We start from the raw sequence: 56,317 nt of genomic DNA on the forward strand, positions 1-56,317 counted from the left end.
CAGGCCCGCGGCGACGAGCCCGGCGAAGTGCGCCATGTCGACCCACAGGTAGGCGCCGACCTCGTCCGCGATGGACCGGAACGCGGCGAAGTCCTGCTGCCGCGGGTACGCGGACCAGCCGGCGACGATCACCTTCGGCTTCTCCGCCACCGCGATCTTGCGGACCTCGTCCATGTCGATGCGGTGGTCTTCCTTGCTGACCCCGTAGGACGCCACGTCGTAGAGCTTGCCGGAGAAGTTGAGCTTCATCCCGTGCGTCAGGTGGCCGCCGTGCGCCAGGTCGAGGCCGAGCAGCTTCTCGCCCGGGTTCATCAGCGCCATCAGCACCGCGGCGTTCGCCTGCGCGCCGGAGTGCGGCTGGACGTTCGCGAACTCGGCACCGAATAGCTCCTTGGCACGGTTGCGCGCCAGGTCCTCGATGACGTCGACGTGCTCGCAGCCGCCGTAGTAGCGACGGCCCGGGTAGCCCTCGGCGTACTTGTTGGTCAGCACGCTGCCCTGAGCCTGCAGCACCGCGCGCGGCACGAAGTTCTCGGACGCGATCATCTCGAGGGTGTCGCGCTGACGGGCCAGCTCGCCGTTCATCGCGGCCGCGACCTCGGGATCGAGTTCGGCGAGCGAGGCATTGTTGACGTCGGTGCTGGGCACAGCGGTCATCGAGGAATCTCCAAGCGGGAGCTACGGCAGGGGCACGCTCAGTCTAGGCAATGGCTGTCAACGCAGCGCAGACGGGATCAGCGGCTCGTCCAGCAACCGCCGGAACAACTCGGATCGGCCTGCCGCGTCGGCGCCGCGGTCGAGCCAGCTCCCGAGCAGCCGGTAGCCCTCGACGTAGGTGCTGATGTAGGCGCGCCACAGCGGGTCGGACAGGAACCGCAGCGTCTGCCGGGCCCGCTCCTGCGTGGACAGGGTCCACCGCTGCAGGAACGCGGCGACGTCGTCCTGGCTGCGGCCGCGGTCGTGCAGCAGCAGGGCCGCGTCCTGCCGGACCCCGAGTAGCGAGGCCGACGCATTCGCCAACCGCTCCGCGCGTTCGCCGTCGAAGCGCAGTCCCAGGTCCGCGTAGATCTCCTGGGCCCACGGCCCCCAGCCTGCACCCATGGGAGTTCCGCCGGCTCCACTCCACCCCACGATCGAGCCGAGAGCGTGGTCCGCCAGCCCCTCCGCCATCAGGCACTGCGGCGTGTTGACCAGGAACAGGGTCTGCTCGGCCTGCCCCGCTCCGACCAGTCCCGCCTCCTTGCGGCAGTGCTCGGTGTGGTGGCCGGGATACGACTCGTGGGCGATCAGGTGCGGCAGGTTCGCCATGTGCTGCTTGAGGTCGGAGTTGATCGCCACCTTCGACCGGTAGTCACCGAGGTAGTAGTTGAACCCGGACCAGGGCTTGTCCCCGACCACCTCGTACTCGACCCGCTCGGTCTCGGGCAACGCGTACTCCGCCCGCACCCGGTCGCGCAGCGCGCTGGAGAAGGCCTCGACGCACTCCGGCAGCCGCTCCGGCGGGATCTCGTCGGCGGCGCGGTGCGCCTGCAGCCGCTCGGCGAGCGGGCGGGCGGCGTCGCCCGCCAGCACCTCGTCCATCGCCCGGTGCGCCGCCCGGTACTCGTCCTCGGAGCCCGGCTCGATGCGCACGTCGAAGTAGGCCTGCACCTCGTCGACGAAGCCGATCTGCTCGCCCGCGAACTTCCGGGCGGAGCACTCCAGCGCGCGCAGGTGCACGTCGAGGAACGCGGCCCGTTCGGCGGGCAACCCGGAACCGGCAACCTCGTCACGCAATTCGGCGGCGCGGCGCGCGAGCAGGCGCGGATCGGGCGGCGGCGCGTTCTCCACCTGCCTGCGCAGCGCCTGGTCGCCGGTGAAGGCGTCGACGAAGCCCTCCTCCAACCGGTCGAAACCGAGTCCGAGCAGCAGGTATTCGCGGACGAGTGCGACGGGGTCCATGGTCGTCCACCCTAACCATCGGCGAGTTGTCCGACCCGCCGCCGCCGCGCACAGTGGTGTCGAGCACAATCCGACTATGCAGAGCGAGATCCAGGTGCGCGCATGGCACGAGTGAGCGAGAGCAGCCCCTACGTCGAGTTCGACCGCAAGCAATGGCGAACCCTGCGTAAGTCGACACCGCTCGTGCTCACCGAGGAAGAGCTCCTCGGCCTGCGCGGCCTCGGCGAACAGATCGACCTCGACGAGGTCGCCGAGGTCTACCTGCCGCTCTCCAGGCTCATCCACCTCCAGGTGGCCGCTCGGCAGCGCCTGTTCGCCGCCACCGCGACATTCCTCGGCGAGAAGCACCCGGATCGGCAGGTGCCCTTCGTGATCGGCGTGGCCGGCAGTGTCGCGGTGGGCAAGTCCACCACCGCCCGCGTGCTGCAGGCCCTGCTCGCGCGCTGGGATCACCACCCGCGCGTCGACCTGGTCACCACCGACGGCTTCCTGTACTCGACGGCCGAGCTGACGCGCCGGGGCCTCATGCACCGCAAGGGTTTTCCGGAGAGCTACGACCGCCGCAAGCTGCTGCGCTTCGTCACCGAGGTCAAGTCCGGCGCGGAGGAGGTCGCGGCGCCGGTGTACTCACACGTCTCGTACGACGTCCTGCCCGGCCAGTACCACCTGGTGCGGCAGCCCGACATCCTGATCATCGAGGGCCTCAACGTCCTGCAGACCGGACCGCGGCTGATGGTCTCGGACCTGTTCGACTTCTCCATCTACGTCGACGCGCGGATCGAGGACATCGAGCGCTGGTACATCAAGCGCTTCCTGGCGCTGCGCAAGACGTCGTTCGCGGACCCGACGTCGCACTTCCACCACTTCTCCGGGCTGTCCGACGAGCACGCCGTGCTGGCCGCGGACGACATCTGGAACTCGATCAACCGGCCGAACCTGGTCGAGAACATCCTGCCGACCCGCCCGCGCGCCACGCTGGTGCTGCGCAAGGACGCCGACCACTCCATCAACCGGCTGCGGCTGCGCAAGCTGTAGGGCGGCTACGCCGCCTGTGCGTGGTTGACGAGTCCTGAGACTCGTCGACCACGCACAGGCGCGAAGCGCCTATGCGCCGAATCGGCGGTGCCGGGCCGCGTAGTCACGCAGCGCGCGCAGGAAGTCGACGTGCCGGAACTCCGGCCAGTACGCCTCGGTGAACCAGATCTCGGAGTACGCGCTCTGCCACAGCAGGAAGCCCGACAGTCGCTGCTCCCCCGAGGTGCGGATCACCAGGTCCGGGTCCGGCTGCCCGGAGGTGTAGAGGTGGCCGTCGATCCCCTTCACGGACATCGCCCGGACCAGTGCGTCGCCGGACAGCCCCTCGTCGAGCTTCTCGCGCAGCAGCGACTTCACGGCATCGGCGATCTCCTGCCGACCGCCGTAGCCGACGGCGACGTTGACGTGCGTGCCGGTGCGGCCCGCGGTGCGCTCGGCGGCCTCGCGCAGGCGGCGCGCCTGCTCCTCCGGGAGCAGGTCGAGGGTGCCGACTATCTTGACGCTCCAGTTCTGCCCGGGACCCGAGATCTCCTCCACCACATCGGTGATGATCTCGAGGAGGGTGTCGAGCTCCTCCGGCTCGCGCCGCAGGTTCTCGGTGGAGAGCAGGTAGATGGTGGCCATCTCGATGCCCGCCTGATCGCACCAGCCGAGCATCTCGGCGATCTTCAGCGCACCCATCCGGTGACCGTGGCTGACGTCGGTGAAACCGTTCTCCCTGGCCCATCGACGGTTGCCATCGCACATCACCGCGACGTGTCGCGGGTGCTGGAGCCCCTCGAGCTGACGGCGAAGGCGTCGCTCGTAGATGCTGTACAGCAGGTTCGGGACCTTCACCTGGACATCACCACGAGAGCCCACATTACGCGGCCCCGGTGCGGCCCCGACGGCCGCGGCTGTAATCGTCGTCTCACCCCGTTTCCGGCGGTTCCGGCGGCCGCTACAGTGGCGACCGACGCCCGAACCTACGCAACCGTAGGTTCACGACCGCCCGGGAGCCGCAATGTCCGAACTCGACCTCGCAGCGCCGCCGGTGAAGCCGCGGATGCGGGGCTGGATCCACCTGTGGGCATTCGTGGTCGCGGTGATCGCGTGCGCCGTGCTCGTCGCCGCCGCGGCGCAGGAATCCGGTCGAGCCGCCGTCGCGACCGCGATCTACTCAGTGACGGTCTGCGGAGTGTTCGGCATGAGTGCCACGTACCACCGGGTGCACTGGGCGACCACGCGCGGCCGGATCTGGATGAAGCGCGCCGACCACTCGATGATCTTCCTGTTCATCGCGGGCAGCTACACCCCGTTCGCACTGCTCGCGCTGCCGCCCGAAACCGGCCGGACGTTGCTGGCCGTGGTGTGGGCAGGCGCACTGGCCGGGGTGGCGCTGAAGATGCTGTGGCCCACAGCTCCGCGCTGGGTCGGCGTCCCGCTCTACCTGATCCTCGGCTGGGCGATCGTGCCGGTCGCGGGACAACTCGTCGACGAGGTCGGCTGGCTGCCGCTGATCCTGCTCGCGGTCGGCGGGGTGCTCTACAGCGTCGGCGCCATCCTCTACGCCACCAAGTGGCCGAACCCCTGGCCCGACACCTTCGGCCACCACGAGTTCTTCCACGCGGGCACCGTGATCGCGGCACTGTGCCACTACATCGCGGTATGGCTCGTCGTCCTCGGCTGAGCACGCCCGACCGCGCCCGCGGCCCCCGACCGGGCACCAGCGACCCCATCGAACCCGGCGACCCGATTGGGCAATTGTGACCCCAGGACGGCGCGATGTGCTTAGCCTGGGACACGAACCGCGGCGGGCCCTGCACCGGTCCGCCGCTCCGCACGCATGGGAGGGAGAGCGGTGAGGGTGTCGGGGGCCGGGGTCACGCAGCTGGCACCGCAGGATGCCGAGTTCGTGTACAGCGAGTCGTCACGTCACCGCTCGAACATCGTCGTGGTGTACCTGTTCGACACGTCCGCCGAGGCAGCGCCGCTGACCGAACCCGAGGCGATCGCCTGGATGCGGGCGCGCCTCGGCCACGCCGGGATGTTCACGCGCCGGCTACGACGGGTGCCGCTCGACCTCGACCTGCCGTACTGGGCACCCGACCCCCGGATGAACCTGCGTGACCACGTCCACGTGTCGCCGGCCGAGGCCCCGGGCTGGGATCCGTTGCGGCGACAGATCTCCCGCATCGCAGACGCCCCGATCGACCTGACGCGCCCCCCGTGGGAATTGCACTTCATCACCGGAGTCACCACGCGGGAGCGGAGCCTGCGCCGCGACCCGATATCTGCCGGGGACCCCGACCGCATGACGGCGGCCGTACTGAAGTTCCATCACAGCGCCGGTGACGGGATCGCCACCCGCGACCTCGGGCGGCGGCTGTTCGGGCCGGACACCTCGCACCCGCCCGTCCCCACCCGGCCGCGTGACTGGTCGACCGCCACTGCGGTGACGCGCGCGCTCGCCTCACTCCCGGTGCAGTGCCTGCGCTTTCGCCGCGGCCTCGCGGCGGCAGGCGCCGCCGACGAGCGCATCCGGGCGGAGGTGGCCGACGGGACCATCGTCGAACCGGCGTTGTCGCGCCCGTCCTGCCGCTTCAACCGACCGATCTCAGCCGAGCTGACCTTCGATCTGGTGATCCTTCCCGGCGACCAGATCAGGGCGGCACAGGCGGCGGCCGACGGCGCGACGGTCAATGACGTGATGCTGGCGACGATCTCGGGCGCGCTCCGCACCTACCTGTCCGAGCAGGACGAGTCACCAGACGGTTCGCTGGCCGCCATGGTCCCGATGTCCTTGCGCGGCACCGGAAAGGGGGTCGCGGACGGACCCGAGGGCCCCCGCGCGACCCACCTCGCGTTGATGGCGGTGGATCTGCACACCGACATCGGCGACCCGGTCGACCGACTGCGGGCGATCGGCGCCTCCACGCGCCTGGAGAAGCAGCGCAGCCGCAACGAGCACGTGCGACGCTCGGCGCGGCGGATCGAGTCCTCGCCTGCGCTCCTGCTGCGGCTCGCCGGCCGGGCAAAAGCCTTCAAGGACCACTCCGGCCCCACCGTCGAGCGGTACAACACCATGATCAGCAACGTCCCATGGGCAGGGGATGACCTGCTGCTGCGCTCGGCCCCGCTGGTCCGGACGTTCGGCATCCTCGAGATCCTCGACGGCTCGGGCCTCCGGCACCTGATCGTGTCCTCCCGCGGCGACGGGGTCGCGGTGTCCTTCAGCACGGACGCCGCGATGATGCCCGACACGGACCGCTACCGGGACCTCCTGCGCGACTCGCTCCGCGACCTCGCGGAGCCGGCCCACGAAGTCGGCATCTGAGCCCCGCCGCGACCCATCCGTTACCCAAGGTCACGAAACTTTGCGAATTCACAACACAATCATTAACTCGTTGTTACCGTACTGACGTCACGAACCAACCGGTCGTGACGATCCGAACGGTGCATGAGCCCGCGGAATCACTGGCGAGATCACGCACCGCATCCGAGGTATGACTTGAGGAGGCACACGTGGGGTCTTTGGGAGACATCATCGGGGCGATCATCCCCGGGCTGGGGTCGATGATGGCCGCTGACGGGTTGTTCGAGGTCTTCATGGGATCGGTGGAGGGCAGCGTGGGGACGCCGCCCGCCTGAGACACGGGGCGGTCTCCGCGACCGCGCGAATTCGTTGTAACACCAACTACGACACCACTTTCGACCACGCGAGGGCGGATGTGACGACCCTCGTCCTACCTTTGAGGAGAGAAATGGGATCGATCGGTGAAGTGCTCGGACCCATCGTGACGAGCATGAACGACAACGGCCAAAAGGTGATCAACGCGCTGATCGCGCTCAGCGGCGGCACGCCGGGAGCCGGCAAGTAGCCTCGTTCGACTTCGAGTGTGACCTCGGGCCCGCGCGGGTTCTCCCCACGCGGGCCCGAGCCGGGCGAGAACCCGCCGCCTTCCCTGCGTGATCAGGAGGAGCCAGATGGACAGCCACAGCGACCAGATGCCCGCGCGGCGCCGACGCGGTGTTTCCGCGACCCTGATCCTCGGGGTGTGCGCGGCGATCGCGGTCACCGCTCAGCCGACCGCCGCCGCCCAGCCCGCCGGGGCCGCGATCGTCAGCGAGCAACAGGGCCCCGACCGGCGCATCGACATCGAGGTCTATTCGCCCTCGATGGATCGGAACATCCCGCTGCAGGTGCTGCGGCCGAAGGACACGGACCGCCCGGCGCCGACGCTGTACCTGCTCAACGGGGCGGGCGGCGGCGAGGACGGCGCGTCCTGGCAGGCGCAGACCGACGTCGCCCAGTTCTTCGCGGACAAGCACGTCACCGTGGTGACCCCGATGGAGGGCGCGTTCAGCTACTACACCGACTGGCGTAACCCGGATCCCGGTCTGGCGAAGACCAACGAGAACAACGGCAGGAACATGTGGACCACGTTCCTGACGCGGGAGCTCCCGCCGGTGATCGATTCCGCGTTCGCCACCACCGGCGAGAACTCGCTGGCGGGCCTGTCCATGACGGGCACCGCCGTGCTCGACCTCGCCATCCAGGCTCCGACGCTCTATCGCAGCGTCGCCTCCTACAGCGGCTGCGCGATGACCAGCGAGATGCCGGGGCGCCAGTTCGTGACGATGGTGGTCGGGGCGGGCAGCGGGAAGGCAGAGAACATGTGGGGGCCGCCCGGCGATCCCGAGTGGACCGCCCGCGACCCCTACGTGAACGCGGCCAGACTGCCGCGCATCCCCATCTACGTCTCCAACGGCAGTGGGTTGCCCGGCCCGCACGACACGCTGGCCAACCCGAGGCTGAAGGGCAACCCACTCACCCTGGGCAGCCAGATCGTGGTCGGCGGCGTGATCGAGTCCGCCACCAACTACTGCACCCACAGGCTCGCCGACCGCACGCGCGAACTCGGCATGGACAACGTGGTCTTCGACTTCCGGCCCGCCGGAACCCATTCGTGGGGCTACTGGCAGGACGACCTCCACGGGTCGTGGCCGATGATCGCCCGTTCGCTCGGGATCTGAGGCGGCATGCGAGAAGCATCGACAGCGATCGCGGCCATCGCGACGATCGCGGTGGCCGTCCTCGTCGCGCCTGGGGCCGCGGCGCAGACCGTGGTCCCGGACTACGTCCCGGTGGCCGCGGACGCCACGCCCGCCGTCACCAGCGCCACCGAGCTGAGCGGTGGCGTGTTGTTGCTGCAGGTCGCCTCCCCCGCGATGCGACGCGAGGTGCCGGTGAAGGTGCTCCCCGCCGCCGACCGCAGCCGACCCCACGGCGTCTACTACCTGCTCGACGGCAATTCCGGACAGGTCGACGACAACAACTGGCTCGACCCCGCTCGGGGCGATGCGGCGGCGTTCTTCGCCGACAAGGACGTCAACGTCGTCTTCCCGATCGGCGGAACCGGCAGCATGTACACCGACTGGGTGCAGGACCACCCGAAATTCGGTCGCGCCCAATGGGAGTCGTTTCTGTCCAAGGAGCTGCCGCCGCTGATCGACGCCCGGTTCGGCACCAACGGCCGCAACGCGATCGGCGGCATCTCGATGGGTGCCACCGCGGCGATGATGCTCGCCGAGCGGGCGCCCGAGGTCTACGACGGCGCCGTGGGATACAGCGGCTGCTATCTCACCGAGGGACCGGCAGGCAAGGCACTGACCGATCTCGTGGTCATCAACGGCAACGGGACCTCCGACCAGATGTGGGGGCCACCTGGCAGCGAGACATGGCGCTCGCACGACGTGTTCCTCGGAGCCCCACGGCTGGCAGGTAAACCCGTGTACCTGTCCTCCGGTTCCGGTCTGCCTGGACCGCACGAGAACCCGAACGCCCCCGGCTTCGCGCAGTCGGTCGTGGTCGGCGGCGTGATGGAATTCGCCGTTTCGCTGTGCACCGACCAGCTCGCTCAGACCCTGCGCGAGGCAGGCGCCCACGTCACCCGCGGCGCCTCCCCGGTGGGGCTGCACGCGTGGCCCTACTGGCGGGACGAACTCGGCAGGTCGTGGCCCACGATTCGTGCGGCGACCGGCGGCTGACCCGAGGGCACCTTCAGCAGCGTCGGCTACGGAGCGTGGACCCCCAGCAGTCCACGCAACTCCTCGGCGCCGGTCACCGGCCGGTCGCAGACGAACCCTCGGCACACGTAGGCGGCAGGTTCGCCGTCGACCAGTGGGCGGTCGGCGAGCAGCGGCGACGTGTCCGGCGCACCGCCGATCACCACCGCACCACCCGGCGCCTCGCGCCGGGCCGCCTCCAACAGGCCGGCGCCGTCGCCGGTCATCGACACCGCCACCTGGATCGGTCCGCGCACCGAGGCCTCGGCCACGGCCAGCCAGTGCCCCGCGGACCTGGCCGCCCGCGCGAGCAACAGCGCCCCGCGGTCCAGGGTGTCCGCGGCCGCCGCGGCGTACCGGGCGGAACGCTCGGGACCGGCCAGCGCCGCGGCCGCCAGCAACGCCTCCGCCATCGTGGACGCCCCCGATGGCGTCGCCCCGTCGAAGGGGTCGCGCGGCCGGGTGATCAGGGCCTCTGCGTCGTCGGCGGTGTCGAACCAGCTGCCCGGTTCCTCGGGATCGGCAAAGTGTGCGATCGCCAGGTCGATGAGTTCCTCTGCGCGGGTGAGCCATTCGAGGTCACCGGTCGCCTGGTGCAGGGCGAGCAGCCCGACCGCCAGCGCGCCGTGGTCGTCGAGCACCGCGGCCGCGTCACCGACGACCCCACCGAGCGAGGCCCGGCGAAGCCGGCCGTCGACCAGATGCTCGCCGAGGAGCGTCCGGGCGCAGTGCGCCGCGGCCTCGACCCACTCGGGGCGACCGAGCCCGGCGCCCGCCTCGGCAAGGGCCGTGACCGCGAGACCGTTCCAGGCGGTGACGACCTTGTCGTCACGCCCCGGCTGCGGGCGAGCAGACCGCGCCTCGAACAGCCTGGACCGCACCGAATCCCAGCGCGCGGGGTCCTCGGGGTCCGCGGGCAGCTGCAGCACCGAGGTGCCCGCCTCGAAGGTGCCCGCGGAGCTCACGGCGAGCAGCCCGGCGGCCCACACACCGTCCTCGAAGCCCAGGACCGAGAGCAGCTCGTCCGGGGTCCACGCGTAGGTCAGGCCCTCGATGCCATCGGTGTCGGCGTCCAGCGCCGAGGCGAAACAGCCGGACTCGGTGCGCAGGTCCCGCAGTAGGAACTCGACCGTCTCCTCGGCCACCCGGATCGCCAGCGCCGACCCAGTACGCCGCCCCAGGTGGGCGTACGCCCGCAACAGCTGGGCATTGTCGTAGAGCATCTTCTCGAAGTGCGGGACCACCCAGTCGGCATCCACCGAGTAGCGCGCGAACCCGCCGCCCAGCTGGTCGTAGATCCCGCCGCGCGCCATCGCCTCCGCGGTGCGTTCCACCGCGGCGAGCACCTTCGCGTCACCGCTGCGCTCGTAGCCTCGCAGCAGCCCTTCCATCAGTGCGGACGGCGGGAACTTGGGCGCCGCCCCGAATCCGCCCCTGTCCCGGTCCTCGTCACGCAGCGCGGCGACGATCGCGGCGTCCAGCAGGTTCGCGTCGAGGACCACCTGCCCCCCGGGAACCCCGGCGGCGTTGGCGGTCAGCTGTGCCGTGATCGCGGCGGACGCCTCCTCCACCTCTCCTCGCCTGCCCCGCCAGGTGTCCGTGATGGCCTCGAGCAGCTGGGTGAAGGACGGCATCCCGCCGCGCGGCACCGTCGGGTAGTAGGTGCCGCAGTAGAACGGTTCGGCCGAGGGGGTCAGGAAGCAGGTCATCGGCCAGCCGCCCTGGCCGGTCATCGCGACCGTCGCGTTCATGTAGACCGCGTCGAGGTCCGGCCGCTCCTCGCGGTCGACCTTGATGCAGACGAAGTTCTCGTTCATCAGCGCCGCGGTCGCCTCGTCCTCGAAGGACTCGTGGGCCATCACGTGGCACCAATGGCAGGCGGAGTAGCCGACGGAGAGCAGGATCGGCACGTCTCGCTCGCGCGCCCACTCCAGCGCCTCCTGGCCCCACTGCTGCCAGTGCACGGGGTTGTCGGCGTGCTGACGCAGGTAGGGGCTCGTCGCCCCGCCGAGAGTGTTTCGGGCCAGGGCCGACATCGCGCGCTGCCTAGCTCGCCGAGCCGGTCGGCGGTTCGGCGTTCTTCCCGTCGGTGGGCGCCTCGCCCGCCGCGCCCCGATCGGTGCCCTCGTCCGCGGCCTGGTCGAGCTCGGGATGCTCCGGCTCGAAGGTGTCGGGCAGCTTGCGGAGCTGCTTGTTCATCGAGCGGACCAGCAGCACCGTGCCGACGAGCAGCGCGACGATGATGACGAAGCCGATCGGTGAGGCCTTGCCGAACTCCGGCCCGACCGGATTGCTGGGGGTCTGTGCCAGCCAGCCGGCCGCACTTGCCAAGATCACTTCTTCTCCTCAGGGTGGCCGTAGCCGACGTGGTCGATGCCTGCGAACAGGTCGGACTCCGGGATCGCGGTGCGCACCCTCGTCTTCGCGAGCTCGAACTCCTCCGTCGGCCAGATCTTCTGCTGGATGTCCAGCGGCACCGCGAAGAACGACCCGTTGGGGTCGATCTGGGTGGCGTGCGCACGCAGGGCGTCGTCGCGCTGCGGGAAGTAGTCACCGCAGACGATCTGGGTGGTCACCCGCGCCATCAGGTCGCCCTGCTCGGTCCGCCACTTCTTGAGCCACTCCGCCATCGGGAACTCCTCGCCGCGGCGGTCGTACTCGTCCTGGAACAGCAGCAGGCGCTTACGGATGAAGCCGTGCGAGTAGTAGAGCTTCAGCGGCTCCCACGGCTCCCCCACCCCCGGAAAACGCTCGGGGTCGCCCGCGGCCTCGAACGCGGCCACCGACACCTCGTGACAGCGGATGTGATCGGGGTGCGGGTATCCGCCGTTCTCGTCGTAGGTGGTGATGACGTGCGGACGGAACTCGCGGATCACCTTGACCAGCGCCTCGGTCGACTCCTCCAGCGGCACCAGCGCGAAGCAGCCCTCGGGCAGCGGCGGCAGCGGGTCGCCCTCGGGCAGCCCGGAGTCGACGAAGCCGAGCCAGAGCTGCTGGACGCCGAGGATGCGAGCGGCCTCGGCCATCTCCTCCTTGCGCACCTCGCTGATCCGGTCGCGCACGCCGGGCACATCCATCGCGGGGTTGAGGATGTCGCCGCGCTCGCCGCCGGTCAGCGTCACCACGAGAACCTCGTTGCCCTCGGCCGAGTACCGGGCCGTGGTGGCGGCGCCCTTGCTCGACTCGTCGTCGGGATGGGCGTGCACGGCCATGAGACGCAATCCGCTCACAGTGCTCCTTCACCTCAGCTTCGCCTGTAGCGACGTGGTGGTCCGACGCCGACGTCCGCCGACAACGCACCGTTGTCCTTCCCCTATAGTTCCACCCGGTACTTCCGCCGTCAGCCGTGGCCCCGCCCCAGCAGCGCGCGAGGTACACCGACCGGGCCGCCGCAGGCCCGGTGCCGCTGTACGAGAGCTGAGCGATATGACCGAGACGCCTCCCGCCGACCGTTACCCGACGCCAACGCGCGATCTGCGCGGATCCCGGGTGGTGGCGATCATCCTCAGCGTCGGCGTGGTGCTCCTTGGGCTCGCCCTGGCCTTCTTCGCGTACAACAAGTTCGCAGGCGACGACGTCGAGGGCCAGTCGATCGCGTACAACCTGGTGGACGAGTCGACGATCAGCATCCGGTTCACCGTGACCCGCGAGGACCCGTCCGAGTCCGCCGTCTGCATCGTGCGGGCCCGGTCGAGGGACGGCTCCGAGACCGGCCGCCGCGAGGTGTACCTGGGACCGTCCGACAGCGGCACCGTCGACGTGACCACGCTGATCAAGACGTCTCAGCGCCCCGCCATCGCCGATATCTACGGCTGCGGGACGACCGTGCCGGAGTACCTGACCAACGGCTGATCCGGCCGGACCGCCCCGGGCCCGCACCAGCGCGATTTTCATGGAGAAATCCCTGCTCGTGCTAGAATCCTCGGGTACACGGTTCCGGCTTTGGAACCGTGTATTGCTGCATTTGCGTATAGATGCATAGCGGCAGGGTGCACCGCTCACATGACTGAGCGAACCGGGGGGATCCAACCACCGGGGGTAGGCGCGCTCTCGTCGCCGAAGGCCACTGGAGTTCAGTGGCCCGCCCAGGGGACCCGGATGGGTTCCGACTACGAGGAGTGATCGAGCATGACCGAGACCCAGGTGACCTGGCTTACCCAGGAGTCACACGACCGGCTCAAGAGCGAACTCGACCAGCTCATTGCCAACCGCCCGGTCATCGCGGCCGAGATCAACGAGCGACGCGAGGAAGGCGACCTCAAGGAGAACGGCGGCTACCACGCGGCACGCGAGGAGCAGGGCCAGCAGGAGGCCCGCATCCGCCAGCTCCAGGAGCTGCTCAACAGCGCGAAGGTCGGCGAGGCGCCGACCCAGTCCGGTGTGGCACTGCCCGGTTCCGTGGTCAAGGTCTACTACGACGGCGACAAGTCCGACACCGAGACCTTCCTGATCGCCACCCGCGAAGAGGGCGCCCGCGACAACAAGCTCGAGGTCTACTCCCCCAACTCCCCGCTGGGCAGCGCGCTGCTCGAGGCGAAGGTCGGCGAGACCCGCAAGTACACGCTCCCCAACGGCAACACCATGCAGGTGACGCTCGTCAGCGCGGAGCCGTACCACAGCTGAGGCGGCACGCCGCCCGTTCGCGTTCATTTCCACCGGACCCCGGTTCGAGCATCGGCTCGAGCCGGGGTTTCGTGTTTTCCGAGGAAGTCAGGACGCGGTGATCATTGCGCTGCCCCGCGGAACTGGGCGCGGTGGGCCGCCGGACTGGTGCCGAGCATGCGGTGGAAGTGGTGGCGCAGGCTCACCGCGCTGCCGAAGCCGGTGTCACGGGCGATCCGGTCCACCGTCTCGTCGGTCGATTCGAGCAGCAGCCGGGCGTGGTCGGTGCGCTGCTGCAACAACCACTGCTGGGGGCTGGTGCCGGTGCGGTCCCTGAACCGCCGGGTGAAGGTGCGCCGCGACATCAGCGCCCGACGCGACCAGTTGTCCAGGTCGATGCCGGTGTCGAGGTGGGTGCGGGCCCACACCATCGCGTGCTCGATCGGATCGTCGGTGTCGTCGTCGGGCACCGCGACCGGGATGAACTGGGCCTGCGAGCCGTTGCGGTGCGGCGCGGTGACCAGCGACCGAGCCAGGTCGGTGGCGGCGCGGGCGCCCAGGTCGCCGCGCACGATGTGCAGGCAGCAGTCCAGTGCCGCGGCGACGCCCGCGGAGGTGATCACGTCGCCCAGATCGGTCCAGAGGTTGTCGGCACGCACGCGCACCTTCGGGAATGCGAGGGCCATCTCCTCGGCCGCGGCCCAGTGGGTGGTGAGTTCGCGACCGTCGGCCAGCCCGGTCGCCGCGATCGCCCAGGAACCCAGGCACAGCCCGACCAGTCGAGCGCCCCTCTCGTGGGCGGCGTGTACCGCCTCGTTCAGCGCGGGCGACACCCCGCGTCCGCGGAGCCAGCCGGGAAAGACCACCATGTCGGAGCCGGCCACCACGTCGAGGTCGTCTCGCACGGTGATGTCGAAACCGGCTGCGGTGGAAAGCGTTCCGGGCTCTTCGGCGCAGACCCGCACGTCATAGGGCGAGCCGGATTCGACGCCGGTGCCGGATCGGCCGAGCACCAGCGTTGGTACCGCCAGGTGGAACGGGCTGATTCCGTCGAACGCAACGACCGCTACCGAAAGCATGACCCGATCTTATCGATGGGTGGCCTCCCGGCCACTGGTCCACGCGAGTCGCGGTCTGCAAATGTTCTCGCCATGTTGCGAAAAATGTGGACCGGCAGTCGGTTGGGTGCGGTTCTGCGCATGCTGCTCGTGTTGGTCGTGCCGGTGGTGTTGCTGGCCGGATGCTCGAGCGGATCGGAATCCGGCGGCCCCGCGCCGAGCTCGGCGTCCACGACCTCGGCCAAGGTGACCAAGTCTGCGCCGCCGACGAGTTCGGCGGCCCCGGGCGCACCGCAGGCCGGGCCGGAATCGTGGGACGGCCACGCGCCCGCCCCGGCACCGGAGTCCTCGTACTACGAGTCGCCGGTCCAGGAGATCCCGCCGGGATACAACTGCGTGCCGGGCCCGGCATGCGGGACCGACAGCTGTGGCCACACCGAGTGCGGCATGACCACTGAAGGGTGTCCGCCCGGGGTCCCCGTCTGCGGGATCGGCAGCAACTGGACGGTTCCCCCGGCCACCACAACCGTCGCACCGCCGATCTCGACCTCGCCGGTGACGCCGTCGAGCGCGGCCACCTCCCCGGCGAGCGCGTCGACGACCACACCCGTCGAACCCGCGCCTGCTGTCGCCGCACCGGCGCCCTAGTTTCAAGGGCGGCGCTCGCCGGGTTCGCGTTGTCAAGTTCGCGTTGTCAAGAAGGTCGGGACCCGACCCGCACGCTGAGGAATTCGATGATGTCCTCGGGCTCAGTCTCCGCCCGCGTGTCGATCAGCGGTTTGCTTCCGGAGTTGGGCGCGAAGAACCGCATCCGGGAATTGCAACTGTCGCGGGGAAAATCCCTGAGCATCACCGTTCGCCACCCAGGAGTACCGCTCGAGAACGCACGGTTGGTGTAACTCGCAAGCAATCCGGCCGATTCGACCGCGTAGCGCCTTCGAGAGCGGGGGGCAGCACTCCTGGAAAGAAATTCTGATCTCGTGCATGCGCAACCGACTGGCACCTCACACCGGTACCCAAACATCTGGCTCTAGCCGCCCAACTCTAATACCGGACCGGCGCCTCTGAGCGCGTTCTTCATGTCTGTAGCGGCGGCGTACACGAATTCGCCGCCGACCGAGCAACGTACGGATCCATGGTGCGCGCTCGTATCGTTGTAGGTGTTCTTGGAACATCCCGATCCGCTGGAGGCCGATAGCAACTTGGCAGCGAAACTGGTCATCGGCCAGCGGCGTGCGACCGTGATCGGCCCCATTCAGCGCGTGCCACTGACTGGTCGTGACCTCGATCGTTACCAGTACCGGATAGATCACGTCCCTTTCGACATAGGGAAGATTCCATTTCGTCTTCGTCGATCGTCCGAAACTATCAAGTTCGTCCAGGTCACCGATTAAATCGAATAGTGCGTACGCGCGAAGGGCGTACCGAACCGGTGGTTGTTGCTGGTCTCTTAGTCGTTCTGAGATCGATGCGGCAAGCAATGACTCGAAGGCCTCCCCACATTCGCGCGCCCATACAATGAGCCTCTCGCGAGGTTGTTCAAAGTGACGTCGCGCAAAAACCGCCGCGTCCCATCCAGCGATTGCGACGCTTAGTGCGATCACGCCGATAATTGGGGCAAGTATGGCTGGCAACACCGGAGGTATCCCTTTCTGGTTGATGACACTCGGCGAATCGACGCTGTTTTTCGCGCCACGCGGGTCCTGACCCATCTCGGTGTGAGGCAGCGTTACCCCTGCGTCAGATACGCCCGCACCAACCCGGCAGGTATCCGCCTGCGATCGGAGGCCTCGATCCCCTTGCGCTCTCGCCCAGGCCCGGACGTCCGCCGGCTCCGGGTTCGTCGCCGGAATCTCGACCTGCACCACGGGTCCGGCCAGCGCGAATGTCCGCTCGATACCGGCCGTCGCTGCAGCGTGTAGTCCGGATCCGAATTCCGTGCGATCAGCAGGTCATCGGGCACGGCCTCCAGCGTAGGGAACTGCGAGCGATTTGCACCCCAGCCGGGGTACAAATCGCGCACGGGCGGCGGAGCCGCGTCACACCATCCGGCGGACCTTCATCCCGTCGAACACCGGCCCGACCCGGACCACGTCACCGGTCTGCGGGGCGTGCACCATCTGCCCGTTGCCGATGTAGATCGCGACGTGCCCCGGCCCACCCGACTGCCAGTTGCCGAACAGCAGGTCTCCGGGTCTGGCCTCGGCCAGCGGGATCTCCTCGCCGACGTTCCACTGGGTCTCTGAGGTCCGCGGCAGCTTCAGCAGGTCGCCGGTTGCGGCGTACACCGCGTAGGACGTCAGCCCGGAGCAGTCGAAGCCACCGCCGGAGGGCCCGTTGATGTTGCCGCCACCCCAGACGTAGGGCAGGCCCAGGTAGCGGAGCGCGGCCTCGACGATCTTGCCGCCGATCCCGTCGCCGAAGTTGCCGCCGACGAACGGGGTGAGGATCCCCGCGAATCGAGCCTCGCTGGCCCGGATCTTCTTCACGTACGGCTTGGTCTGGTTCTCGTAGTCGGGCAGCCCGGACGGCATCCCGCCGGACCGCCGCACGGCCCCGACCCCCGCGTTGTACCCGGCGATGGCCAGATCGAGGGTGTCGCCCTTGACCAGGCCCTGCTTCTGCCAGCCCTCGATCTCGGTGTACATGTCGCAGAGCAGGTGCCCCGACGCCATCACCGAGTCCGCGACGCCGAGGATGTCCGCCTTGCCGTCGCCGTCGGCGTCCTTGCCGTACTTGGCCCAGGTGCCGGGCATGAACTGGCCCGGCCCGCGCGCTCCGTCCCTGGACACCGGCGCCGTCGGGCCGTACCGGAAACCGTTCTCCGCCGAATAGAGCGCGGCGAGGACCGGGGGCTTGATGCCCTCACAGATCTCGCCCGCCTTCTTCAGCCACGGCACGAAGACCGCGATCGCGCCGATCGGGGCCATCACCATCTCGGGAAGGTCCGTCAATGCGTCGGGCAGCATCCGGCTCGGGTCGCCGCCGATCGGGGTCGCCTGCAGCGCGGGCGGCGCCGTGTAGCGGGGCGCCTCCGGCACCGGCGGCGCGACCACCGCGGGCGGCGGCACGGCCGGCACCCCCGGTGCAATCTGCGGGGCAGGTGGGAGGTACGGCTTGATTGAATCCTCCACTGCGGCAGCAGCATCCGCGACGGCCTGCTGTGCCTGACCCTGCATATTCTGGGGCAACATGCCGATGACGTCGTTGATCTGCTGCGACGCCGCGGGTGCCGACGCCTCGAAAGACTGAATCGCTTGTGCTGCTTGATCCTTCACCGGTAATGGGATGTCGGCCCCTTGAACGAGGCCGCCGAGGGCAGTGGCAACTGCCACGATCACCGCCGTTGGATCAACCGGCATTCGCAACTCCAAACTTCGAGCGGGCTATCAGGTGCAACGCTAGGTCCCCCGACCCGGCCGCGGGGCGATTTCGATCACATCGATCGAACCGTGTTTCCCGAACCCACACGACGCCTGTATCGCGGCGTGCCGGTCCGGCGTTAGCCGCCGCCGACTGTGCATCTGCCGGCGGATCGGCCCACTTCGGGCGGGGAAAACTGCGCACTCACGGAGCGTATGCCCGCGCACCGCGACATTTCAGGCCAAGAACCAGAATTTCAGCAGACCCTCAGGTCTCTCTCAGGCTCGCGGTGGATCCTGGTCGTCATGAGCGAGCGACCCGCAGAGCAGCCCCACCGGACGTCCCGATTCCGCCGTGCTGTCGCGGCGTCCGGCATCGTCGGTGCGCTCAGCGTCGGGTCCCTCGCCGGCGCCTCGTTCGCGCTCGGAGACGCCCCCTCCTCGGATTCGGGGACGGTCATCGCCGCCGATTCGAACCGCTCGAACGGCGCAGGCCCGGTCGTCACCCGGGGCGCCGGGCAGTTCGACGTGATCTCGGGCGGGTCGTGACCCTCGCGGCGGACAAGGCCGCGAAGAGCTGGTCGATGTGGGGTGTGCGCGCGACGGTGGTCGTGGCACACCCCGACATGCTGGAATCCGCCTGGAACATGGTCCGCGGCCACCTGGCCGCCGCCGACGTCGCGACCAGTGCCACCCGGGAAGACTCCGAGATCGCGGCACTCAACCGGTCCGCGGGCACCACGACCCGGGTGAGCGTCCTGCTCGCCGAGCAGGTCAGCAGGGCCCTCCTGGCCGCCGAGCTGACGGCGGGCGTCCTCGACCCCACCGTCGGCGGCACGCAACCGGACCGGTGGCGCTCCGTGACCGTCCGCGGCCACGACGTCACCCTCCCCGCCGGGCTGACCCTCGACGTGTCCGCGACCGCCCGCTCCGTCACGGCCGACCGCTGCGCCACCGCCGTCGCCGAGCTGCTCGGCTGCGGGGTGCTGGTCAGCCTCGGCGGCGACGTGGCGACCGCGGGTCCGGAGCCGCGCAGCGGCTGGCAGATCAAGGTCGAGGACCTGCCCGGCGACCCGTCGTGTCAGGTCTCGATCCCGTCCGGCTCCGGCCTCGCGACCGCCAGCACGGTCAGCCCGCTGCACCCGGATCCCGCCGGGGCGCCGCACTGGCGCACCGTGTCCGTGGTCGCGGGCTCCGCCCTGGCCGCCGCCGCGGCGAGCAGGGCGGCGGTCCGCGGGGGCGAGGAGACGCTCGCCTGGCTCGAGGAGCTCGGGATGCCGGCCAGGCTGGTGGACCAGGACTTCCGGGTCACCCGGCTCTGCGGCTGGCCGTGATCGACCGCGTCATCGCGCACGAGAACAACGCCACCGTGGCGAGCACCCGTGCCTACGCTTGACGACATGGCGATGCGATCCGGGCCCGAGATCGGCCCCTTCCGCCGTCGACGGTGGCTGACCGGATCGCTGCTCGTCCTGATCGCCGCGGGCCTGGCCGTGGGTGCCCTCGCCCTGATCTACGAGATCCCGCCGAACCTCATCTCGAACACCTCCACCCATCCCCGGACGCTCGCCATCGGCGCGGCCACCCTCGCCCTGTTCCTGCTGCTCGGCTGGACGCTCTACCGGCTGACCCGCCACGTCTGGATCGGCGCGCTCGCGCAGACCCTGCTCGCCGCCGCGGTCATCGCGCTCGTCATCGTGCCGACGTTCCGCGGCACCGACGTTCGAGAACCCGATCCACTCGTCGGGGTGGCCGTGCTCGAACCGGGCGGGGACCACCCGGGCGGCGCGCACGAGATCGGCGCCGCGAAGTTCGTCGGAATCGACCACGACGCAACGGGTTCCGCACGGCTACTGGACCTGGGCGACGGCCGCCGCGTGCTGCGCTTCGAGAACTTCGAGGTCGAGGCGGGACCCGACTACTTCGTGCACCTCATCGACGGGGCCGATGTCCGGAGCCCAGAGCCGGTCCGGCTGGGGGCGTTGAAGGGCAGCCGCGGCGACCAGAACTACGAGCTGCCCGCCGAGATCCAGATCGGCCAGGCCAGCACGGTGCTCATCTGGTGCCGGGTGTTCGACGTCCCGGTCGCGAACGCGACCATCGCCTAGGCGGCTGCGCCGCCCGTGCGCGGTTGACGAGTGTGGGGACTCGTCAACCGCGCACGGGCGCGGAGCGCCTACTCCTGCACCCGCACGGCGAAGCCGGCGGTGTCGAGGGCGCCCAGCACCTCGTCGCGGTGGTCGGGCCCCCTCGTTTCCAGAGTCAACAGCACCTCCACCTCGTCCAGGCCGAGGTCGCGGGCGGTCCGCGAGTGCACCACGTCCACCACGCTGGCGCCGCGCTCGCTCACCACGCCGAGTAGCCGCACCAGCCCACCCGGGCGGTCCGGGATGGTGACCCGCACGACCAGGTAGCGCCCGGCGGCCCGCAGGCCGTGGGTGATCACGTGGGTGAGCAGCAACGGGTCGATGTTGCCGCCGGACAACACCGCGCACACGGTCCCCTCCAGCCGCAGCTGTTCCGCCGCGCAGCTCATCAGGGCGGCCACCGCTGCCGCCCCCGCCGGCTCGACGATCAGCTTGGCCCGCTCGCTGCACAGCAACAGGGCCCGGGACAGCGCGTCTTCACTGACCGTGACCACCTCGTCCACCAGGGCGTCGACGTGCGCGAACGGCACCGCACCCGGGAGTCCGATGGCGATTCCGTCGGCCATGGTGGACAGGGCCTCCGCCTCGACGGGGGCGCCCTCGGCGAGCGACCTCGGCCAGGCCGCCGCCTGCTCGGCCTGCACGCCGACGAGGCGCACCCGGCGGCCCGAGTCCCGGACCGCCGCCGCGATCCCGGCGAGCAGACCGCCACCGCCGGTCGGCACCACGATGGTCCCTACCTCCGGCAGCTGCTCGAGGATCTCCAGCCCGACGGTGGCCTGGCCCGCGACCACGTCGACGTGATCGAACGGGTGGATGAGCACGGCCCCGGTCGCGGCGGCGAACTCCTTGGCTGCCACGAGTGCCTCGTCGACGGTGTGACCGCGCAGGTGGACCGTCGCACCGTACGCCTTGGTCGCGACGAGCTTCGGCAGCGCCGCGCCGACCGGCATGAAGACCGTGGACTCGATGCCGAGCCGGCTGGCGGCCCAGGCGACACCCTGCGCATGGTTGCCTGCGCTGGCTGCCACCACACCGCCCGCCCGCTGCTCGGGGGTCAGGTTCGCGATCCGGTTGTAGGCGCCACGAGGTTTGAAAGAGCCTGTGCGCTGAAGGTTTTCACACTTGAGCCACACGTCGTGGGCGCAGCGCTCCGAGAGCACCCGCGACGCGACCATCGGTGTCCTGCGCATCACCGGGGCGAGTCGGTCGGCCGCCGCCGCGATCTGTTCCCTCGTCACGAGTTCCACAGCGCCAGCGTAAGGCGCCTGCGGCGCCCGTGCGCGGTTGACGAGTCTCAGGACTCGTCAACCGCGCACGGGCAGCGGAGCTGCCTACTTCAGTGCCTGCTCCACATCGGCGATGAGGTCGGCGGCGTCCTCGATGCCGACCGAGAGCCGGACCAGGTCGTCCGGCACCTCGAGCGCGGAGCCCGCGGTCGACGCGTGGGTCATCGCGCCGGGGTGCTCGATCAGCGACTCGACACCGCCGAGGGACTCGGCGAGCGTGAAGATCTCAGTCCGCGAGCAGAAGTCGAGCGCGGCCTGCTTGCCGCCCTTGAGACGCACCGAGATCATGCCGCCGAAGCGACGCATCTGCTTGGCCGCGACCTTGTGGCCCGGGTGCGACTCGAGACCCGGGTAGATCACCTGCGAGACCGCGGCGTGGCCGGTGAGCAGGTCGACGATCTGCTCGGCGTTCTCGCTGTGCCGCTCCATCCGCAGCGCGAGGGTCTTGATGCCGCGCATGGTCAGGTACGCGTCGAAAGGGCCGGGCACCGCGCCCGCGCCGTTCTGCAGGAACGCGAAGGCGGTGTCGAGTTCCTCGTCGTCGGTGATGAGCGCGCCGCCGACGACGTCGGAGTGCCCGCCGATGTACTTGGTGGTCGAATGCAGCGCGATGTCCGCACCGAGGCCGAGCGGCTGCTGCAGGTACGGCGACGCGAAGGTGTTGTCCACCACCAGCTTTGCCCCGGCCTCGTGCGCGACTCCGGCCAGCGCCTCGATGTCGCCGATGTTGAGCAGCGGGTTGGTCGGGGTCTCCACCCACACCAGCTTGGTGTTCGGGCGGATCGCGGCGCGGACCGCGTCCACATCGGACACCGCGGCCGGAGTGTGCTCGATGCCCCACTGGGTGAACACCTTGTCGATCAGCCGGAAGGTGCCGCCGTAGGCATCGTTCGGGATCACCAGGTGATCACCGGGGCGCAGGACCGAGCGCAGCAGGCAGTCCGTGGCCGCCATGCCGGACGCGAACGCGCGACCATAGGTGCCCGACTCGAGGGCGGCGAGGTTGGCCTCGAGCGGACGCCGGGTCGGGTTCCCGGTGCGCGCGTACTCGAACCCGCTCCGCATCCCGCCGACGCCGTCCTGGGCGAAGGTCGAGCTGGCGTAGATCGGCACGTTCACCGCGCCGGTCAGCGGATCCGGCTCGTACCCGGCGTGAACGGCCCTGGTGGAGAACCCCTGCTCTGCGTTGCTGTGCTCGCTCATGCCGGTAAGCCTAGCGAGCCGCTATTCGGTCAGTAATCGGGCAACCGAGACCAGCGCGTCGATGTACTCCGATTCCGTGTATCCCTGGCTGCCGTGGCTGCCGGCATCGACACTGCGACCGGCCATCGTCAGCGTGTACACGGTGTCGTTGACCTTGATCACGAGCCCACCCAGCGCGTCGGCGCGCGGCTCGTCGACCACGCCGAGGCTCGTCTTCCCCCTGGAGGCCTCGAGCATCGCCTCGGTGAACCCGTTGGCCTTGACGCTGACGAAGAGATTGCGCTGGGTCCCGGTGAAGTCCCCGTCCGCCCACAGGCAGAGCGGGTCGGTGGAGCCCGGCAGCGTGCCCTGGTTGGCCAGCGGCATGCCGGCCACCAAGCCGCCCAACGCCCCGGCCATCGTGGCGCAGTCCGGCGCTTCGCCCGCGGACAGCGCCACCGCCGCACCGCCGTCCGAACCCTCTGACTCCGCGACCGGTGTCCCACTGGTCACCGTCGAACATCCGGACACCAGCACCGCGGTCGCCGCGGCGACCATCCCCACCCGAGATCTCATCTCCCCCATGCGGGGATCCTAACGGCACCCGGGCGGGGCGGCCCGGGTCGAGCTATCCCCCGGCGCTGAGGAATCCGAGCAGGTCGTGCCGGGTGATGACGCCGACGGGCTTGCCGTCGTCGACCACCATCAGCGCGTCCGAGTCGCCGAGCGCCTTGGTCGCGGCGGTCACCGGCTCGCCCGAGCCGATCAGCGGGAACGGAGGGCTCATGTGCTTGGCGACCGGATCGGCGAGTTGCGCCCGGCCCTCGAACACCGCCGAGAGCAGGTCCCGCTCGGTGACGCTGCCCGCGACCTCGCCCGCCATCACCGGCGGCTCGGCACCGACGACCGGCATCTGCGAGACGCCATACTCGCGCAGGATCTCGATCGCGTCGCGCAGCGTCTCCGACGGATGCGTGTGCACCAGGTCGGGCAGCTCGCCCGACTTGCCACGCAGCACGTCGCCGACGGTCGGCTCGTGGACCTTGCCGTCCAGCGGGGTGCGCAGGAAGCCGTACGAGGCCATCCACTTGTCGTTGAAGATCTTCGACAGGTAGCCGCGGCCGCCGTCGGGCAGCAGCACCACGATCACCGCGTCGGGCTCGCGCTCGGCGACCCGCAGCGCGGCCACCACGGCCATGCCGCAGGAGCCGCCGACCAGCAGGCCCTCCTCGCGGGCCAGGCGCCGCGTCATGTCGAAGGAGTCGGCATCGGAGACCGCAATGATCTCGTCGGGGACCGAGGGGTCGTAGGCGGTGGGCCAGAAGTCCTCGCCGACGCCCTCGACCAGGTACGGCCGTCCGGTGCCGCCCGAGTACACCGAGCCCTCAGGATCCGCGCCGATGACCTTGACCTTGCCGCCGGAGACCTCCTTGAGGTAGCGACCGGTGCCGGTGATCGTGCCGCCGGTGCCGACGCCCGCCACGAAGTGCGTGATCTTGCCCTCGGTGTCCCGCCAGATCTCGGGGCCCGTGGTCTCGTAGTGGCTCGCAGGCCCGCCCGGGTTGGAGTACTGGTTGGGCTTCCAGCCGCCGGGCAGCTCGCGGGCCAGGCGGTCGGAGACGTTGTAGTAGCTGTCCGGGTGCTCCGGTGCCACCGCGGTCGGGCACACCACGACCTCGGCGCCGTATGCCTTGAGGACGTTGCGCTTGTCCTCGCTGACCTTGTCCGGGCAGACGAAGACGCACTTGTAGCCGCGCTGCTGCGCGACCAGTGCCAGCCCGATGCCGGTGTTGCCCGACGTCGGCTCGACGATGGTCCCGCCGGGCTTCAGCTCGCCCGACGCCTCGGCGGCGTCGATCATCTTGACCGCGATCCGGTCCTTGGAGCTGCCGCCCGGGTTGAGGTACTCGATCTTGGCGGCCACCAGGCCCGAGCCGGGCTCGACCACCGAGTTCAGCTTGACCAGCGGAGTATTTCCGATGAGGTCGGTGACATGATCCGCGATGCGCATGCCTACATGGTCCCAGAGCGCGCGACGGGGGCAACACCAGGTCCCTTCTCGGGGGTCGCTCCGCCCGCTCCGATCTCGATGTCGGGTCCCCGAGCGCAGACCCCACGCGGCGCGGGCTTTCGCACTAGATTTGTGGCCGGTAGCACTCGCGACGAGCGGAGGGTGGATCCGGTGCCCACCAGCGGATGGAAAACGGCCGCGAAAGCAAGCGCGGCCGCGGTCGTCGCGGGGTCCTCGGCAGGCACCGCGTCGTGGGCGCTCTACAACTACCTGATGGGCCAGGCCACCGCCGCGCGCGGCGTGATCGGCCGCAACGTCGCCAAACCACCCGAGGCCGACGGCATCTACACGCCCGGGTGCGAGGCCCCCGAGCGCTGGCGCCTCGGCGCGGAGTTCGACATCCACCTGATGATCTTCGGCGACTCGACCGCGGCCGGGGTCGGCTGCGCGGTCCCGGACGAGGTGCCAGGGGTGCGGATCGCCCGCGGCCTCGCCGAGGAGACGGGCAAGCGGATCTGGTTGTCCACCAAGGCGATCGGCGGCGCCACCTCGAAGGGGCTCAAGGGTCAGGTCGATGCCATGTTCATCGCGGGCCCGCCACCGGACGCCGCGGTGATCCTGGTGGGCGCCAACGACGTCACCGCCAAGAACTCGATCCACTCGTCCGCCCGCAGGCTCGGCGACGCGGTGGCGCGGCTCCGCCAGGCCGGCGCGGTTGTGGTCGTCGGCACCTGTCCGGACCTGGGGGTGGTCACGGCGATCCCGCAGCCGCTGCGGTCGGTGGTTCGCGAGTGGGGCCACCGGCTGGCCCGCGCGCAGGCGGCGGCGGTGCTGCGGGCAGGCGGCCATCCCGTCGCCCTCGCAGACCTGCTCGCGCCGGAGTTCCTGGCCGCCCCGGACACCATGTTCTCCGCCGACCACTTCCATCCCTCCGCGGCCGGGTACGAGCTCGCGGCCCAGCAGTTGCTCCCCGTCCTCGCCAGCGCGCTCGGGGAATGGGAGGGCGGTCCGCTGCCCGAGCTGCCCGAGGTCTCCGAGGCCGCCGAGTCGCGCCGGATCTCCGCCCGGATCACCGAGGCCGCGAACCGCTTCCTGTGGCGCCGCGACACCGAGCGCCGGGCCAGCAGGGGCGAGCCGGGGGCCGATCAGGTGGCCCCGGAACCGACCTCCGGAGTGCTCAAGATCGTCGATGACCGACGGCGCCGTCAGCGCGCCGCGAGCGCCACGTAACGTCTGGGTCAAATCCACAGTGTGTGGCACCCACCATGCACCCCGATTACTGCAAGGAGTTCTCATGCCTGAGGCCGTCATTGTCTCCGCTGTACGTTCGCCCATCGGCCGGGCCGGCAAGGGTTCGCTCAAGGACATCCGTCCCGACGACCTGGCCGCCCAGATGGTGGCCGCGGCCCTCGCGAAGATCCCGGAGCTCGATCCCGCCGACATCGACGACCTGATGATGGGCTGTGGCCAGCCCGGCGGCCAGTCGGGCTACAACATCGCCAAGGTGGTCGCCACCGCGATCGGCTACGACTTCCTGCCCGGCGTCACCGTCAACCGCTACTGCTCCTCCTCGCTGCAGACCACCCGGATGGCGATGCACGCAATCCGCGCGGGCGAGGGCGACGTGTTCATCTCGGCGGGCGTCGAGTCCGTCTCGTCCTTCACCACCGGCACCGCCGACGGCTGGCCGAACACCAAGAACGCCCTGTACGCCGACGCCCAGGCGCGCACCGAGCTGGCCGCGCAGGGTGGCGTCGCGTGGAAGGACCCCCGCGAGGACGGCCTGACCCCCGACATCTACATCTCGATGGGCCAGACCGCCGAGAACGTCGCCTCGCTGACCGGCATCAGCCGTGAGGACCAGGACCGCTGGGGCGTCCGCAGCCAGAACCGCGCGGAGGAGGCCATCAACCGCGGCTTCTTCGCCAACGAGATCACCCCGGTCACCCTCGCCGACGGCACCGTCGTGTCCACCGACGACGGCCCGCGCGCAGGCACCAGCTACGACAAGATCAGCCAGCTCAAGCCGGTCTTCCGCCCCGACGGCACCGTCACCGCCGGTAACGCCTGCCCGCTCAACGACGGCGCGGCCGCGCTCGTCATCATGAGCGACACCAAGGCGAAGGCCCTCGGCCTGACCCCGCTGGCGCGCGTCGTCTCGACCGCCGCGACCGGCCTCTCCCCCGAGATCATGGGCCTCGGCCCGATCGAGGCCGTCAAGAAGGCCCTCGGCTACGCGAAGATGGCCACCTCGGACATCGACCTGTACGAGATCAACGAGGCGTTCGCGGTGCAGGTCATCGGCTCCGCCCGCGCGCTGAACCTGGACGAGGACAAGATCAACGTCTCCGGTGGCGCGATCGCCCTTGGCCACCCGTTCGGCATGACCGGTGCCCGCATCACCAACACCCTGCTCAACAACCTGCGTGAGCAGGACAAGACCTTCGGCGTCGAGACCATGTGCGTCGGCGGCGGCCAGGGCATGGCGATGGTGCTCGAGCGCCTCAGCTAGTCCTTCTGCACCACCGCGAACGGGCGGTTTCCTGAGCATCGGCCGAGAGGCCCGCGAGGAAACCGCCCGTTCGTCGTCATACCGGAGCCCCAGCCGCGCGGAGTTTGGCCCTCACCCGGCGGACCAGTTCATCCGGCCGGTTGTAGAGCAGCTCCGCACCGATCCGCACCACGGTCCAGCCCAGCGCCTCGATCCGCGCCGAGCGCTCGATGTCCCAGGCTCGCTGGCGGCGATCGGTCCAGTGGTGTTCTCCGTCGTACTCCACGAGGACCGACCACTCCCGCCAGCCCAGGTCCGCACACGCGAACCTCCATCCATCGTTCTCGACGATCGGGATCTGTGTTTCAGGCGGCGGCAGACCCGCGTCGACGATGGCCAGACGAGTATGGGTCTCGGGCGGCGAATCCGCCCCGGCGTCCACCTCGCCGAGGATCGAGCGCAACCGGACGAGTCCACGCGCCCGTGGGTGTTGCTCCGCGAGCCTTGTGACCTCGGCGGGTTTGAGTCCCGTCGCGTTGCAGAGGGCATCCAACGCGACGATCGCGGATACTCGCGACAAGCGCCTGCCCAGATCGAACCCAGCACGCGCTGCCGTGGCCACTCGAATGCCGTCGACGACGGTGATCTCGTCCGGTTCGAGTCGGCAATCGTGGACGATGAGCTTCCTCGTCGCCCGATGATGGCCCGGGCGGATCACCTCCGCAGGCTCGCTGGCGTCGATCCACCTGGACCCGTGCAGAGCAGCGGCGGAGAACCCTGTCAGGACCGCGTCGGGCCCGGCGAACAGCGATGCCGCGCGTGCGCGCAGGGCTGCGGTGATCTCCACACGCTTGCTGATGTAGGCGCCCTGGTAGAGGCGCACGAAATCGTGGTATAGCTGGTGTTCGGTGACCACCCCCGCCGCGATGGCGCTCGATCCCCGAAACGGTGCGTCGTCTGCCCCCATCGCCTCACCATGCCGCGTCGGCGAGGCACCGATCCCGGCGAACCGTCGACCTGTGGACAACCCGCGAATCGATTCCACAACGCCGAACGGGCGGTTTCCTGAACATCCGTCGAGTGACGGAGCAGGAAACCGCCCGTTCGTGGTCAGGCGTGCGGTGACTAGTCGCTGTTGAAGTAGCTCAGCAGTCGCAGGATCTCGACGTACAGCCACACCAGGGTGACGGTGAGGCCGAACGCGACGCCCCAGGCCGCCTTCTCCGGCGCCTGGGCGCGGATCAGCTGGTCGGCGGCGTCGAAATCCAGCAGGAAGCTGAACGCGGCGATGCCGATGCAGACGAGGCTGAAGACGATCGCGAGTCCGCCACCGTCACGGAGGCCGAGGCCACCCGGGGTGAAGAAGCTGGCGATCAGGTTGCCGAGCGAGAGCACCACGACACCGATCAGTGCGCCGATGATCATCCGGGTCAGCCGCGGGGTGACGCGGATGGCGCCGGTCTTGTAGACCACGAGCATGCCGAAGAACACGCCGAAGGTGCCGAGCACCGCCTGGGCGATGAGGGTGGAGCCGCCGGTGCCGCCGAACGTGATGTCGGTGAACATGAACGACAGCGCGCCAAGGAAGACGCCCTCCGCCGCGGCGTAGGCCAGCACGATCGCCGGGTTGTCCATCTTGCGGCCGAAGGTCGCGACCAGGACCAGGACCAGCCCGATGAGTCCGCCGCCGATCACGAACGGCGCCGCGAGGTCGACGTTCGAGTTGACGAGCACGTAGGAGATGATCGCCGCGACCGTCAGCACACCGAGCGTGATGCCCGTCTTGGTGACGACGTCGTCGATGGTCATGGCCCGCTGAGCAGGACCTGTCGTGTACGGCTCAGCCTGCGTGTACTGGGGCTGACCGAACTGCTGTGTCATCTGCCCCGCGCCTGCCGCGGCAGAACCGAACGAGGCGTATCCGCTGCCCTCCTGCTTGGGGAGGTTGCGGAACACCGGGTTACTGGTGGTGCGCACCGTGCGTGTCCCTTCTATAGGTGGATCCCTGGGGATCCTGCCGTGCCGCTGTGGCCCGACCGCGACGGGAAATCCCGTTCTGTTGGTAAAACGTCTCACATGTGACCGTAAGTTCCCAGCGCTTCGAACTTAAACAAGTCGCCAGCCGGAACAGTGGGGACTCTACCGGGCGCGGATCGCGCCCGCCCCGCACGAAAACGAGGTTCACCTGGCACGACATTGCACCCAAGGGTGGCATTATTGACTCATGAGCACCGAGGACGGCCCGGGCCAGACCCTCAACGCCAGCGAGTCGCTCGACTCGGACGAGGTCCGCAACGACGACGGCGATGATGTCGTCGACGCCCCCGATCACTGGAGCGAGGCCGATCGCTTCGGGACCACCGCGGCGGAGGCCGCCGCGGGCGAGACCCTCGACGAGCGGCTCGCCGAGGAAGAGCCCGACACCCCGCTCGACGACGACGGTCAGCAGCCGGGCGATCCCGAGTCCGTCGAGGCGGAGGTGGTCGACGGCGTCATCATCGAGGACCTCGGCATCACCCGCGACCAGTTCGACGGCGACCCGATCGGCGGCGGGCCCGTCAAGTAGCGGGCCGAGCCGTCACACGCCCTTGACCGACCGGGCGACGGTGAACTTCGGGTTCCGTCCGATCAGTTCGGTGGGGCCGACCGACTTCCTGAGCGCACCGCGGTATCCCAGGTGTGAGTTGTAGACGGTCCACAGCTCACCACCCTCGCGCAGCACCCGGCCCGCGCCGCGGAACATCGACAGCGCCGCCCCGGTATGGACGGCCGCACCCACGTGGAACGGCGGATTGCAGACGATCAGGTCGGCGGTGGCGTCGCCGAGGGTGGACATCACGTCGTCTCGCAGCGCGGTCACCCGGTCGCCGACCCCGTTCGCGTGCGCGGTCGCCGCCGTCGACGCGACAGCCGCGGCGGACTGATCGGTCGCGATCACCCGCAGGTCGGCACGGGAACGAGCCAAGGCCACGGCGAGAATCCCTGTGCCACAACCGAGGTCGACCGCCGATCGCGCATCCGGGTTCATCCGGGGCAGGTAGTCGAGCAGGAACCGGGTTCCGATGTCGAGCTTGGTGCCCGCGAAGGCGGCCCCGTGCGCGACCACCTCCATGTCGAGCTCGGCCAGGTGCTCGCGCAGCGGGTAGGTCGGCTCGGCGGGCGGATCGAGCGGGCCGCGGGCGACGAGCACCCGGGACTTCTGCCTGCCACGGGTGGCATGCACGTCGCCGAAGCTGCGGGCGAGCACCTCGTTCATCGCGGGGGTGATGTGCTTGTCGCGGCCGCCCGCGTAGATCACCACCTCCGGATCGGCATGCCGGGCGACGGCCTCGGCGATCTCGGCGAGGGCGGCCAGGCTGCGCGGCAGCTGGACCAGCACCACCCGCGCCCCCGAGAGCAGGGACTCGTCCAGCCCGCAGGACCGGTAGGCCTCGCTCAGTCCGGCTCGCGCGGCGTTGTGCGACAGCGCGAGCTCGCCGGTGATCGGGTCCTGGTGAACCCGGACGTCGGTGACGCCGAAGCCCGCGATCGTCCCAAGGGTGAGGGCGCCGTAGTGGTCGCCGATCACCGCCACCGTCCCGCTCGCCGCGCCCAGCAGCGACGGGCCCGCCTCGTCGAGGATCAGCCGATCCGCGCCGTCGACGGCGAACAGGTTCGGCGCCTCCACGTCGGGGAACCGACGCAGTCGGGACAGGACTTCTTCGGGGACCGGCACCGCTCGATTGTTCCAGGTCCCGGGCCCGACATGGACGAGCGACCACCTCGACCGTCCGTCCCATGACTGGACAAGTGACAAGTAGCGGGGCGATTCACGAACGGGTACAACAAATTCGACAGAAATCCACAATCCGACCGGGGCAGCGGTCGAGAACCCAGGAGGGCCGCCCATGCCGCTGTCTATGTCTCCCGCCGACTCGATGTGGCTGCTGGCGGAATCGCGCGAACACCCCATGCACGTTGGCGGGCTGCAGCTTTTCGAGCCGCCGGAGGGCGCCACCGCTTCCGATGTCCGCGCGGCATTCGATGCCGCTCTCGCGAAGGACACTGCGGCACAAAGGTTCCGCCAGAAGCCGACGCGCTCGTGGTCCTCATTCGGACAGTGGGCCTGGGAGGAGGACAGCGGGTTCGACCTCGGGTATCACGTGCGCCACGACGCCCTGCCGCAACCCGGCGGCATGCGTGAACTACTCGACCTGTGCTCACAACTGCACTCGGCACCCCTGGACCGTCACCGTCCACTGTGGGAGATGCACCTGATCGAGGGCATGAACGACGGCCGATTCGCGGTGTACACGAAGTTTCACCACGCGTTCGCCGACGGGGTCTCGGCGATGAGACTGCTGGCGCAGTCACTGAGCGAGGACCCGACGGACCGGGCGATCCCCGCCGTCTGGGACATGAAGGACCCGGAGCCGGCGTGCCCCGCATCGGAGGAACCGGCCGTCGAGACCAGCGACGGTGGCGGCGTCCTCGGACTGCCCGCCGCCGCGGTCCGCGGGGCCGCGTCACTGCTGGGAGGGGCGGCCGGGCTCGGCTCGGCGCTGGCGGGCACCGTGGTCCGCGCGCTCCGCGAGCAGGGCGGCTCTCTGTCCTTTGCCGCCCCGAACACCATCCTCAACGTGCCCATCGCCGGGGCACGGCGCTACGCCGCCCGGTCCTGGCCGATCGAGCGACTCCGCCTGATCGCCAAGGCGTCCGACGCCACCGTCAACGACGTGGTGCTCGCGATGTGCTCCGGCGGCCTGCGCACGTATCTGCAGTCGCGGGAGGCCCTGCCCGAGGTCCCGCTGATCGCCGCCGTGCCGGTGTCGCTTCGCGGCGGCCCCGACGAAAGCCAGGCGGGCAACTCGTTCGGCGTGCTGATGTGCAACCTCGCGACCCACTCCGCCGACGCGGCGCAGCGGCTCGAGACCGTGCGAACGTCGATGCTCGAGGGCAAGGAGTCGATGATCGGCATGAGTTCGTCGCAGATCCTCGCGGTGAGCGCGGCCGGAATGGTGCCTGCGGCGCTGCACGTGGTCGCGGGCAGCAGCGGGGCGGTCCGCCCGCCGTTCAACGTCGTGATCTCCAACGTTCCCGGCCCCCGCACACCGCTGTACTGGAACGGGGCCCGGCTCGACGGGCTGTATCCGATCGCGTTCCCGCAGGAGGGACAGGCCCTGAACATCACCTGCACCAGTTCCGACGACGCGATCGCGTTCGGGCTGACCGGCTGCAGGCGGGCATTGCCGGACCTCGAGGCGATCCTGGACCACCTCGACACCGAGCTAGAGGCACTCGAGACGGCCGTCGGCATCTGAGACGCCGAACGCGCGGGGCATGAGCATCGCCGTCTTCCGACAGCGTGCCCACGCCCCGCGCGTGGGGGTCTGAAGCCTGGTCCGGCGCCTAGGCGGCCGGGGCGCTGCCCCAGGTCACCGCGACACCGTTGGCCGCCAGCCACTCGCTCGGGTCCAGCTGGGCACCGTTCGCGTCCCACACCTCGAAGTGCAGGTGCGGTCCGGTGGACTGGCCGCGGTTGCCGACGGTCGCGATCTGCTGACCGGCCTCGACACGCTGGCCGACATTGACGGTGTACTCGTTGACGTGTCCGTAGACGGTGACGGTGCCGTCGTCGTGACGCACGCGGACCCACAGCCCGAAGCCGGAGGCCGGGCCCGCGGAGATGATCTCACCGTTGGCAGCGGACATGATCGGGGTGCCGAGGTTGGCGCCGATGTCGATGCCGCCGTGATGCGAGCCCCAGCGAGCGCCGTAGCCGGAGGTCATGTGGCCGTTGACGGGCTGCACGGTGCGCGCCTTGAGCGGTGCGACAGACCCGCCCGGGTTGAGCGCGCGCAGCTGGTCGTTGACCCACTGCTGCGCGCCGGTGATCTCGGGCAGCGGCGCCGGTGCGGCGGGGGCTCCCTGGGGCAGCAGTTCCTGCGGAAGCTGGAAGGGCACGGCGGCGAAGGCCTGGTGATCGATCGGCGCAGCGGTCGCGGTGGCGGATCCGAGCTGCATGCCGCCGACCAGGATCGCGCCGGTCGCGACGGCGACGGTTGCACCCTTCAGGCGACGGGCGGTGGTGATCGAGCTGGAACGATTGAACGTCCTGCGGAGAGTTCCCACAGTCTTTACCTCATCTTCGTTGGCTTCTTGGTCGCACCTTTTGGGCCGTGCAACCTCGGACCCCCACAACGAAGGTAACGAAACGATATCGATACGTCCACCGTGATCGAATCTTTATCTAAATACGATCTTGATCGACTGAACCCCGGCCGGGACGCCGCGCCGGGCACCCTGTCCGCCCGGCGCGGCGCGCCGCCCCACCTGCGACAAGTCCCTACTGCGATCCGGCGGACCGTCAAAAATGTGAGGTCAGGCGCGAAAATCCGAGCGAGACAGATTCAGTAACGACGAGATAACAAACCGGCCGGTTTTGCGTCGATCACGGAACCGACCCGCGCGAGACCCGACGGTTTCGAGCTCCCACAGGCGCCGAAAAACTAGTGGCCGACGTCACGTACCCGAGTCGGCCGATTGGAGTCGCGGGGGTGCTAAAGACAGCAACCGCCGAGCTGGACGGTACGTTCACCTGGGAATGGCGCTTCGGCCCTCGGGGGACATTGATGATGCAGGTCGATCCGCGCGACGCCGTGTTCGTGTACGTCGAGACACCGTCGGCCAATCAGACCTCCGTCTCGACATTTGCCTTCGACTCGGGTGAGCACCCCGAACCAGGCCGGGACGAGCTGCTGCGGTGGATCACGGAACGGGCCGACCGAATCGGCATCCTGCGCCAGCGCATGATCCGGATCCCCTTCGACCTCGACCACCCGTACTGGGCCGAGGACCCCGCGTTCGCGGCCGAGGACCACGTCGTCTTCCACGACGGGCGAGGCTGGGAGGAACTGCGGACGCTGCTGGCGGACATCCAGCGGCGGCCACTGAACCCCTCGCGACCCCTGTGGGAAATCCACATCGTCACCGGGGTCGCCGGGGTCGCCGAGATCCCGGGGGACGCCACCGTGGTGGCCATCAAGATGCACCATTCGATGGCGGACGGCGGCCTCGGCGCCAAGATCTCCCGGCAGCTGTTCACCGAGAACCTGCCGACCGATGAGCGCCCGGCCGCGGCGGCTGCGATTCCTTCCCGGTTCTCGATGGCCGCCGCCGCGGTTTCCTCTCTACCCCGAAACCTCTGCCTACTCGCAGGCCTTGTGCCCCGGGCGCGACGGGTCCAGCGACTGATGCGGGCGGAGCGCGCGCAGGGGATGTACGAGGTTCCCGCCGCGCTGCGCCCGCGCACTGTGCTGAATCAACCCCTCGGCCCGGAGCGCGTCTTCGACGCCGTGTTCTTCTCGGTCCCCGAGCTGCGGGCGATGCGGAGCGCGATCGGCGGTGTGACCGTCAACGACCTGATGCTCACTATCGTCGGCTCGACCATGCACAGATATCTGTGCGAGGTCGGCACCGCGCCGGAAGGATCGTTGGCTGCCGGGGTCCCGCTCTCGACCCGCAACGCCGCCGAGGCGACCTCCCGGAACCGGTTCGTCACCCTCGCCGTGGACCTGCACACCGACCTCCCCGACCTCGTCGAGCGCGCCCGGGCGATCCATCGCTCGGTGTTGATGGACACGGTGCGCAAGACCGGCCCCGGCGAGACGCAGTTCGACGCGCTCGCCAATTCGATCCCGGGATTCGTGGTGCGGAACGGTCTCCGCGTCCTCGGCGCGCTCCCCACCCGGCAGTCGTCGACCATCCGGCTCGCCAACACCCTGGTCACCAACGTGCCCAAGGGCCCAGCCGACATGGTGCTCTGCGGATCCACCGTCGCCGCGAACTTCGGGGTGGCCCCGCTCGTAGGCCTCGGCGGCGTGGTGCATTCGATCAGCTCGGTGGGTGATTCGCTGGCGGTCAACATCACCGCAGACCCGCGGCAGCTGCGCGACGACGGTCGCTACGTCGAGTTGCTGCGCGAATCCTTCGAGGACCTGAAGGCCGCCATCTACCCGTGAACCGGCCGCCGACGGACCTCTCAACCGGACGCGTCGAACCCGTGGAGGTCGGCCGAATCTCGCTCTGAAGTGCGACGCTTGCCAGCTTCTGCTCGCGTCGCCACAATGGCCGCGGTGCGCGCAAGAATCGCTGACCCCGCCTATCAGTGGGCAGCCCTCGAGTCCTGGATCCTCGACTGGGAAGTATCGGTGGACCCCGATGCGGTCGTGCTCGGGAAGTGGGAGGTCGGCCTAGCCGCGTCGGCGACCCGTATCGACAAAGGCGTGGTGTGGTGCCCGCGCAGGGGCGTCGTGATCACTCCCACCGGGTACTCGGACAAACGGGTCACCGATCTGCTGCGCCAGTCCACTGCCGCCTTCGCCGGCATCGACGAGTCCTGAGCCGACACCCTCCGGGCGACGGGCCTTCTTTGTGCCAACTCACGTAGCGCGAGAACGTGTTTCACCTCGGTGGAAACCAAGCGTTCCATTGGTGGCCAACACGTGTGACGTGGCATACCTTTGGCTCCGCCGCCTCAACCGGAGGCACGCCAACGAGGGAGAACCGTCGCCAATGGCATCGCACGCAGCACCCCGCATCAGGTCGGCCGCAATTCGAGCCGCGGCAGCGGCCGCCCTCGCTACCGGCTTGGTGGCCGCCGCCCTCAAGAGGTACGGCCTCCCCGCCATGCGCTGATTTCCACAGCGGTTGTCCACAGCCAGCCCGATGCGACGCCGATACGATCGAACCGTGCTCGGGATACCCATGGCGGTGGCCCGATTCAACTACCGGTTCGCGCGCCTTCCGTTTCAGCTGGTCGAGGACATCGGCGCAACAAGGCTCGACGAAGGCGCGGCGGTGAGACTGGGGTACGAGCGAATGCTCATCTATTGCGACCGTGCCGCCGCGTATCTACTGCATGACGAGTCCGCCGCCATGCGGGCCCGCGATCTGCGCGAACAAACGAACCCGGCCAGGATCGCCCTGGAGCTCGAGAAACGTCAGGCCGAGCAGCGGGAGCAGGGCGAGGACGTGGACGAGGTGCAGCTCCTCCGCGGGCACCGCGCCAAGTTCCTACACCGCCACCAGGCCTACCGAGGCGAGACGCCACCGAGCTCCTGACGGGCGATCCTCAGCTTGCTTCTTCGATCTCGCCGGGCTGCCAGGCCTTGTCGAACCACGGCTGTAGGGGGCCGTAGAGTCGAAGGATCGGCCACCAGCTCTTGCCGGGGACGGTTCGGATCCAGTTCGCTTCCTTGCCCGCAGGCGCGGTCGGCCCGAACCACAGCACGATCGACCCGTCGTTCTCCTCCTGCACGGTGCCGCTGAGGCTCATCACGCTCGGGTGGGGGTTGTCCGTCTGGAGGAGCGACCGCGTCTGGGTGTCATAAACGTCGACCGACCAGAAGTTCTTTGCCGGCGGGTTCGGTGGCAACACGAGGCGGTAGGTCTTGGCGCCGTCGAGCAGGCGCCCCTGCGAGTCCTCGGCGGTGTAGGTGTATGCGGAACCGGCGCCGACCTGCGCGTGGGCCATCGCCGGCGTGATGACGGTGGCGACGTAGTGAAACAGGGTGCGGGCGTCGAGCAGGCGCGCATGCTCGTGCAGGAATTCGTAACTGCCGCCGACGAACCCGTCCTTCCAGGACGCGCCTTCGAAGGTGAAGTTCTCCGTGCCGCGCGGGAAGTACGCGAGCGCCCGGCTGATGCCCGCGGCGGTCTTCGCCGCCGAGTCGAGGATTTTCTTCAGCCGGTCGTCCGGTTCAAACGGTCGTCCGTGCTTGATGCCGATCCCGGCGAGCTGCCCCGCCCGCTCGGGGTCGAGCGAGCCGGGCGGCTCCTCCTGGATCAGTTCGTCGACCTCGCCGAAGAAGGAGATGTCGTTCGAGTGGACGGTGTTGAACACTTCGTCCGCAATGTTGACGAACGTCATCTCGGGCGGATTGGCCGACTCGGAGAGCCGGTAGACACGGGACTGCTTGACCGCCTCGATCCCGTCGAGTGCGCGGAAGACCACCCAGTTGGTGAAAGTAGGTGTGCGACAGACGAAGTAGCCTTCAGGCTCGTCGCCGGTGTAGCCGGGCGGGAGGAACAGGTACTTTCCGCCCTGCCCCTTGTCCGGTCCGGCGATGCCCATGTCCGTCACGTATCGGAACCAGAAGTCGTCGACGACGCACAGGGAGTTCGTCGGCGGCTCGATGACCACCGGCCCGTCGTGCAGGTCGATGAACATCGTCCCGTACGCGGTCGAGGTGTTCGGGGTCAGGAAGTAGCTCCCCGAGTTGGCCCGGGGGTCGGTGACGCCGAGGACGTTGAGCCCGTCGATCCCGATACTGCGGAATCCGCGCCTCATCGCCACCAGAGACGCTCCTGGCACGGCATTGAGGAAGGCGTCGATGCCTCGGACGAAGTCCAGTCCGTCGTACAGCTTGCGGGTCGACTCGGGTAGCGGTACGCCGTCGAAGAACTCGAATGCGCCGAGCGGTGTCTCCACGCGGTCCGGGACACCGATCCCGGCCAACGCTGCAGTCAGTTCAACGGATCCGGAACCATCCATGCCGTTTCTCTCCTCTATTCGAGTGATCGAGGAGTTCAGATTTTCTCGGATGTGCCACCGACACCTCATCCGGCATGGGTGAAACCCGGATGGGAGGCCCATCTGCCAATCTGGAGAACCGTCCAGTTTTGTACGCGCGAGTAACGACTTGCTCCGTCTACGGTGAGTTCGCGCCACCATCCCTCGATGAGTGGCGTAGGCCCCGTCGACAAAGCCCCCTGCGTCGGCGGGGCCGCCTGTTCATCCCGCCAGAACTCCCATCGCTGACGGGCGCACGCAGTCCCGAGGAGAAGGCGCATGAAGATTCCGGTGTGGATCGGCACACCCGTGGTGCTGGCATTGGCGACGACTGACGCAGTCTTGGACCTCCAGACCCGCGCCGTTGGCGCGTTGACGCGAGCCGTGATGCGCCGAATGTTCATCGGCATCCCCATCGAAGCGCCGCCCGACGGGCGAGAAGGACGACATCCGCCGGTCGGCGTAGCGCCGCACGGCTTGATCAGCCCGTCCACCTGTCACGCTGCGGCTGCCGCCCAGAGCACGGCGGGATCCTTATCGTGACGCCGCACTCCCGGCAGAAGTGCGTTCGATGTCCGCCCCGGCGAGCTCCTGCGCACCCGCACTGTTCCCAGCCGACAAGGCAGCGCCGCGGCCCGAGGCGGTGACCGTTCGGGCAGTGGGTCGGCGCGGGCTCGACGTGCACAGCCATGCCTTCAGGCTAGATTTATTCGCACATATATTCGAACATCCCGGGTGCTTCGGTCAGATTCTCCGGGTAAAGAATTCGCCTCCCAAAACAGACCGAGCGGTATAGCGTGAGCGCATTTGCCAGTTCGCTACCACGATTTGGAGAGTGCATGAAACGCGCGACCCGGTATATCACCGGCCTGCTCACCGCATCCACGTTGATGGTCGGCCTCGGAGCGGGCACCGCCCAGGCGGAACAGAAGCCGCCCTGGACTCCGCCGGGGGACAAGGTCGCCGCCCCTGCCGTTCCGCCCGCAAAGACAGTCTCAGCCAGCATGAGACTCGCATTCGACGACTACAAGAATTGGGGCGGCTCGTGCACCCTCGGTGCGGTCGGCACCGACTCCGCGGGACGCAAGGTCGGCATCACCGCCGGACACTGCAACCCGACCCACGGAACGAACCATCCGCTGAACCTGAACAAGTTAGACGAGCACGGTTTCAACCCGTACCCCGGTGTTGAGAAGCAGACTGAGGTCCTCGACAACAACCACCCAGTTTGGGACTGGCGTGACGTCGCAGCCGGGCCCATCGGCTGGATCCGCTACGTATCGAACGACGACCCCGATGACACCAAGGTCAACATCGGAACGCTCGACTACATGGTGATCGAATTCGCCAACAACGTCACGCTCTCCAGCCAGGTGATGACGGCTCCCAAGTATGGGAACAATGAGGACGGCACCCCCTTCAGTATTCGATTTGCCAGGGACCCGAGTCCCACGATCCTTGTTCCTTCGCAGCCCTGGTACAAGATGAACCAGATCTACTCCGATGCAGCGGGAAACCCGTCGGTTATGCCTCCTACGGGGTTGTTTGGGCGCTGGATCTGCAATGCCGGTTCCATCACCTCCCAGCAGTTCGCACAAAATAACGATCCCACCGGGGTCGCATGCGGTCACATTTGGTACAACGAGAACAACTGGAACTACACGGGGGCCGAGACTATTCAGGGGGACTCCGGTGGTCCCGCCAACCCGATGGGCCAGAGCAACAAATGGGCTGGAATCGTCTCATGGATGGTGGGCACGGCGCCGTCAGGTCCCGCCGTGGGTTACCACGTCTACACCTCCCCCAAAGCGATTCTCGACGACCTGAACCCGCGCCGAAATGCTGCGAACCAGCCCATCACCGGTAGTGGCTTCACGATCACCAACAACTAGTCCCTCACCAACAAAACGCCCCCACCCGAGATCGAGTGGGGGCGTTTCTGTTCCAAGTGCCCACAGCACTGCAGCAACCCAACTCCTCGACTGGGTTCATCCAGGTTTGGGACGGCCGGGCCGTGACGCGCGGTTCCCTATCCGATGCGCCGGATCTTGATCCGCGTATCCGTGCCCGAGGCGAGGAGGCGTGTGCCGCCCGAACTGGTGTCGATGAAGACTGAAACAGGATCGACGCGGTGTCGGCGCCAAGACCGTCCAGTGGATGCTCGACCACTCGTCAGCAGCCATGACGCTGGACGTATACGCAGATCTGTTCGATAACGACCTCGAGAACGGTGGCGAAACGCCTCGATGAGTATGTGGGCAAAGGTGCGATAACTTCTCAAGTCTCGGCAGGGAAACAACTCTGCCCTGAGGCTCTGACTACAAACACACAGTGCCCCCAGTCGGACTCGAACCGACACTCGGCGGATTTTAAGTCCGCTGCCTCTGCCAATTGGGCTATGGGGGCCGCGGCGCCGACATCGCGACAGCCACTACCGGTCCGACCGCGGAAACGGTCGAACTGGACACGTGGATGCTAGCTTGCCCGCGGCGACGATTTGCCGGATCGGAGCTACAGGATCGAGAGCGCGATCCCGTCGAGGATGTCGTGCTCGCTGACCACCAGTTCGGTGATCCCCGCCCGGCGCGCGAGCTCCTCGGCCAGGACGTCGGAGACGATCGCTCCCCCACCGATCACGTCGACCCGACCCGGGTGCATCGGCCCGAGGGCGGCGCGCTGGTCGTGGGTCATGTGCACGAGCGAATCGTTCACCTCGTGCAGTCGCGGCAGCGTCATCCGCGACAGGTGCACCTTCTCGGCGTCGTAGTGCGGCAGTTCCAGTGAGACCGCGGCGATGGTCGTCATCGTGCCCGCCACGCCGACCCAGGTGTGTGCCTGCTCCACCGGCACCACATCGAAGGCCTCGGTCAGCTTCGCCAACGCGAACTCGCGCGCCTGCGCGATCTGCTCGGCCGTCGGCGGGTCGTCGTGCAGGCAGCGCTCGGTGATCCGCACGCAGCCGATGTCGGTCGAGTGCGCCGCGTGCACCCCGCCGCCGTCACCGAGGACCACCTCGGTGGATCCGCCGCCGAGATCGACGACAACGAAAGGTCCTGCGGCAGGGTCGAGTTCGCCGACGGCGCCCGCGAAGGACAGCCGTGCCTCCTCGTCCCCGGAGATCACCTCCGCCTCCGCCCCCTCGATCACGGCACCGAGGACCTCCCTGGTCATCGCGAAGAAGTCCTCGCGGTTGGAGGCGTCCCTTGTCGCCGACGTCGCGACCATCCGGACCGCGGTGGCGCCGGTCTCGCGGATCATGTCCGCGTACTCCTGCAGCGCGACCCGGGTGCGTTCGATGGCCTCGGGCGCGAACGCGCCGGTGGCGTCGACACCCTGCCCGAGGCGCACGACCCGCATCTCGCGGCGGACGTCGTGCAGGTGTCCCTCCGCGTCGGCGTCCGCGATCAGCAGGCGGATCGAGTTGGTGCCACAGTCGACAGCAGCGACCCTGGTCATTCGTCGTTCCCGGTCTCGCCGGGTCCCTGGTAGACCGGCCAGTCCGCCGGGATGGCGGTGCCGCGCAGCTTGCCCTGCGCGGCCAGCGCGACCGACTCGTCGCCGAGCGGGTTGAGCCCCGGTCCCTTCGCCAGCGAATGCGCCATCAGCACGTGCAGGCACTTGACCCGGTCGGGCATGCCGCCGCCGGTGAAATCGGTTCCGAGCGAATCGATCTCGTTCCGCTCGGCGAGGTAGGACTCGTGCGCACGGAGGTAGGCCTGCGCCAGCTCCGGATCGCGCTCGAGGCGCTCGGTCATCTCGCGCATCACCCCGGCCGACTCCTGCCGGCTCGCCTCGGCGGTGAGACGCGGATCGGTCAGGTAGTACAGCGTGGGGAACGGCGTGCCGTCCGGCAGCCGGGGCGCGGTCTTGACGACACCTGGCGTGCCGTCCGGTGCCCGGTAGGCGATGGCGAGCACGCCGCGCGGATCGCGGCCGAGCTGCGCGGCCACGGCGGCCAGGTCGTCCTGGGATACCGCGGGGCGGGAAGTGCTGTCAGCCGAATCGGTCACCCGACGGGCCCTCCTTGATCATGAGGAATGGTCATCGAACCCGCGCCGGTCGAATCCGGTGCGGGCGGTGGCGGTCCCGGGACGGGCGGCGCTGGCGTCGCGCTGGGCTCCGGCTGCGGCTCCACGATGGGACGCCACAGGTCGGTGTACCAGGGATCCCCTGTCCGCTTGCGCTCGCTGAGCTGCTCGGGCCTGGTCGCCACCTCGCCGGGGAGCTGCACCTGGAACGGCGTCTCGCCCGGCTTGACGTACTGCAGCCGCTCCCTGGCCTCGGCGGAGATGTACGCGGGGTCGTCGTTCTGCTGCTTCTGCCGGGTCAGCTGCTTGAGGTCTTCCTCGAGTTCCTTCTGCTGCGCGGCAACCCGATCCGCCTCGCTGCGCTGGGTGAGGTAGTTGCGCAGCGGGACGGCCAGGGTGAGCGCGAGGGCGCAGACCACCACCGCCAGCATCACCGCCTTGCCGGTGGAGAGCCCGAGGATGGTGCGTTCGGGCTTGTCCTCGCCCGAGGAGCCGGCGCGCGAACCCCGTGCGCGGATGGGCTTCTCGCTGGACGACTCGGGCTCGAACTCCGGTGCGGGCTTCCCGCCCGCAGCGGGGCCGGAGCCTGGAGCCGACGCGGTAGGTCCGGTCGTACGGCCGCGCGACGGACGCCGCGCAGCCGACTCGTCGCGGGTGCGACGGGAGTCCCGACCGGCCGGGCTGCCGCCCGGACGTGACCTACCGCGTTGGCTCATAGGCTCAGTACCGCTTCCGTTCTCAGCTCGCCGAGCCGTCGAAGGAGAAGCGCGGGAACGCGAGCTCGCCTGCGTAGCGGGCCGCGTCGCCGAGGGCCTCCTCGATGCGGAGGAGCTGGTTGTACTTCGCGACGCGCTCGCTGCGGGCGGGGGCGCCGGTCTTGATCTGGCCGCTGCCGACGGCGACGGCGAGGTCGGCGATGGTGGTGTCCTCGGTCTCGCCCGAGCGGTGGCTCATCATCGTCTTGTAGCCGTTGCGGTGCGCCAGGTCGACGGCGTCCAGGGTCTCGGTCAGCGTGCCGATCTGGTTGACCTTGACCAGCAGCGCGTTCGCGGCGCCCTTGACGATGCCCTCTTCGAGGCGATCCGGGTTGGTGACGAACAGGTCGTCGCCGACGAGCTGGACCTTGTCACCGATCTGCTCGGTGAGCGCGACCCAGCCCTCCCAGTCGTCCTCGTCCAGCGGGTCCTCGATGGAGACCAGCGGGTACGCGGCGATCAGCTCGGCGTAGAAGGCCGACATCTCGGCGGCGGTGCGGATCTTGCCCTCGAACTTGTAGCCGGTGCCCTTGGTGTAGAACTCGGTCGCCGCGACGTCGAGCGCCAGCGCGACGTCGGTGCCCAGGTTCAGGCCCGTCTTGGCGATGGCCTCGATGATCAGGTCGAGTGCTTCCTTGGTGCCCGCGACGTCGGGGGCGAAGCCGCCCTCGTCACCGAGGCCGGTGGACAGGCCCTTGGCCTTGAGGACCGACTTGAGCGAGTGGTACACCTCGGTGCCCCAGCGCAGCGACTCCTTGAAGGTGGCGGCGCCGATCGGCGCGACCATGAACTCCTGGACGTCGACGCCGGTGTCAGCGTGCGCGCCACCGTTGAGGATGTTCATCATCGGGACGGGCAGGACGTGCGCGTTCGGGCCGCCGACGTAGCGGAAGAGCTCCAGGCCGGAGGACTCGGCGCCCGCGCGGGCGACGGCCAGCGACGCGCCGAGCAGGGCGTTGGCTCCGAGTCGGGACTTGTCCGGGGTGCCGTCGAGGTCCAGCAGCGCCTGGTCGACCACGCGCTGCTCGGTGGCGTCGATGCCGATGATGGCCGGGGCGATCTCGCCGAGCACGGCCTCGACGGCCTTCTCGACGCCCTTGCCGCCGTAGCGGTCGCCACCGTCACGCAGCTCCACGGCCTCGTGCTCGCCGGTGGAGGCACCCGAGGGCACCGCGGCGCGCGCGAAGCTGCCGTCGTCGAGCAGCACCTCGACCTCCACCGTGGGGTTTCCCCGGGAATCGAGGATCTCGCGAGCTCCGACCTGCTCAATGATGGCCACGGATGGTTCTCCTTTTGGCGGCGTTTCCAGTAGACGATTTCGCTACATAGTGCCAGGTCTGAGCCTAACGGCAGCAACCGGCCGTGTCGTCGCGCCGCGCGGTCACGGCCGGGTCCCCACCGAATACGCGGCCGCGCGGTCGCGAACGTCGGTCAGGTACTCGCCGGACAGGTTGTATGCCATCAGCGACCGGCGCCAGCCCTCCTCGGAGGTCAGGTCGCCGCCCCTGGCGCAGAGATACCGCGCCGCCGTCAGCGCCGCGTCGTCGATGTTGTCCGGATTCGCCACCCCGTCGCCGTTGGCGTCGACGCCCCACCGCTTCCATGTCTCCGGGATGAACTGCAGCGGGCCCATCGCGCGGTCGTGCACGGGGTCGCCGTCCATCGCGCCGCCGTCGGTGTCCGCGATCTCGGCGACGCCCGGTCCCCCGTCCAGCGGTATCCCCCGGATCTGCGGGCTGACGTCGCCGGTCGGCGCGACGGATGAACCGCGATAGGTGCCGTGCCTGCTCTCGACGCTCGCGATACCCGCCAGCGTCGTCCAGCCGATGCCACACTCGGGCCGGCTCTGCGCCATCACCGCGGCCGCGTAGCCGTAGGCCTCGAGCGCGGTGACCGAGATGCCGAGCGCATCGGTCTGGTCGGCGGCCCAGTCCCGCAACTGATCGGCGGTCCGACCGGGCGCGTCGATGTCGATCGGGGGCACGGGCGCACCGGGGCCCGGCGGAATGCCCTGCGGGATGGCGATCTTCGGCTCACCCGCACATCCGGCGAGGATCGCGGCGCCGAGCACGGTCCCGACAACGCACCCGAGCAGTCGTCGACGTCGTGTGGTCACCGCGTCCATGATCCACGTGAATCACGGACGGGCGGCAATCCGGGCAATTCGGACGGGCCGCCGCCTCGACCGGGGCGCACATCTGGTAAGTGCTACCTTAGTTCGGTTCAAGAGAAGGTTCGCCTTGCCTATGTCCGGGCTGCGGACGTGCACAGATGAGGAGCCCCCGTGCTCATACTCGCCGCGGGCGCGAGCGCGCCGAGCGTTGCGACGCAGCTGTTCGGCAGTGGGCTCATCGGGCTCCGCGAGGGGCTCGAGACCGGCATCGTCGTGATGATCCTGGTCGCGTTTCTGGTCAAGTCCGACCGGCGCGACGCCCTCAAATGGGTGTGGCTCGGCGTCGCCGCGGCCGTCGCCATGGTCGCGATCATTTTCGTCGCCATCCATTTCGGTACCTCGACCGTGACCGGCATGGCGGCCGAGCTCATCAGTGGACTCGCGTCCCTGGTCGCCGTGGTCATCGTGACCGCGATGATCCTGTGGATGCGCAAGGCAGCCGCCTCGATCTCCGGGCACCTGCGCGCGGGGCTGTCCAAGGCGCTCGCCGTCGGACCGTTCGCGGTCGCGTCGATGGCCTTCTTTGCCGTCGGCCGCGAGGGGGTGGAGACCGCGCTGCTGCTGGTCGGCTACGCGGAGAACACCGCGGGCAGCATCTGGCCGCTCGTCGGACTGCTCCTGGGGATCGCCATCGCCGCGGCCCTGACCGTCGCTCTCTACTTCGGCGCGGTCCGGATCAACTTCACCGCCTTCTTCCGCTACACCGGCGTGTTCCTGGTCGTCGTCGCGGCCGGGATCCTGGCGTACGGCGTCCGCGCCCTGCAGATCGCCGGCTGGCTCCCGGGCGGATCGAACCTGGCGTTCGATGTGTCGGCACACTTCGACACCTCGACCTGGTATGGCACCGTCCTGCAGGGCATCTTCAACTTCCGGCCGGACCCGACAGTCCTCCAGGTGGTCGCCTGGGCGGTGTATCTGGTCGTCGTGCTCACCCTGTTCCTGCGCCCGGTACCAGCCAAGCCCTCGCAGGCTCCGCTCCCCGAATCTTCACACATCACCGCATCCTGAAAGGCTCCACCGTGCGTCGCACCGTTCCCACCATTGCACTGCTGGCCCTCGCGCCGGTGGCGCTGGCCGCCTGCACCTCCAAGTCCGAGAGCGCCGAGGGCGCGATCGCGGTCACCGCGACGGACACCAGCTGCGAGGTCGCGCGCGACACCGGGGAGACCGGCAACAACACCTTCGAGATCACCAACAACGGTTCGAAGGTCACCGAGTTCTACGTCTACGGCGAGGGCGACCGCGTCATGGGCGAGGTCGAGAACGTCGGTCCGGGCCTGACCCGCCCCCTGATCGTGAACTTCTCCGAGGCCGGCACGTACCACACCGCCTGCAAGCCGGGCATGGTCGGCGACGGCATCCGCTCCGAGTTCACGGTGACCGGCGACTCCTCCAAGGCCGCCGACGAGAGCGGCCAGCTGGCCGACGCCGCGGCCGAGTACAAGCGCTACGTCACGAGCCAGGTCACCGCCCTCCAGGAGACGGCGGCGGCGTTCGTCACCGCGGTCAAGTCCGGCGACATCGAGGCCGCCAAGGCGAAGTTCCCGACGACCCGCACCTACTACGAGCGCATCGAGCCGATTGCCGAGGCGTTCCCCGACGACCTCGACCCGCGACTGGACCTGCGCGAGGTCGACCTCGAGCCCGGCCAGAAGTGGACCGGCTTCCACCGGCTCGAGAAGGACCTGTGGGCGCAGGGCCTGCAGCCGGACACGAACGCCATCGCCGACCAGCTCCTCGCCGACCTCCAGGAACTGTCCGACGGCATCAACTCCCCCGACTTCACCGTCGACCCGATCCAGGTCGCCGGCGGCGCCCAGACGCTGCTCGACGAGGTCTCCCGCACCAAGATCACCGGCGAGGAGGACATCTTCAGCGGCACCGACCTGTGGGACTTCCAGGCCAATGTCGACGGCTCCCAGGCCGCGATCGCGACGCTCCGCCCGATCGTCGACGAGAAGGACCCCGCGCTGGGCACCCGGATCGATCAGCGCTTCGCCGAGCTCGACGCGGAGCTGGCCCTCTACCGCAGCGGCGACGGATTCGTGCTGTACAGCACGGTGACCGAGCCGCAGCGGCAGGCACTCTCGCAGAAGATCGACGCGCTGTCCGCCGAGGTGAGCCAGGTGCAGGGTGTCGTCGCCGGACAGTGACGGCGCCCGCCGTCCCGGGCTCTCGCGGCGGCGGCTCTTCGGCGCCGTTGGCGCCGGGGCGCTCGCGGTGGGCGCTGGCGCAGCGGTCGGTCGCCTGACCGCCCCGGAGCCCGCATCGGTGGACACCCAGGTGGTCGCCTTCCGCGGCGCCCACCAGGCCGGGATCGTCACCCCGGCGCAGGACCGCATGCACTTCGTCGCGTTCGACGTCACCACCGACTCCCGGGACGAGCTGGTCGCCCTGCTGAAGAGGTGGACCGAGATGGCGGAGCGGATGACGGCGGGCGAGGAGGCCGTGCCCGACGGCGCGATCGGCGCGGGCGACTACTCCCCGCCGACCGACACCGGCGAGGCACTCGACCTGCACGCGAGCCGGCTGACGCTGACCATCGGGTTCGGACCATCGCTGTTCGAGCGGTTCGGCCTGGCGGGCAAGCGGCCGACGGCGCTGGCCGAGTTGCCCAAGTTCACCGGCGACTCCCTCGAACCGGCCCGCAGCGGCGGGGACATCTGCATCCAGGCCTGCGCGGACGACCCGCAGGTGGCCGTGCACGCCATCCGCAACCTCGCCAGGGTCGGCTTCGGCACCGTCGCGGTGAAGTGGTCGCAGCTCGGGTTCGGCCGGACCTCCTCGACCTCGACGACCCAGTCGACGCCGCGGAACCTGTTCGGGTTCAAGGACGGAACGCGCAACATCAAGGCCGAGGACCAGGGCGCCGTGGACGAACAGGTCTGGGTGGCCGGGGCCGACGACCAGGAGTGGATGGCGGGCGGCTCGTACCTGGTGGCCCGGCGCATCCGGATGCTGATCGAATCGTGGGACCGCACCGCGCTCCACGAACAGGAGCGGGTGATCGGGCGCAGCAAGGGCACCGGCGCACCGCTCGGAGAGAAGAACGAGTTCGATCCGCTGAACCTCGATGCGAAGGGCGCGGGCGGGCAGCCCGTCATCGACACCGACGCGCACGTTCGGCTCGCCTCCGACGAGGAGCTCGGCGGCATCAAGATCCTGCGCCGCGGCTACAACTTCACCGATGGGTCAGACGGCTTCGGACATCTCGATGCCGGACTGTTCTTCATCGCCTACTGCCGCGATCCCCAGAAGCAGTTCGTGCCGATGCAGTTGTCGCTCTCACGCAACGACGCCCTCAACGAGTACATCAAGCATGTCGGGTCCGCGGTGTTCGCGGTGCCGCCAGGTGTCGGGGACGGCGGGTACTGGGGTTCGACGCTGTTCGAGACCTTCCCAGAGGACGAAGCGGGCAGTGACGCGAAGTAGTCAGAAGGCGCCTTCCGGACGCACCACAGCGGCCGCGGTCTTCCACAGGATCATCACGTCCAGCGCCATCGACCAGTTTTCGACGTAGCGCAGGTCCATCCGCACCGACTCCTCCCAGGAGAGGTTGCTGCGGCCGCTCACCTGCCACAAGCCCGTGAGACCGGGTTTTACGAAGAGTCGCCGCCGCACACCGCCGTCGTCGTACTGCTCGACCTCGGACGCGAGCGGCGGACGAGGTCCAACCAAAGACATCTGTCCGACAACGACATTGAGCAGCTGGGGCAATTCGTCGAGCGAGTATCGCCTGATGAAGTGACCCACCCGGGTCACCCTCGGATCTTCACGGATCTTGAACAGCACACCAGCACCCTCGTTGGCCGAGGCCAGGTCCGCGAGCCTGTCTTCGGCGTCGCGCACCATACTGCGGAATTTGAACATCTCGAACTGGCTGCCGCGCCTGCCGACGCGGGTCTGTTTGAACAGCGCGGGCCCCGGACTCGTCAGGCGGATCGCGCATCCGATGGCCACCATCATCGGTGCGATGACGATCAGTAGCCCCAGCGCGAGCACCCGGTCCATCACCGTCTTGACGAACCATGCTGGGCGGGTGAAGTTCGGCGCGCTCAGCTGCAACAGCGGCATCCCGGCAACCGGCCGAATGTGCAGGCGCGGCCCAACGATGTCCATCAGGGCCGGCGCGATGAGCAGATCCGCTCCGGTCCCCTCCAGGTCCCAGGCGAGCCTCTGGGTACGCATCGGCGACCAACCGGTCGACGGGAGTATTGCCACGGCCTCATACCCGTGCAGGGCCACGAGTCCGACGATGTCGCGGTCGGTTCCCACGACGGGCACGTCATCGATGGCAACCGGGAAGCACTCGGCGTGATCGACGTCGGCGAGGCACACGGCCTGGATCTCCCAGCCCGCGTATGCGTCTCGACGGGTCCTCTTGATGAGTTCCTGAACCGAGTCGATGTCCCCGGCCACCAGCACCGAGCGCAAGAATGCGCCGGATCGCCTGCCGCTGTGCAGCCACTTCCGCAGCGCATACCGCCCGAGCAGCGTGATGGCTGCGGCGAGGGGCAGAGCCCCGAACACCCACGACTGTCCCGCGGCCGTCCCTGCCGCATATCCGAGCAGCGCCAGCGCGGCGATCAACATGACATAGGCGTAGCCCACCCGCCTGAATTCCTCCGCCCCGGAACCGAGCACCCGCGGGTCCCACGCGTGTGCCAGCGCCAACGCGATCGGCGCTGTCAGCGGAACAGCCAGCGCAACAGCGATGTTGGACGGCGACGCGCGCACCACGTCGTTGTTGTAGATCAGGGTGACCACGGCATCGGCGACCAGAAGGCTCAGACAATCAAGGGCGACGGCAGCGCGGCCGTAGCGGCGCTCCCAATCCGGCCGGGCCGGGACCGGGGTTGCCATCAGGGCGCTGCTGTCGTCAGCGGGTCTGTACCGACCTGCGCACTCGGCGCACATGACCATCGCCGATTCGACCGGAGGGGCAGATCCGAACTCGCTTTCGAAGACTCTCTCGCATTCACACATTGGGCAGTTCCAAACTAGAGGGTCGGGCCGCTCACCCCCCGACAAACCCGACCCCAAAAACATACTGCAGGTCTGTTATTTATCGCAATGGCGAACCTGTTCCTCTTTTAAGCCCAAAAACGGGGGTGCAGGTCTATTTGGTGCCGGGGTCCGTCGCCGAGGCCGTCCACGGCCGGATCGCGCCCTCACGGAGGAGGTCACCCGCCTCGTCGGCCGGCAGCGGATGGCTGAACAGGAACCCCTGAGCTCGGTAACAACCGAGCTCGAGAAGGGTTCGCGCGGCCGACGCCGACTCCACACCCTCCGCCACCAGGTCGAGGCCGAACGACTTCGCCAGGCTGACAATTGATTTGACGATGGCGAGGTCCCCCCGGCTGTGGCCGAGATCGCGGATGAACTCCCGATCGATCTTGAGGACGTCGACCTTGAGTTGCTTGAGTTGCGCCAGCGCGCTGAAGCCGGTGCCGAAGTCGTCGATCGCCACCCGGATCCCCAGGTCGGACAGGGCCCGCAGGGTTACCCGGGTTCGATCGAGATCGCTCACCATCGCGTTCTCGGTGATCTCCAGGCACACGCTCTCGCCTGCGATCTCGTACTCGTTCAGGACCTGAGCGGTACCTTCGAGAAAGTCGAGACCGACCAGTTGCGCCGGAGACACATTGACCCGCAGACAGAGGTCGAGATCGGGAATCTCGGATCGCCACCGCGCAAACTGACGGCAGGCCGTTCGAAATACCCAGATCCCGAGTTCGGACGCCAGATTCGTCGACTCCGCGACCTCGATGAACGAGGCAGGCAGCAACAGCCCGAGTGCCGGATGATCCCATCGCACCAGCGCTTCAACCGCAAGCACCGTACCGTTGCGCATGTCGACCTCCGGTTGATACACCAGGTGCAGAGAGTCGTCGTTGATCGACGTCCGGAGACTCAACTCGATGATCGTGCGGATCTCGAACTCCGCCCGCATGTCCTCGTTGAACGTGGCGATAGCGTTGCCCCCCTGCGCTTTTGCCGCCAACACGGCGTGATCAGCCTGCCACAGCAGGTCCGCGCCCGAGCACTGGCCCGGTATCGCGACCGCGATCCCGAAACTCGCGCCACGGCTCACCGACACGCTGCCGAGACGGACGCCCTCGTTGACGATGCCGTTGATATCTGTCGCCTTGACGCGGGCGGCGGCGAGGTCGACCTCCCCACCGAACACGATGACGAACTCGTCCCCGCCCAACCGGGCAACGATGTCCCGGTCGCCCACATACCTGCGCAACCGATCACTCATCTCGACGATGAAGGCATCGCCCGCGGTATGGCCCAGAAAATCATTGAGAGATTTGAGCCGGTCCAGGTCGAAGAACAGGACCGCGACCGGTCCCGGCATCCCGCGCTCCATCCGGCGTTCCAGACACTCCACCAGCACGCGCCGGTTCGCCAGGCCGGTGAGCTCGTCGTGGTCGGCCGTGTGCCGGATGTGCTCCTCCGCTCGTACCCGTTCCTGGACCTGGGTCAGCAGCGCGGCGATCGCCTTGAGCACGTTGACTTCCTCGATACCCCATTCGCGGTCCCCGAACTTGATGAACCCCAACGTTCCCGTCGTGACCTCCCCCGACAGCAGTGGGACCGCGGCCAGGGTGACCTTCGGCACCCCTGTGCTCTTGGCCACCCGATCCTGATAATCGTCGCTGTCCTGTCCCGGACGTACGAAGCCGACCTCCTTCAGGTGCTCCGCCCTCGCGAAATCGGGGTCGGCATCGGCGAAATAGACAATGGCGAGAGGGTCGGGATCGGGCACGAACGGCCGCTTCGGCCACTCCGCCACCAGGATCGTCGCACCGATCTCGTGATCGTTGCGCCGCAGGAAGCAGGCATCGAGTTCGAAGTAGTCGACCAGATCGTGTAGTACCTGCTCGGCCGAGGGCACCCACGTCTTTGCGTCGGTGGCGGTCAGCCGAGAGGCGACGGCGGTGACCAGTTCCTCCAGAGTTCGCACTGACACGCGCGCGCCCCCTCAGTCTTCCGAGCGCCCGGTGGCCGCGCCGAACACGGACGATCGTCGACGGCTGCGAACCGACGCGCGAGGAGCATGGCTCAGCCGCACGATCAGCGCGAGCACCTCGCCTGACAGCATGCCGAACAACTCACGCAAAGCCTGCTGCCCTTGCGACAGCTGCCCGGCGTAGGCCGGAGCAAGTTCGTCGAGGTCGGCCCCGTCCAGGCCATAGAGGAACACCGGTGCGATCGGCTGCACCGCGAGTCCATGGGCTTCTGCGCTGATCCACACGCTCTCCACCGCGGCCCCACCGCAGACGAAGTCCCGGGATTCGCACCCACCGACGACGACTGCCGCGAGCGCAGAACTGGACACGACCCGGTCCCGCGTGACGGCGCCGAGCGCCCCACCGAGGTCCCATTCGGCCAGGTGCGCCATCACGTCTGGCCTGCTCACGATCCTGAGCGTCGACAGCTCGGCGGCGTCGAGCTCGAGCGAACGGATGTCGATACCCGTCTCCGACCGGTCCCCAGGACTGCGCAGCTCGCCGATCATCTCGCGGTGCAGTCGAGGGTCAAGCAGACGCACCCGTTCCGAGGCCGCGAAGACCTCCGCAGCCGCGGTGATGTCACGCCTATCGGCGAGCACAGACAGGCGTGCGCCCTCGGCGCGCGCCGCCCCCGCCAGCGCCAGTTCCGTCTCGGGCGCGATGGGCGCAGGAACCCCAACATGGCGATTCGTCCCGCGCCGCAGCATGCCGTCGTAGTGACGGGCGAGTTGCGCGTCGGATCCTTCGCCGAAGGTCAGGGTGGCCACCAGGGTCGGCACGTCGTCACCGCCGAACAACTCGACCGGTCCGAGCTTGCCGTGTGCCGCCGCAGCCACCTTGGCATTGAAGATCGCGGCGCCGAGCGCGACGTAACTGCCACGGCGCTGCACATCCATCGCCGCGGATCGGCCGGCATCGAGATACAGCCGGAGCGCACCCTCGTCGGCGCGCACCTTCCAGGGCTGCGCGTTGCCCCCGGAAGGCGCCCGGCTCACCGCGTGGGCCACCGCACCGATGGCGTCGTCCGGCGGCGCGGCGACGGTCGAGGCCTCGCGACATCGGAGGTCGCGGCTGACGCTCGGTACCCGCAATGCGTCGAGGTGCTCGTCCAGATCGATCCGGACGCGTCCGGACGGCAGGGGCCGACCCAACCCGAACCGTCGCACGGCAGAGGCCATGACCGCACCGCCGAGCAGCACGTCTCCACCGAGCTGTGGCCAGGTCGACAGGGTGCTGCCCAGCTCGACCAGGGATGCCGCCAGACGCGACGAGATGTCCTCGGCTCCCAGGATGCGCAGCGCCGGCCCCACCTTCTGGCGCGCCGACAACCCTGCCACCTCTGCCACCTCGATGTTTCCGAGCAGCCCGTGCAGCAGCGGCCGGTCGGGCTCGAGGTCGAACCGTTCCACGTCGATCAGGCCCCGGTCGCTGGTCTCCATCAGCACCGGGATCTGCCGTGCACGGGCACCCGCCCGCACCGCGACCTTCATGTCCAGCGAGTCGCACTCCTCGATCACGAGATCGAGTCCCTCGAGGAACTCATCGATCGTGTCGGCGTCGACGCCGCCGGTCTGCACCGAGACGGAGAGGTACGGGTCGATCTCGGATATCCGCCTGGCGGCGACGATTGCCTTGTTCACTCCGAGGTCGAAGACCGTAGCGGGTACCCGGTTCAGATTGGACAGCTCGACCGCATCGAAGTCGGCGAGCCTGATGGCACCGCAGCTACCTTCGAGGGTCAGCGCCACCGCAACCGCGTGGCCGACGCTGAGGCCGACAATCCCCACGGCGAGTTGCGCCAGCCGCCCCTGTTCCGCACGAGTGATCTTGTTTCGATTCCGGTCGAGGCGCACCAGCCGGAACCCGGATGGACCGAGGACCCGGACGGCCGCCCGCCGCCACGGGTAATAGGCCCAGGCCGGGCGCTCATCCGATTCCACGGGCGGGAGGATCGCACGAACAGCATTCCGTTGCGCCTCGAGTTCGTCGTGGAAGACGACATCCCCGCCCTCGCGAAGCGTCGCGAGCAAGTCCGCGTCATCGTCGCACCCGTCAGCAAGCAATGTCGCCGTGTACTGCTGGCGGGGCACCTCCATGACACGCTCCGAGCCTCAGTTCGAGCGGTGCAGTCTGATCGATTCATCATCGTCGTCTGCCGGCCACTGCGCACGCATCCGCGTGAACTGATTCGTTCCCTTGACCGCTCCGAGATTCTGACGGTTTCGCCGATCCCACCACATCATTCGCGTCCGGTATCGCTCGTCCGGATACGGTGTCGACGGAATGTGCTGTGCCACCTCGCCGCCCGACGATGCCCACAAGTGCAGCACGTGCTCGGCCGCGGTGGCCAGGAGGAACTGGACGTCCAGTATTTCCAAAGTGCAACAACCGATTCCGGCCAAGGACCGGGTGAGCTCGGTTCGTCGGGCGACTCCGTCCGCCACCCATGCGGCTTTCATCTCGACGACCCCGAATGGAATGCGGTCGGTGATCATCGTGCGCACCGCCCTTGCCCCTGGATGCCCCGCCCACTCCAGGGTGGCGTGAGCCTGTTCCGCGCGCTGATAGGGGCCTTGTGCCCGCAACCCACCCGCCACGAACCCGTCTCCCGCAATTGCGACGAAGAACAACGCCGTCGACTCGCCGTCGCGTGTCCGTTCGTAGTCCAGGGCACCCTCGGCGCCGTACTTGCGGTAGCCGCCCAACGCTCCGGCCAGGTATGCGGACCAGAGCTCCGGCTCCCCGGCAGGACGGGCGGCAACGAATCGACATTGCGACTGTGGGTCCCACACACTTCTGGATTCGATACGCGGTTTTTCCCCCGGAGTTGTCGTGCAGGCAGAGTTACTTGCCATCTCAATTGCTCCATTCCCAGAGTCGAGGTACCGGCCTGGAAGTCATCGGACCGCCGGTTCCAGCAAATTTCTTCCAGCCGACGCTCAGTACCGATGATCTCGCTTATCGTCAACAACTCTTCTCGGTTGTCGCGGCTTTGTCACCATGCGACAATCCGCGGCGTGAAATAGGCGATCCGAGCGAGCGAATCCGCTATACGAGAGAAATGAAGAGCTCTACAGAACTCGACGTACGCGTGAACTCGATCTCCTCGGCGAACGCCCGGTCGATGCGCCCCTCCTTCGCCGCCAGTTCCGCCTGTCGCCATACATCGTCGACCGGATCGTCAACCGGGCCGTCCGAGGTGAACACCGCGAAGTAACCGCCGGGAACTCGCACCAATACGTCACCGAGCACGAGGTCGTCCAGGTCGGCGCACGGGTATCCGATCACCGCGGACGACCGGCCGTCACTGCTCGGAACGTATACGGTCACGATCTCTGCAACCCCACGCTGGAGAATTCGCTCGCGCGTGAACTCCATCAGGCCACCGACTCTTTCGCCTGGCCCGGTCTCGACATTCGGTAGTACCAAGCCGCCGAAGTCCTGCACTCCGCGTTTGACGATTGTGAAGCTCATGCGGACGCCTCCCCGGGCACGGTTCGAACCGAAACATACAGATCGATTCGAAAGGCATTCGGATAGCGTTCGAAATCGCCGGTGAAGGCACGGCTGATCCGCCCCTCTCCCACGGCATCACGTACCTGGTCCCACAATTCGGCGACCACGCCCGGGAATTCACCGAGGGACACGAACCTGGCGTATCGGCCGGCTGGGATCCGGGCGACCAGGTGTCCCCGCCGCACCTCGTCGATCGACGAGCACTGATAACCGACGATCTGCGTGTAGTAGGAATCGTTCTCGGTCGCGTGGTCGGTGTAGATCGAAGCCAACGGCCCCGGCACGTCCTCCTGGAGAACGCCGGACCACGCCGACTCGAGATTGCGGTCTTGCAGCACCCCGAGAGGACGCTTCGGACTTCGCACCGGCAGGCCCGCCACGAGCGTCTCCCCGAGTTCGAGGAATTCGATCTCCGTCGGCCGAATTCTCATGACGACAGATCCTCCCTGGCAACGCGCCACTCGTAAGTTGCCACTGACGGCCCGACTCCGCCGCGCGTAGGTCAACAATAACCGCCCACGCCGCGCCCCGACGCTGCAAAATCAGGACCCGAAGCCGCCACGGATTCGGCACCCACCAACCAGATTTCAGCGGGCAGACCCCGTCGGGCGCAACGCGCATTTAAACCTACTTTCAGTCTGTTTTTGTCTTGTGTAGCAACTTTGGGTGTGGTTAGTCTGGGTAGAGCGAACTCGGCGGAGACAATTCGCCGCCTGCCCCACCCGTAGCTGGGTAGCCGGCAGAACCTCTCCAGGAGGTGAACAGCATGAAGGTCGTCCTGTTCTGTGGCGGATACGGGATGCGAATGCGCAACACCGCGGCGGACCTCCTGCCCAAACCGCTGCAGACTGTGGGGGCCCGGCCACTGCTGTGGCATGTCATGCGCTACTACGCCCACTACGGGCACAACGAGTTCATCCTGTGCCTGGGGTACGGCGCCGAACACATCAAGGAGTTCTTCCTCAGGTACGAGGAAGCCGCCTCGAACGACTTCGTTCTTCACGGCCACACCGTCGAACTCCTCGACTCGGACATCAGCGACTGGTCCATCACGTTCGTCGACACGGGTGTCGAGTCGGCGATCGGCGAGCGACTCCGACGGGTG

The 56,317-nt window shown here is 68.5% G+C and carries 54 protein-coding genes and 1 tRNA gene (2 of these 55 running past the window's edge); 26 read left to right on the plus strand and 29 right to left on the minus strand.

The window, feature by feature from the left end:
• Positions 1-657, minus strand: the 5' portion of a protein-coding gene (gene glyA / locus C8K38_RS13935; RefSeq protein WP_097212358.1) for a serine hydroxymethyltransferase. Its footprint begins 657 nt before the window's first position; 657 of the gene's 1,314 nt are visible here — the first part of the coding sequence; its start codon is at positions 655-657; its stop codon lies off the left edge, out of view.
• Positions 658-714: 57 nt separating this feature from the next.
• The gene (locus C8K38_RS13940; RefSeq protein WP_097212357.1) at positions 715-1,941 is read right to left on the minus strand and encodes a DUF885 domain-containing protein; all 1,227 of its coding nucleotides are present in this window, start codon (positions 1,939-1,941) and stop codon (positions 715-717) included.
• Between the two features lie 102 nt (positions 1,942-2,043).
• Between C8K38_RS13940 and coaA the strand changes: the two genes are divergently transcribed.
• Positions 2,044-2,976, plus strand: coding sequence for a type I pantothenate kinase (gene coaA / locus C8K38_RS13945; protein WP_097212356.1), 933 nt, complete (start codon positions 2,044-2,046; stop codon positions 2,974-2,976).
• A 69-nt stretch (positions 2,977-3,045) separates the two neighbouring features.
• On the opposite strand, the gene C8K38_RS13950 is transcribed toward coaA, so the two are convergent.
• A complete protein-coding gene (locus C8K38_RS13950; protein ID WP_097212355.1) occupies positions 3,046-3,813 on the minus strand; it encodes an isoprenyl transferase in 768 nt (255 codons plus the stop codon).
• A gap of 166 nt (positions 3,814-3,979) precedes the next feature.
• Here C8K38_RS13950 and trhA point away from each other — a divergent pair, with 166 nt between their 5' ends.
• From trhA to C8K38_RS13970, 5 genes are all read left to right on the plus strand, one after another.
• Positions 3,980-4,645, plus strand: a complete 666-nt coding sequence (gene trhA / locus C8K38_RS13955; protein ID WP_097212354.1) for a PAQR family membrane homeostasis protein TrhA — start codon at positions 3,980-3,982, stop codon at positions 4,643-4,645.
• A 171-nt stretch (positions 4,646-4,816) separates the two neighbouring features.
• Positions 4,817-6,292, plus strand: coding sequence for a wax ester/triacylglycerol synthase domain-containing protein (locus C8K38_RS13960; protein WP_257017521.1), 1,476 nt, complete (start codon positions 4,817-4,819; stop codon positions 6,290-6,292).
• A gap of 188 nt (positions 6,293-6,480) precedes the next feature.
• The gene (locus tag C8K38_RS27665) at positions 6,481-6,606 is read left to right on the plus strand and encodes a hypothetical protein (RefSeq protein WP_257017520.1); all 126 of its coding nucleotides are present in this window, start codon (positions 6,481-6,483) and stop codon (positions 6,604-6,606) included.
• 336 nt (positions 6,607-6,942) lie between these two features.
• Positions 6,943-7,992, plus strand: coding sequence for an alpha/beta hydrolase (locus C8K38_RS13965; protein ID WP_245221029.1), 1,050 nt, complete (start codon positions 6,943-6,945; stop codon positions 7,990-7,992).
• 6 nt (positions 7,993-7,998) lie between these two features.
• Complete coding sequence (locus C8K38_RS13970; RefSeq protein WP_097212352.1) at positions 7,999-9,006, plus strand: alpha/beta hydrolase; 1,008 nt, start codon at positions 7,999-8,001, stop codon at positions 9,004-9,006.
• 26 nt (positions 9,007-9,032) lie between these two features.
• Here the strand turns inward: C8K38_RS13970 and C8K38_RS13975 are convergent, their stop codons facing one another.
• The 3 genes from C8K38_RS13975 to mca are packed head-to-tail and all read right to left on the minus strand — an operon-like array spanning position 9,033 to position 12,254.
• Entirely contained in the window at positions 9,033-11,060 is a 2,028-nt protein-coding gene (locus tag C8K38_RS13975) for a thioredoxin domain-containing protein (protein WP_097212351.1), read from the minus strand.
• A 10-nt stretch (positions 11,061-11,070) separates the two neighbouring features.
• Complete coding sequence (locus tag C8K38_RS13980) at positions 11,071-11,361, minus strand: hypothetical protein (protein ID WP_097212350.1); 291 nt, start codon at positions 11,359-11,361, stop codon at positions 11,071-11,073.
• Positions 11,358-12,254, minus strand: coding sequence for a mycothiol conjugate amidase Mca (gene mca / locus C8K38_RS13985; RefSeq protein WP_097212349.1), 897 nt, complete (start codon positions 12,252-12,254; stop codon positions 11,358-11,360). The genes C8K38_RS13980 and mca overlap by 4 nt, the downstream gene beginning before the upstream one ends.
• A 196-nt stretch (positions 12,255-12,450) precedes the next feature.
• Here mca and C8K38_RS13990 point away from each other — a divergent pair, with 196 nt between their 5' ends.
• Positions 12,451-12,876, plus strand: a complete 426-nt coding sequence (locus tag C8K38_RS13990; protein ID WP_097212348.1) for a DUF4307 domain-containing protein — start codon at positions 12,451-12,453, stop codon at positions 12,874-12,876.
• Between the two features lie 276 nt (positions 12,877-13,152).
• The gene (greA, locus tag C8K38_RS13995) at positions 13,153-13,647 is read left to right on the plus strand and encodes a transcription elongation factor GreA (RefSeq protein ID WP_077042557.1); all 495 of its coding nucleotides are present in this window, start codon (positions 13,153-13,155) and stop codon (positions 13,645-13,647) included.
• Between the two features lie 101 nt (positions 13,648-13,748).
• On the opposite strand, the gene C8K38_RS14000 is transcribed toward greA, so the two are convergent.
• Positions 13,749-14,705, minus strand: coding sequence for a GlxA family transcriptional regulator (locus C8K38_RS14000; protein ID WP_097212347.1), 957 nt, complete (start codon positions 14,703-14,705; stop codon positions 13,749-13,751).
• Positions 14,706-14,825: 120 nt separating this feature from the next.
• Between C8K38_RS14000 and C8K38_RS26890 the strand changes: the two genes are divergently transcribed.
• Positions 14,826-15,332: a hypothetical protein gene (locus tag C8K38_RS26890; RefSeq protein WP_143548474.1), complete on the plus strand. Its 507-nt coding sequence runs from the start codon at positions 14,826-14,828 to the stop codon at positions 15,330-15,332.
• 512 nt (positions 15,333-15,844) lie between these two features.
• Entirely contained in the window at positions 15,845-16,078 is a 234-nt protein-coding gene (locus tag C8K38_RS27160; protein WP_181320859.1) for a hypothetical protein, read from the plus strand.
• A gap of 645 nt (positions 16,079-16,723) precedes the next feature.
• On the opposite strand, the gene C8K38_RS14010 is transcribed toward C8K38_RS27160, so the two are convergent.
• Entirely contained in the window at positions 16,724-18,046 is a 1,323-nt protein-coding gene (locus C8K38_RS14010; protein WP_097212345.1) for a C40 family peptidase, read from the minus strand.
• A gap of 306 nt (positions 18,047-18,352) precedes the next feature.
• On the opposite strand from C8K38_RS14010, the gene C8K38_RS14015 reads away from it, so the two are divergent.
• The 3 genes from C8K38_RS14015 to C8K38_RS14025 all read left to right on the plus strand — a co-directional run bounded on the left by C8K38_RS14015 (position 18,353) and on the right by C8K38_RS14025 (position 20,154).
• Positions 18,353-18,595 carry a hypothetical protein gene (locus C8K38_RS14015; protein WP_097212344.1) on the plus strand — a complete coding sequence of 81 codons (243 nt, stop codon included), beginning with the start codon at positions 18,353-18,355 and terminating at the stop codon, positions 18,593-18,595.
• Positions 18,592-19,380, plus strand: a complete 789-nt coding sequence (locus tag C8K38_RS14020) for an FAD:protein FMN transferase (RefSeq protein WP_257017519.1) — start codon at positions 18,592-18,594, stop codon at positions 19,378-19,380. Before C8K38_RS14015 ends, C8K38_RS14020 begins: the two co-directional genes overlap by 4 nt.
• Before the next feature lie 66 nt (positions 19,381-19,446).
• Positions 19,447-20,154: a DM13 domain-containing protein gene (locus C8K38_RS14025; protein ID WP_097212343.1), complete on the plus strand. Its 708-nt coding sequence runs from the start codon at positions 19,447-19,449 to the stop codon at positions 20,152-20,154.
• A 68-nt stretch (positions 20,155-20,222) separates the two neighbouring features.
• Here the strand turns inward: C8K38_RS14025 and ilvA are convergent, their stop codons facing one another.
• The 4 genes from ilvA to C8K38_RS14045 form a co-directional block, all read right to left on the minus strand.
• Entirely contained in the window at positions 20,223-21,386 is a 1,164-nt protein-coding gene (gene ilvA / locus C8K38_RS14030) for a threonine ammonia-lyase (RefSeq protein ID WP_218840977.1), read from the minus strand.
• A gap of 141 nt (positions 21,387-21,527) precedes the next feature.
• Positions 21,528-22,685 (minus strand): cystathionine gamma-synthase, encoded by a 1,158-nt coding sequence (locus C8K38_RS14035; RefSeq protein WP_097212342.1) that lies wholly within the window; start codon positions 22,683-22,685, stop codon positions 21,528-21,530.
• Between the two features lie 21 nt (positions 22,686-22,706).
• Positions 22,707-23,249 carry a hypothetical protein gene (locus C8K38_RS14040; protein ID WP_143548473.1) on the minus strand — a complete coding sequence of 181 codons (543 nt, stop codon included), beginning with the start codon at positions 23,247-23,249 and terminating at the stop codon, positions 22,707-22,709.
• A 43-nt stretch (positions 23,250-23,292) separates the two neighbouring features.
• Complete coding sequence (locus C8K38_RS14045) at positions 23,293-24,675, minus strand: cystathionine beta-synthase (protein ID WP_097212340.1); 1,383 nt, start codon at positions 24,673-24,675, stop codon at positions 23,293-23,295.
• Positions 24,676-24,846: 171 nt separating this feature from the next.
• Between C8K38_RS14045 and C8K38_RS14050 the strand changes: the two genes are divergently transcribed.
• Both C8K38_RS14050 and C8K38_RS14055 read left to right on the plus strand, forming a co-directional pair.
• Positions 24,847-25,905: an SGNH/GDSL hydrolase family protein gene (locus tag C8K38_RS14050; protein ID WP_097212416.1), complete on the plus strand. Its 1,059-nt coding sequence runs from the start codon at positions 24,847-24,849 to the stop codon at positions 25,903-25,905.
• A gap of 64 nt (positions 25,906-25,969) precedes the next feature.
• On the plus strand, positions 25,970-27,187 hold the full coding sequence (locus C8K38_RS14055; RefSeq protein WP_097212339.1) for an acetyl-CoA C-acetyltransferase: 1,218 nt from the start codon (positions 25,970-25,972) through the stop codon (positions 27,185-27,187).
• A gap of 76 nt (positions 27,188-27,263) precedes the next feature.
• Here the strand turns inward: C8K38_RS14055 and C8K38_RS14060 are convergent, their stop codons facing one another.
• Together C8K38_RS14060 and C8K38_RS14065 are read right to left on the minus strand one after the other, a co-directional pair.
• Positions 27,264-28,133, minus strand: a complete 870-nt coding sequence (locus tag C8K38_RS14060; RefSeq protein ID WP_097212415.1) for a DUF559 domain-containing protein — start codon at positions 28,131-28,133, stop codon at positions 27,264-27,266.
• A 158-nt stretch (positions 28,134-28,291) separates the two neighbouring features.
• Entirely contained in the window at positions 28,292-29,143 is an 852-nt protein-coding gene (locus C8K38_RS14065; protein WP_097212338.1) for a Bax inhibitor-1/YccA family protein, read from the minus strand.
• Positions 29,144-29,390: 247 nt separating this feature from the next.
• Between C8K38_RS14065 and C8K38_RS14070 the strand changes: the two genes are divergently transcribed.
• Entirely contained in the window at positions 29,391-29,732 is a 342-nt protein-coding gene (locus tag C8K38_RS14070; RefSeq protein WP_097212337.1) for a hypothetical protein, read from the plus strand.
• Positions 29,733-29,744: 12 nt separating this feature from the next.
• Here the strand turns inward: C8K38_RS14070 and C8K38_RS14075 are convergent, their stop codons facing one another.
• The gene (locus C8K38_RS14075; RefSeq protein ID WP_257017518.1) at positions 29,745-30,881 is read right to left on the minus strand and encodes a methyltransferase; all 1,137 of its coding nucleotides are present in this window, start codon (positions 30,879-30,881) and stop codon (positions 29,745-29,747) included.
• A gap of 172 nt (positions 30,882-31,053) precedes the next feature.
• On the opposite strand from C8K38_RS14075, the gene C8K38_RS14080 reads away from it, so the two are divergent.
• The gene (locus C8K38_RS14080; protein WP_097212335.1) at positions 31,054-32,466 is read left to right on the plus strand and encodes a WS/DGAT/MGAT family O-acyltransferase; all 1,413 of its coding nucleotides are present in this window, start codon (positions 31,054-31,056) and stop codon (positions 32,464-32,466) included.
• 88 nt (positions 32,467-32,554) lie between these two features.
• Here the strand turns inward: C8K38_RS14080 and C8K38_RS14085 are convergent, their stop codons facing one another.
• Positions 32,555-33,277 carry a M23 family metallopeptidase gene (locus tag C8K38_RS14085; protein WP_257017517.1) on the minus strand — a complete coding sequence of 241 codons (723 nt, stop codon included), beginning with the start codon at positions 33,275-33,277 and terminating at the stop codon, positions 32,555-32,557.
• 425 nt (positions 33,278-33,702) lie between these two features.
• Here C8K38_RS14085 and C8K38_RS14090 point away from each other — a divergent pair, with 425 nt between their 5' ends.
• The 3 genes from C8K38_RS14090 to C8K38_RS14100 all read left to right on the plus strand — a co-directional run bounded on the left by C8K38_RS14090 (position 33,703) and on the right by C8K38_RS14100 (position 36,268).
• Entirely contained in the window at positions 33,703-35,166 is a 1,464-nt protein-coding gene (locus C8K38_RS14090) for a wax ester/triacylglycerol synthase domain-containing protein (protein ID WP_143548472.1), read from the plus strand.
• A 114-nt stretch (positions 35,167-35,280) separates the two neighbouring features.
• Complete coding sequence (locus C8K38_RS14095; RefSeq protein ID WP_143548471.1) at positions 35,281-35,547, plus strand: hypothetical protein; 267 nt, start codon at positions 35,281-35,283, stop codon at positions 35,545-35,547.
• A gap of 349 nt (positions 35,548-35,896) precedes the next feature.
• Positions 35,897-36,268, plus strand: coding sequence for a hypothetical protein (locus C8K38_RS14100; protein ID WP_097212332.1), 372 nt, complete (start codon positions 35,897-35,899; stop codon positions 36,266-36,268).
• A gap of 10 nt (positions 36,269-36,278) precedes the next feature.
• Here C8K38_RS14100 and C8K38_RS14105 read toward each other — a convergent pair whose 3' ends face one another.
• Positions 36,279-37,700: a DUF1254 domain-containing protein gene (locus tag C8K38_RS14105; RefSeq protein ID WP_179800587.1), complete on the minus strand. Its 1,422-nt coding sequence runs from the start codon at positions 37,698-37,700 to the stop codon at positions 36,279-36,281.
• Between the two features lie 297 nt (positions 37,701-37,997).
• Here C8K38_RS14105 and C8K38_RS26895 point away from each other — a divergent pair, with 297 nt between their 5' ends.
• Both C8K38_RS26895 and C8K38_RS14110 read left to right on the plus strand, forming a co-directional pair.
• Positions 37,998-38,261 (plus strand): hypothetical protein, encoded by a 264-nt coding sequence (locus tag C8K38_RS26895; protein ID WP_143548470.1) that lies wholly within the window; start codon positions 37,998-38,000, stop codon positions 38,259-38,261.
• A gap of 296 nt (positions 38,262-38,557) precedes the next feature.
• Positions 38,558-39,610 (plus strand): hypothetical protein, encoded by a 1,053-nt coding sequence (locus tag C8K38_RS14110; protein WP_097212331.1) that lies wholly within the window; start codon positions 38,558-38,560, stop codon positions 39,608-39,610.
• Between the two features lie 440 nt (positions 39,611-40,050).
• Here C8K38_RS14110 and C8K38_RS14115 read toward each other — a convergent pair.
• The 6 genes from C8K38_RS14115 to C8K38_RS14140 form a co-directional block, all read right to left on the minus strand.
• A tRNA-Leu gene (locus C8K38_RS14115) sits at positions 40,051-40,124 on the minus strand.
• 105 nt (positions 40,125-40,229) lie between these two features.
• Positions 40,230-41,174, minus strand: a complete 945-nt coding sequence (locus C8K38_RS14120; protein ID WP_097212330.1) for a Ppx/GppA phosphatase family protein — start codon at positions 41,172-41,174, stop codon at positions 40,230-40,232.
• The gene (locus C8K38_RS14125) at positions 41,171-41,728 is read right to left on the minus strand and encodes a DUF501 domain-containing protein (RefSeq protein ID WP_097212329.1); all 558 of its coding nucleotides are present in this window, start codon (positions 41,726-41,728) and stop codon (positions 41,171-41,173) included. The genes C8K38_RS14120 and C8K38_RS14125 overlap by 4 nt, the downstream gene beginning before the upstream one ends.
• The gene (locus tag C8K38_RS14130; protein ID WP_097212328.1) at positions 41,725-42,462 is read right to left on the minus strand and encodes a septum formation initiator family protein; all 738 of its coding nucleotides are present in this window, start codon (positions 42,460-42,462) and stop codon (positions 41,725-41,727) included. The genes C8K38_RS14125 and C8K38_RS14130 overlap by 4 nt, the downstream gene beginning before the upstream one ends.
• A 22-nt stretch (positions 42,463-42,484) precedes the next feature.
• Positions 42,485-43,780 (minus strand): phosphopyruvate hydratase, encoded by a 1,296-nt coding sequence (gene eno / locus C8K38_RS14135; RefSeq protein ID WP_077042577.1) that lies wholly within the window; start codon positions 43,778-43,780, stop codon positions 42,485-42,487.
• A 102-nt stretch (positions 43,781-43,882) separates the two neighbouring features.
• The gene (locus tag C8K38_RS14140) at positions 43,883-44,626 is read right to left on the minus strand and encodes a lytic transglycosylase domain-containing protein (RefSeq protein WP_097212327.1); all 744 of its coding nucleotides are present in this window, start codon (positions 44,624-44,626) and stop codon (positions 43,883-43,885) included.
• 159 nt (positions 44,627-44,785) lie between these two features.
• On the opposite strand from C8K38_RS14140, the gene efeU reads away from it, so the two are divergent.
• The 3 genes from efeU to efeB are packed head-to-tail and all read left to right on the plus strand — an operon-like array spanning position 44,786 to position 48,106.
• A complete protein-coding gene (gene efeU / locus C8K38_RS27675) occupies positions 44,786-45,682 on the plus strand; it encodes an iron uptake transporter permease EfeU (protein WP_257017516.1) in 897 nt (298 codons plus the stop codon).
• The gene (gene efeO / locus C8K38_RS27680; RefSeq protein WP_373560263.1) at positions 45,679-46,827 is read left to right on the plus strand and encodes an iron uptake system protein EfeO; all 1,149 of its coding nucleotides are present in this window, start codon (positions 45,679-45,681) and stop codon (positions 46,825-46,827) included. Before efeU ends, efeO begins: the two co-directional genes overlap by 4 nt.
• Complete coding sequence (gene efeB, locus C8K38_RS14150) at positions 46,808-48,106, plus strand: iron uptake transporter deferrochelatase/peroxidase subunit (RefSeq protein ID WP_097212325.1); 1,299 nt, start codon at positions 46,808-46,810, stop codon at positions 48,104-48,106. The genes efeO and efeB overlap by 20 nt, the downstream gene beginning before the upstream one ends.
• Here the strand turns inward: efeB and C8K38_RS14155 are convergent, their stop codons facing one another.
• The 6 genes from C8K38_RS14155 to C8K38_RS14180 form a co-directional block, all read right to left on the minus strand.
• Positions 48,107-49,537, minus strand: a complete 1,431-nt coding sequence (locus C8K38_RS14155; protein ID WP_097212412.1) for a sugar transferase — start codon at positions 49,535-49,537, stop codon at positions 48,107-48,109.
• Positions 49,538-49,793: 256 nt separating this feature from the next.
• Complete coding sequence (locus tag C8K38_RS14160; RefSeq protein ID WP_097212324.1) at positions 49,794-51,653, minus strand: putative bifunctional diguanylate cyclase/phosphodiesterase; 1,860 nt, start codon at positions 51,651-51,653, stop codon at positions 49,794-49,796.
• A gap of 12 nt (positions 51,654-51,665) precedes the next feature.
• Positions 51,666-53,792, minus strand: coding sequence for an Rv1355c family protein (locus tag C8K38_RS14165; RefSeq protein ID WP_097212323.1), 2,127 nt, complete (start codon positions 53,790-53,792; stop codon positions 51,666-51,668).
• A 15-nt stretch (positions 53,793-53,807) separates the two neighbouring features.
• Positions 53,808-54,200, minus strand: coding sequence for a hypothetical protein (locus C8K38_RS26900; RefSeq protein ID WP_143548469.1), 393 nt, complete (start codon positions 54,198-54,200; stop codon positions 53,808-53,810).
• 544 nt (positions 54,201-54,744) lie between these two features.
• Positions 54,745-55,170 (minus strand): hypothetical protein, encoded by a 426-nt coding sequence (locus tag C8K38_RS14175; protein ID WP_097212321.1) that lies wholly within the window; start codon positions 55,168-55,170, stop codon positions 54,745-54,747.
• The gene (locus tag C8K38_RS14180) at positions 55,167-55,643 is read right to left on the minus strand and encodes a GyrI-like domain-containing protein (protein WP_097212320.1); all 477 of its coding nucleotides are present in this window, start codon (positions 55,641-55,643) and stop codon (positions 55,167-55,169) included. Before C8K38_RS14180 ends, C8K38_RS14175 begins: the two co-directional genes overlap by 4 nt.
• 335 nt (positions 55,644-55,978) lie before the next feature.
• Between C8K38_RS14180 and C8K38_RS14185 the strand changes: the two genes are divergently transcribed.
• Positions 55,979-56,317, plus strand: partial view of a glucose-1-phosphate cytidylyltransferase gene (locus tag C8K38_RS14185; protein ID WP_097212411.1) — the 5' end (the start) only. Its footprint extends 456 nt past the window's final position; only the first 339 of its 795 coding nucleotides appear in the window; it begins with the start codon at positions 55,979-55,981; its stop codon lies off the right edge, out of view.

The sequence above is a fragment of the Rhodococcus sp. OK611 genome (assembly GCF_003050885.1).
In the GTDB taxonomy this organism is placed as follows: domain Bacteria; phylum Actinomycetota; class Actinomycetes; order Mycobacteriales; family Mycobacteriaceae; genus Rhodococcus_G; species Rhodococcus_G oryzae.

Excerpts from the sequence above, each read along its gene's own strand:
- C8K38_RS13940 (WP_097212357.1), bottom strand. The coding sequence starts at position 1,941 with ATGGACCCCGTCGCACTCGTCCGCGAATACCTGCTGCTCGGACTCGGT.
- coaA (WP_097212356.1), top strand. The coding sequence starts at position 2,044 with ATGGCACGAGTGAGCGAGAGCAGCCCCTACGTCGAGTTCGACCGCAAG.
- trhA (WP_097212354.1), top strand. The coding sequence starts at position 3,980 with ATGTCCGAACTCGACCTCGCAGCGCCGCCGGTGAAGCCGCGGATGCGG.
- C8K38_RS13965 (WP_245221029.1), top strand. The coding sequence starts at position 6,943 with ATGGACAGCCACAGCGACCAGATGCCCGCGCGGCGCCGACGCGGTGTT.
- C8K38_RS13970 (WP_097212352.1), top strand. The coding sequence starts at position 7,999 with ATGCGAGAAGCATCGACAGCGATCGCGGCCATCGCGACGATCGCGGTG.
- C8K38_RS13975 (WP_097212351.1), bottom strand. The coding sequence starts at position 11,060 with ATGTCGGCCCTGGCCCGAAACACTCTCGGCGGGGCGACGAGCCCCTAC.
- C8K38_RS13990 (WP_097212348.1), top strand. The coding sequence starts at position 12,451 with ATGACCGAGACGCCTCCCGCCGACCGTTACCCGACGCCAACGCGCGAT.
- greA (WP_077042557.1), top strand. The coding sequence starts at position 13,153 with ATGACCGAGACCCAGGTGACCTGGCTTACCCAGGAGTCACACGACCGG.
- C8K38_RS14000 (WP_097212347.1), bottom strand. The coding sequence starts at position 14,705 with ATGCTTTCGGTAGCGGTCGTTGCGTTCGACGGAATCAGCCCGTTCCAC.
- C8K38_RS26890 (WP_143548474.1), top strand. The coding sequence starts at position 14,826 with ATGCTGCTCGTGTTGGTCGTGCCGGTGGTGTTGCTGGCCGGATGCTCG.
- C8K38_RS14010 (WP_097212345.1), bottom strand. The coding sequence starts at position 18,046 with ATGCCGGTTGATCCAACGGCGGTGATCGTGGCAGTTGCCACTGCCCTC.
- C8K38_RS14015 (WP_097212344.1), top strand. The coding sequence starts at position 18,353 with ATGAGCGAGCGACCCGCAGAGCAGCCCCACCGGACGTCCCGATTCCGC.
- C8K38_RS14025 (WP_097212343.1), top strand. The coding sequence starts at position 19,447 with ATGGCGATGCGATCCGGGCCCGAGATCGGCCCCTTCCGCCGTCGACGG.
- ilvA (WP_218840977.1), bottom strand. The coding sequence starts at position 21,386 with ATGCGCAGGACACCGATGGTCGCGTCGCGGGTGCTCTCGGAGCGCTGC.
- C8K38_RS14035 (WP_097212342.1), bottom strand. The coding sequence starts at position 22,685 with ATGAGCGAGCACAGCAACGCAGAGCAGGGGTTCTCCACCAGGGCCGTT.
- C8K38_RS14040 (WP_143548473.1), bottom strand. The coding sequence starts at position 23,249 with ATGGGGGAGATGAGATCTCGGGTGGGGATGGTCGCCGCGGCGACCGCG.
- C8K38_RS14045 (WP_097212340.1), bottom strand. The coding sequence starts at position 24,675 with ATGCGCATCGCGGATCATGTCACCGACCTCATCGGAAATACTCCGCTG.
- C8K38_RS14055 (WP_097212339.1), top strand. The coding sequence starts at position 25,970 with ATGCCTGAGGCCGTCATTGTCTCCGCTGTACGTTCGCCCATCGGCCGG.
- C8K38_RS14060 (WP_097212415.1), bottom strand. The coding sequence starts at position 28,133 with ATGGGGGCAGACGACGCACCGTTTCGGGGATCGAGCGCCATCGCGGCG.
- C8K38_RS14070 (WP_097212337.1), top strand. The coding sequence starts at position 29,391 with ATGAGCACCGAGGACGGCCCGGGCCAGACCCTCAACGCCAGCGAGTCG.
- C8K38_RS14080 (WP_097212335.1), top strand. The coding sequence starts at position 31,054 with ATGCCGCTGTCTATGTCTCCCGCCGACTCGATGTGGCTGCTGGCGGAA.
- C8K38_RS14105 (WP_179800587.1), bottom strand. The coding sequence starts at position 37,700 with ATGGATGGTTCCGGATCCGTTGAACTGACTGCAGCGTTGGCCGGGATC.
- C8K38_RS26895 (WP_143548470.1), top strand. The coding sequence starts at position 37,998 with ATGAAGATTCCGGTGTGGATCGGCACACCCGTGGTGCTGGCATTGGCG.
- C8K38_RS14110 (WP_097212331.1), top strand. The coding sequence starts at position 38,558 with ATGAAACGCGCGACCCGGTATATCACCGGCCTGCTCACCGCATCCACG.
- C8K38_RS14120 (WP_097212330.1), bottom strand. The coding sequence starts at position 41,174 with ATGACCAGGGTCGCTGCTGTCGACTGTGGCACCAACTCGATCCGCCTG.
- C8K38_RS14130 (WP_097212328.1), bottom strand. The coding sequence starts at position 42,462 with ATGAGCCAACGCGGTAGGTCACGTCCGGGCGGCAGCCCGGCCGGTCGG.
- C8K38_RS14140 (WP_097212327.1), bottom strand. The coding sequence starts at position 44,626 with ATGGACGCGGTGACCACACGACGTCGACGACTGCTCGGGTGCGTTGTC.
- C8K38_RS14155 (WP_097212412.1), bottom strand. The coding sequence starts at position 49,537 with ATGGCAACCCCGGTCCCGGCCCGGCCGGATTGGGAGCGCCGCTACGGC.
- C8K38_RS14165 (WP_097212323.1), bottom strand. The coding sequence starts at position 53,792 with ATGGAGGTGCCCCGCCAGCAGTACACGGCGACATTGCTTGCTGACGGG.
- C8K38_RS14175 (WP_097212321.1), bottom strand. The coding sequence starts at position 55,170 with ATGAGCTTCACAATCGTCAAACGCGGAGTGCAGGACTTCGGCGGCTTG.
- C8K38_RS14180 (WP_097212320.1), bottom strand. The coding sequence starts at position 55,643 with ATGAGAATTCGGCCGACGGAGATCGAATTCCTCGAACTCGGGGAGACG.